Source organism: Deltaproteobacteria bacterium (assembly GCA_016219225.1).
Lineage (GTDB): Bacteria > Desulfobacterota > RBG-13-43-22 > RBG-13-43-22 > RBG-13-43-22 > RBG-13-43-22.
Genome location: JACRBX010000104.1, coordinates 1 through 41,727 on the forward strand (window position 1 = coordinate 1; position 41,727 = coordinate 41,727).

42 protein-coding genes, 1 tRNA gene and 1 pseudogene are annotated in these 41,727 nt (G+C 49.7%); 15 read left to right on the forward strand and 29 right to left on the reverse strand.

Going from position 1 to position 41,727, the window contains the following annotated elements; genetic code table 11:
- Nucleotides 1–144: 144 nt before the first annotated feature.
- From HY879_09375 to HY879_09420, 10 genes and pseudogenes are all read right to left on the reverse strand, one after another.
- Nucleotides 145–1,767 (reverse strand): long-chain-fatty-acid--CoA ligase, encoded by a 1,623-nt coding sequence (locus HY879_09375; GenBank protein MBI5603557.1) that lies wholly within the window; start codon nt 1,765–1,767, stop codon nt 145–147.
- A gap of 61 nt (nt 1,768–1,828) precedes the next feature.
- Nucleotides 1,829–3,292: pseudogene (locus tag HY879_09380) on the reverse strand (CoA-binding protein).
- Nucleotides 3,293–3,539: 247 nt separating this feature from the next.
- Nucleotides 3,540–4,217, reverse strand: a complete 678-nt coding sequence (locus HY879_09385) for an acetate--CoA ligase family protein (protein ID MBI5603558.1) — start codon at nt 4,215–4,217, stop codon at nt 3,540–3,542.
- 34 nt (nt 4,218–4,251) lie between these two features.
- Complete coding sequence (locus HY879_09390) at nt 4,252–5,220, reverse strand: MBL fold metallo-hydrolase (GenBank protein ID MBI5603559.1); 969 nt, start codon at nt 5,218–5,220, stop codon at nt 4,252–4,254.
- Nucleotides 5,221–5,353: 133 nt separating this feature from the next.
- The gene (locus tag HY879_09395; GenBank protein ID MBI5603560.1) at nt 5,354–6,085 is read right to left on the reverse strand and encodes an ABC transporter ATP-binding protein; all 732 of its coding nucleotides are present in this window, start codon (nt 6,083–6,085) and stop codon (nt 5,354–5,356) included.
- Nucleotides 6,079–6,852, reverse strand: a complete 774-nt coding sequence (locus HY879_09400) for an ABC transporter ATP-binding protein (protein ID MBI5603561.1) — start codon at nt 6,850–6,852, stop codon at nt 6,079–6,081. The genes HY879_09395 and HY879_09400 overlap by 7 nt, the downstream gene beginning before the upstream one ends.
- The gene (locus tag HY879_09405) at nt 6,849–7,814 is read right to left on the reverse strand and encodes a branched-chain amino acid ABC transporter permease (GenBank protein ID MBI5603562.1); all 966 of its coding nucleotides are present in this window, start codon (nt 7,812–7,814) and stop codon (nt 6,849–6,851) included. The genes HY879_09400 and HY879_09405 overlap by 4 nt, the downstream gene beginning before the upstream one ends.
- Entirely contained in the window at nt 7,811–8,683 is an 873-nt protein-coding gene (locus HY879_09410) for a branched-chain amino acid ABC transporter permease (protein ID MBI5603563.1), read from the reverse strand. The genes HY879_09405 and HY879_09410 overlap by 4 nt, the downstream gene beginning before the upstream one ends.
- Before the next feature lie 22 nt (nt 8,684–8,705).
- Nucleotides 8,706–9,836, reverse strand: a complete 1,131-nt coding sequence (locus HY879_09415; GenBank protein ID MBI5603564.1) for an ABC transporter substrate-binding protein — start codon at nt 9,834–9,836, stop codon at nt 8,706–8,708.
- A 193-nt stretch (nt 9,837–10,029) separates the two neighbouring features.
- Nucleotides 10,030–10,662 carry a hypothetical protein gene (locus tag HY879_09420; protein ID MBI5603565.1) on the reverse strand — a complete coding sequence of 211 codons (633 nt, stop codon included), beginning with the start codon at nt 10,660–10,662 and terminating at the stop codon, nt 10,030–10,032.
- A gap of 147 nt (nt 10,663–10,809) precedes the next feature.
- On the opposite strand from HY879_09420, the gene HY879_09425 reads away from it, so the two are divergent.
- From HY879_09425 to HY879_09440, 4 genes are all read left to right on the forward strand, one after another.
- A complete protein-coding gene (locus tag HY879_09425; GenBank protein ID MBI5603566.1) occupies nt 10,810–11,019 on the forward strand; it encodes a zinc ribbon domain-containing protein in 210 nt (69 codons plus the stop codon).
- 790 nt (nt 11,020–11,809) lie between these two features.
- Nucleotides 11,810–12,121, forward strand: a complete 312-nt coding sequence (locus HY879_09430) for a winged helix-turn-helix transcriptional regulator (GenBank protein MBI5603567.1) — start codon at nt 11,810–11,812, stop codon at nt 12,119–12,121.
- 223 nt (nt 12,122–12,344) lie between these two features.
- Nucleotides 12,345–13,361 (forward strand): hypothetical protein, encoded by a 1,017-nt coding sequence (locus HY879_09435; GenBank protein MBI5603568.1) that lies wholly within the window; start codon nt 12,345–12,347, stop codon nt 13,359–13,361.
- Between the two features lie 49 nt (nt 13,362–13,410).
- Complete coding sequence (locus HY879_09440; GenBank protein MBI5603569.1) at nt 13,411–13,701, forward strand: 4Fe-4S binding protein; 291 nt, start codon at nt 13,411–13,413, stop codon at nt 13,699–13,701.
- Nucleotides 13,702–13,889: 188 nt separating this feature from the next.
- On the opposite strand, the gene HY879_09445 is transcribed toward HY879_09440, so the two are convergent.
- The 7 genes from HY879_09445 to HY879_09475 all read right to left on the reverse strand — a co-directional run bounded on the left by HY879_09445 (nt 13,890) and on the right by HY879_09475 (nt 19,223).
- On the reverse strand, nt 13,890–14,480 hold the full coding sequence (locus HY879_09445; GenBank protein MBI5603570.1) for an aminoacyl-tRNA hydrolase: 591 nt from the start codon (nt 14,478–14,480) through the stop codon (nt 13,890–13,892).
- Between the two features lie 8 nt (nt 14,481–14,488).
- Nucleotides 14,489–15,145 carry a 50S ribosomal protein L25/general stress protein Ctc gene (locus tag HY879_09450; GenBank protein MBI5603571.1) on the reverse strand — a complete coding sequence of 219 codons (657 nt, stop codon included), beginning with the start codon at nt 15,143–15,145 and terminating at the stop codon, nt 14,489–14,491.
- Nucleotides 15,146–15,165: 20 nt separating this feature from the next.
- Nucleotides 15,166–16,107, reverse strand: a complete 942-nt coding sequence (locus HY879_09455; GenBank protein MBI5603572.1) for a ribose-phosphate pyrophosphokinase — start codon at nt 16,105–16,107, stop codon at nt 15,166–15,168.
- 94 nt (nt 16,108–16,201) lie between these two features.
- Nucleotides 16,202–16,276 (reverse strand) — tRNA-Gln (locus tag HY879_09460).
- 97 nt (nt 16,277–16,373) lie between these two features.
- Nucleotides 16,374–17,234, reverse strand: coding sequence for a 4-(cytidine 5'-diphospho)-2-C-methyl-D-erythritol kinase (ispE, locus tag HY879_09465; protein MBI5603573.1), 861 nt, complete (start codon nt 17,232–17,234; stop codon nt 16,374–16,376).
- Nucleotides 17,235–18,704, reverse strand: coding sequence for a DegQ family serine endoprotease (locus HY879_09470; GenBank protein MBI5603574.1), 1,470 nt, complete (start codon nt 18,702–18,704; stop codon nt 17,235–17,237). It abuts the gene before it with no gap.
- Between the two features lie 123 nt (nt 18,705–18,827).
- Nucleotides 18,828–19,223, reverse strand: coding sequence for a DUF1844 domain-containing protein (locus tag HY879_09475; protein MBI5603575.1), 396 nt, complete (start codon nt 19,221–19,223; stop codon nt 18,828–18,830).
- Between the two features lie 202 nt (nt 19,224–19,425).
- On the opposite strand from HY879_09475, the gene HY879_09480 reads away from it, so the two are divergent.
- A complete protein-coding gene (locus HY879_09480) occupies nt 19,426–19,644 on the forward strand; it encodes a DUF2905 domain-containing protein (protein ID MBI5603576.1) in 219 nt (72 codons plus the stop codon).
- Between the two features lie 265 nt (nt 19,645–19,909).
- Here the strand turns inward: HY879_09480 and rfaE2 are convergent, their stop codons facing one another.
- The 12 genes from rfaE2 to HY879_09540 form a co-directional block, all read right to left on the reverse strand.
- Nucleotides 19,910–20,404, reverse strand: a complete 495-nt coding sequence (rfaE2, locus tag HY879_09485; protein MBI5603577.1) for a D-glycero-beta-D-manno-heptose 1-phosphate adenylyltransferase — start codon at nt 20,402–20,404, stop codon at nt 19,910–19,912.
- Nucleotides 20,401–21,165 (reverse strand): ComF family protein, encoded by a 765-nt coding sequence (locus tag HY879_09490; GenBank protein MBI5603578.1) that lies wholly within the window; start codon nt 21,163–21,165, stop codon nt 20,401–20,403. The genes rfaE2 and HY879_09490 overlap by 4 nt, the downstream gene beginning before the upstream one ends.
- Nucleotides 21,123–22,319, reverse strand: a complete 1,197-nt coding sequence (icd, locus tag HY879_09495) for an isocitrate dehydrogenase (NADP(+)) (protein ID MBI5603579.1) — start codon at nt 22,317–22,319, stop codon at nt 21,123–21,125. The genes HY879_09490 and icd overlap by 43 nt, the downstream gene beginning before the upstream one ends.
- A gap of 64 nt (nt 22,320–22,383) precedes the next feature.
- Complete coding sequence (locus tag HY879_09500; GenBank protein ID MBI5603580.1) at nt 22,384–23,187, reverse strand: enoyl-CoA hydratase/isomerase family protein; 804 nt, start codon at nt 23,185–23,187, stop codon at nt 22,384–22,386.
- An 18-nt stretch (nt 23,188–23,205) separates the two neighbouring features.
- Entirely contained in the window at nt 23,206–23,619 is a 414-nt protein-coding gene (locus HY879_09505) for a HEPN domain-containing protein (GenBank protein MBI5603581.1), read from the reverse strand.
- The gene (locus HY879_09510; GenBank protein MBI5603582.1) at nt 23,609–23,950 is read right to left on the reverse strand and encodes a nucleotidyltransferase domain-containing protein; all 342 of its coding nucleotides are present in this window, start codon (nt 23,948–23,950) and stop codon (nt 23,609–23,611) included. The genes HY879_09505 and HY879_09510 overlap by 11 nt, the downstream gene beginning before the upstream one ends.
- A 203-nt stretch (nt 23,951–24,153) precedes the next feature.
- A complete protein-coding gene (locus HY879_09515; GenBank protein MBI5603583.1) occupies nt 24,154–24,774 on the reverse strand; it encodes an MBL fold metallo-hydrolase in 621 nt (206 codons plus the stop codon).
- A 93-nt stretch (nt 24,775–24,867) separates the two neighbouring features.
- Complete coding sequence (locus HY879_09520; protein MBI5603584.1) at nt 24,868–25,593, reverse strand: ABC transporter ATP-binding protein; 726 nt, start codon at nt 25,591–25,593, stop codon at nt 24,868–24,870.
- Complete coding sequence (locus tag HY879_09525) at nt 25,593–26,363, reverse strand: ABC transporter ATP-binding protein (protein MBI5603585.1); 771 nt, start codon at nt 26,361–26,363, stop codon at nt 25,593–25,595. Before HY879_09525 ends, HY879_09520 begins: the two co-directional genes overlap by 1 nt.
- Entirely contained in the window at nt 26,347–27,381 is a 1,035-nt protein-coding gene (locus tag HY879_09530; GenBank protein MBI5603586.1) for a branched-chain amino acid ABC transporter permease, read from the reverse strand. The genes HY879_09525 and HY879_09530 overlap by 17 nt, the downstream gene beginning before the upstream one ends.
- 18 nt (nt 27,382–27,399) lie before the next feature.
- Nucleotides 27,400–28,332 carry a branched-chain amino acid ABC transporter permease gene (locus tag HY879_09535; GenBank protein MBI5603587.1) on the reverse strand — a complete coding sequence of 311 codons (933 nt, stop codon included), beginning with the start codon at nt 28,330–28,332 and terminating at the stop codon, nt 27,400–27,402.
- 105 nt (nt 28,333–28,437) lie between these two features.
- Nucleotides 28,438–29,610: an ABC transporter substrate-binding protein gene (locus HY879_09540; protein MBI5603588.1), complete on the reverse strand. Its 1,173-nt coding sequence runs from the start codon at nt 29,608–29,610 to the stop codon at nt 28,438–28,440.
- Between the two features lie 369 nt (nt 29,611–29,979).
- On the opposite strand from HY879_09540, the gene HY879_09545 reads away from it, so the two are divergent.
- The 10 genes from HY879_09545 to HY879_09590 all read left to right on the forward strand — a co-directional run bounded on the left by HY879_09545 (nt 29,980) and on the right by HY879_09590 (nt 41,215).
- Nucleotides 29,980–30,855: a hypothetical protein gene (locus tag HY879_09545; GenBank protein ID MBI5603589.1), complete on the forward strand. Its 876-nt coding sequence runs from the start codon at nt 29,980–29,982 to the stop codon at nt 30,853–30,855.
- 17 nt (nt 30,856–30,872) lie between these two features.
- A complete protein-coding gene (locus HY879_09550; GenBank protein MBI5603590.1) occupies nt 30,873–32,744 on the forward strand; it encodes an ATP-binding protein in 1,872 nt (623 codons plus the stop codon).
- Nucleotides 32,741–34,645, forward strand: coding sequence for a PD-(D/E)XK nuclease family protein (locus HY879_09555; GenBank protein ID MBI5603591.1), 1,905 nt, complete (start codon nt 32,741–32,743; stop codon nt 34,643–34,645). The genes HY879_09550 and HY879_09555 overlap by 4 nt, the downstream gene beginning before the upstream one ends.
- 310 nt (nt 34,646–34,955) lie before the next feature.
- Complete coding sequence (locus HY879_09560; protein ID MBI5603592.1) at nt 34,956–36,095, forward strand: acyl-CoA dehydrogenase family protein; 1,140 nt, start codon at nt 34,956–34,958, stop codon at nt 36,093–36,095.
- Nucleotides 36,096–36,474: 379 nt separating this feature from the next.
- Nucleotides 36,475–36,987 carry a hypothetical protein gene (locus HY879_09565; GenBank protein MBI5603593.1) on the forward strand — a complete coding sequence of 171 codons (513 nt, stop codon included), beginning with the start codon at nt 36,475–36,477 and terminating at the stop codon, nt 36,985–36,987.
- Entirely contained in the window at nt 36,984–37,691 is a 708-nt protein-coding gene (locus HY879_09570; protein ID MBI5603594.1) for a hypothetical protein, read from the forward strand. Before HY879_09565 ends, HY879_09570 begins: the two co-directional genes overlap by 4 nt.
- Nucleotides 37,692–38,022: 331 nt before the next feature.
- Entirely contained in the window at nt 38,023–38,550 is a 528-nt protein-coding gene (locus tag HY879_09575; protein MBI5603595.1) for an ORF6N domain-containing protein, read from the forward strand.
- Nucleotides 38,551–38,554: 4 nt separating this feature from the next.
- Nucleotides 38,555–38,884: an ORF6N domain-containing protein gene (locus HY879_09580; protein MBI5603596.1), complete on the forward strand. Its 330-nt coding sequence runs from the start codon at nt 38,555–38,557 to the stop codon at nt 38,882–38,884.
- Nucleotides 38,871–40,568: a hypothetical protein gene (locus HY879_09585; protein MBI5603597.1), complete on the forward strand. Its 1,698-nt coding sequence runs from the start codon at nt 38,871–38,873 to the stop codon at nt 40,566–40,568. Before HY879_09580 ends, HY879_09585 begins: the two co-directional genes overlap by 14 nt.
- Before the next feature lie 5 nt (nt 40,569–40,573).
- Nucleotides 40,574–41,215 (forward strand): hypothetical protein, encoded by a 642-nt coding sequence (locus HY879_09590; protein MBI5603598.1) that lies wholly within the window; start codon nt 40,574–40,576, stop codon nt 41,213–41,215.
- Nucleotides 41,216–41,727: the final 512 nt, after the last annotated feature.

The window sequence follows — 41,727 nt, forward strand, 5'->3', positions numbered from 1 at the left end:
AGAAAAGAATGAATGTTCATTCATTTTTTTTCCAGGATTTATGGGAGATTTCGAGAAATTCAGGATTTTCAGGAACAAGTTTCAAATTTTTCAAAGGGCTAAATGGTTACAAATTCCGCAACCCGCAATCCGCAATCCGAATTCTCAGGGGAGTTTGTAATCTTTGAAATCATTCCGCAGCTTGGTCTTTAGGAGCTTCCCCGTGGCCGTATGGGGGAGTTCCTCTACAAAGACCACATCATCCGGGACCTGCCATTTGGCCACCTTGCGGCGCATATAATCCAGGATCTCCTCTTTGGAGCATTCAACACCGGGCTTTCTGACCACGATCAACAGCGGACGCTCGTCCCACTTGGGGTGGAGCACGCCGATAACAGCCGCCTCGGCTACGGCCGGGTGGCCCAGGGCGTCGTTTTCCAGGTCGATGGAACTGATCCATTCCCCTCCGGATTTGATGACGTCTTTGGATCGATCGGTGATCTGCATAAACCCTTCCGGGTCGAGGGTGGCTACGTCGCCGGTATCGAACCAACCCTCTTCATCGATAACCTGGCCGCCTTCGCCTTTCATATAGCCACTGCTGATCCAGGGGCCCCGGACCATGAGGTGCCCAAAAGCCTTTCCATCCCGGGGGAGCTCTTTCCCTTCGTCATCGACGATTTTGAGGTCCACATTGTAGATGGACCGGCCTTGTTTGGCCTTGATCGCCAATTTCTCCGGATAGGGAAGGGTGACATGATTGGGTTTCAGGGTGCCGGTTGTTCCCAGAGGGCTGGTCTCGGTCATGCCCCAGGCGTGGATAACCTCTACCTCGTAATCCTGGTCGAATGCTTGAATCATTGACCGCGGGGCGGCCGAGCCGCCGATGACCACCCTTTTCAGATAAGGCAGTTTCTTGCCCGTATCCCTCAGGTATTGGAGCAGCATCAGCCAGACCGTGGGAACGGCCATGGTCAGGGTCACCCTTTCAGTGTCGAGCAGTTCGTAGATGGACTCGCCGTCCATCCTGGCTCCGGGGAAGACCATCTTCGCTCCGCACATGGCTGCGGCGTAAGGGGTTCCCCAGGCATTGGCGTGGAACATGGGCACTACCGGCAGGACCACCTCGGCGCTGGAGAGGCCCAGACCGTCGATGGTGCAGACACAGTAACTGTGGAGGACCGTGGAACGGTGCGAATAAAGTACGCCTTTGGGATTACCCGTGGTGCCGGAGGTGTAGCACAGGCTGGAAGCGGTTTGCTCCTCAAATTTCGGCCAGATGAATTCAGGGTTCTGATCCCGGATCAGGGTCTCGTAACAGAAGACCTTGGGGAGCCGGGTTTGAGGCATGTGGGCTTCGTCGGTCATGATCACGTACCCCTTGATGGTCTTAAGTTTATCGGCAAAAGATTCCAGGAGAGGAACAAAGGAAAGATCGACAAACAGATATCGGTCTTCCGCATGGTTGGCGATATAGGCGATCTGTTCAGGGAAAAGCCGCGGGTTGATGGTGTGGAGTACGGCACCCAGGCCTGAAATCCCGAAGTAGAGTTCTAAATGCCGGTAGCCATTCCAGGCCAGAGTCCCGATCCGGTCACCGGGGTTGACCCCCAGGGATATAAGGGCACCGGCCACCTGTTTTGAGCGCTGGTGGGCTTCCCGGTAGCTGTAGCGGTGGATAGGACCTTCAATGGTTCTGGAAACCAGTTCCATGTCGCCGTGGTACAGGTCGGCGTAAGAAATGAGTGAAGAGATCAGTAAAGGGTAGTCTTGCATCAGTCCGCGCATAGTGCCTCCTTCAATATCGGGTATGATCCCGAGGGTATTTTTTTAGCGAATTGCGAGGGTCTTATATATTTTGCCGGAGGTTTCTGTCAAGCAAATAGCAGTAACGGACCAGGGCGGCCATGGCCCTGGCGGCCCGTTCGGGAGAAGGGAAGACCGGAAAGCCCTTGTTTTGAAGAAGGCCGATGAGTCGGTCCGTCCGGGCTCGATAAGAAAATCCGACCACTGGTTTTTGATAGGTCTCCGGTAACTCCATTAAGGCCTGGGCCGTTTGTTCGACAAATTTTGTAAGTTGGTCCGGAATTTGATCCTCGGGCAGGCCCATCCGCCTGAGTCCGTTTTCCAGTTGCCCGTCAGGGAGCATTAAATACATCAACAATCCTTCGGCCCGGGGATCGGCCAGGAGTGCCTGGGGGATCCCGTTAAAATAGTCGAGGGGATTTTTGGCAAAAGTGATGTCCAGAGGGTTGTTCAGACTGCCGGTACCGGGCACGAAGGGCTTGAGCTTTTCAACGGTCTCTTCCGAGAAGCCGGGCAAATCCAGGCCTATTCGGCCGCAGGCATCGGCCGCGGTGGCCCCCGGTCCCCCGGAATGGGTTTGTATGATCATCCGGTTTCCCCGGGGCAGGGGAGAGGCGCCGAGGACCGAGCAAAAATCGAAAAGCTCGGTGATGGAATCGGCCCGTAGGATACCGCTTTGACGGAATACCCCGTCATAGAGCCGGTCCGGACCGGCCAAGGCCCCGGTATGGGAAAGCCCGGCCCTTTTTCCCGTTTCAGAACCACCCACATACTAGGCTACGATCGGCTTATGGCCGGCAATCCTCCGGGCGGTTTCCATAAAAGCCCGGCCATGGCGGATGGCTTCAATGTACAGGGCGATCACTTTGGTGTGGGGACAAAGGGCCAAATACTCCAGACAATCCACCAGGTCGATGTTGGCCTCATTGCCGACGCTGATGGCCGTGGAAAAACCCAATCCGTATCCGGCCAGATAATCAAACATCTGGGTTATGAAACTCCCGCTCTGGGAAGCAAAGCCGATAAACCCGGGGAGTCCTGTAAAAGGCAAAAAGGTGGTATTGAACTTGTGATAGGGATTGGTTACTCCCAGGCAGTTCGGCCCCAGAAAGCGGATGCCGTAGTGATCGGCGACAGCCATCAGTTTTTTTTCCAGGTCCGGACCCTGTCCGCCCACTTCCTTAAATCCACCGGAGACGATGATGGCCCGTTTGATCCCTTTGCGCCCGCATTTGTCCAGTGTTTCCAAAACCAGAGCATTGGGCAGGACCATTATCGCCAACTCCGGAACCTCCGGGAGATCCATAACGTCCTGATAGGCCTTTATGTCCAAGACGCGGTCCTCCCTGGGATGGACCGGATAGAGGGACCCCTGAAACCCCAGGGACTTTATGGAATTAAACAGGTTGGTGCCCATGGCCGTGAAGCGGTTCGAGGCCCCGAAAAAGGCGATACTGTTGGGATGGACAATGGGATAGAGAAAATGTTTCTCAATAAGATGGGTCATTACTTTCGCAGGCTCCGAATTGTCAATGGATTTATTGTCACAGACCAGGCGAGACAAAATGAAAAGGCACGGGGGACACCGGTTCAAAGTCTAAGGTCCAAGGTCCAAGGTTTTCATACTTGAAACTTGCATCTTGCATCTTGAAACTTTATTTTCCAATTGCGCCCTCATAACCGTAGGGCACTATGAATCCTATCAATAGATTTGGCTGAACCCCGGCCCCTGATCCCTGATCCCCGGTCCCCGATTAAACGGTTTGTAGGACCACCAGGGCATCAACAGCCTTGACCCGTCCGTCTGGATCGATGATCATGGGATTGATGTCGATTTCGGCAATGGCCGGGTTTTCAAGTCCTATGCGCCCGATGGCCATTAAAGAGCGGCTGATGGTTTCCCGGTCGGCAGCGGCCTGTCCCCTAAATGGATCCAAAATAGCCTTGGCCCTCAGTTCCAGCATCATCTCCCTGGCGTCTACTGCTTCAAGGGGTGCAACCCGAAAAACCGTATCGTTGATGATCTCGGTCAGCACACCGCCCAACCCCAGCATGACACAGGGCCCAAACTGCGGATCCCGGCTCAATCCCAAAACCAACTCCCGGTTGCCCCGAACCATCTCCTGGACCAAAATACCTTCCAGAGGGACGGTAGCCGATTGGACCAGGCGCTGACAGGCAGAACGAACTTCTTCTTCAGTCTTGAGGCCGATTTCCACGGCCCCGGCTTCGGTTTTGTGCATCAGGACCGGAGAACAGGCTTTTAAGACTACCGGATAGCCCAGGCGGCCGGCGATAGCCGCGGCTTCTTCAGCATTTTGGGCCAGCTCTTCCCGGGTAACAGGGAGTTCATAAACCTTGAGCAGTTGTTTGGACTGGTATTCTGATAAGGCCTTTTGTCCTTTGGCGAGTGCGGTTTGAATCAGATCCATTTTTTACCTTCCTAACCCGAACGAATCGGAATAATTATTTTAATCGATACTTTGTGGACTTACCATTTTTTTCCCGGATGATGTTTCCTTCTTCTTCAAGATACCTCAGATGGGAAATGGCTTCCCCGGTAGCAAACCATTTTTGGGCCACTGGAAACTGATCCCAGGAATCGCATTTCAAATCCCAGGTCATTTTCGAGGCAATTTGAAAGGCGGTTTGGGCACTGCCCTCCAGAAGGTTAAGGACTTCATTTAATCGATTTTTGTGATGGCTTTTTAATTCCCGGATGCGGGCCCGGTGGTCTTTGATAAGCCGCCGGTGCCCCGGCAACACCAAATGCACCTCCAGGGCCGCTACCTTATCGAGACTGATCAGGTAATGTTTCAGGGGGTTCTGAGTGTCTTTCCAGCATTGGATATTGGGGGTGATATCGATGAGGATATGATCTCCGGCAATCAGAAATTTTTTATCGGCCTCATAGAGGCAAGTATGGCCCATGGTATGGCCGGGCGTGGACACACATTGAAAATGATAGGCGCCGCATTGGATTTCATCCCGGTCGTCGAGTAAGCTTAGTTCCGGCATCCAATCGGAGCCGTATTTGTTTCCCGGGTGTTTGTCCAGGGCGGCCTGCAGTTGATCTTTTGGGAAGCCGTTATCCTCGGCGTAGACGATCATGGCATCAAAGCCTTCAAAGGATTCGATGAGTTCCTTTTCGGGCCGGCTGAAGTAGACCCGGCAGGATTTGTCCGCCAATTTGGTGACCAGCCCAAAGTGGTCGGCATGCAGGTGGGTGATAAAGATATCGGTTTTTTTAAGATCGATGGACAATTGGGAAAGTCCGGTCTGCATGGCCTCCAGGCATTCCTGACGGTTGAGGCCGGTATCGATCAGTAAATTCCTCTCCGGGCCTCTGATGACATAGGAATTGAGAAATTTGAGGGGACTTTCCGGCAGGGGAATTCTCAGGCGATAGAGATCGGGAAATATTTCTTCAGTCATGAATGGGACCTTTCTTGGTTCACCGGGTGCCGTGTTCTATTTGAATCGTTAAAGTTGATTAAAAATTTAATTATCTTTAAAAGAACATGATATTAAATCTAATTAACGACAAATGTCAAGAAAGAATCGATTTTCAAACCCAATCAGAAGCTGTCTCAAATCCCAGATAGGCTTCCATGACGGCGGGATCGCACTTGACCCGGCTGGAAAGACCCTCCATAACCACTCTTCCCGATTCGAGCACATAGGCCCGGTGGCTGTGTTCCAGGGCCAGATGGGCGTTTTGCTCGACCAGCATCAGGGAGATGCCTTTTTCGGTGTTTATAGCCCTGATCAGGGAGAAGATCTCTTTGGTAATCAGGGGGGAAAGTCCCATGGAGGGTTCATCGAGCAGCAGCAGACGCGGGTTGGCCATGAGTGCCCGGCCCACGGCCAGCATCTGCTGTTCTCCTCCGGAGAGGGTCCCGGCCGGCTGAGCCAGCCTTTCTTTCAGCCGGGGAAAGGTCTGGAGGGCCAGGGCAAACAATTCCTGCCGCAGTTTTCGTTTACCCACGGTGTAGGCCCCCAGTTCGAGATTTTCTTTGACGCTTAAATCGGGGAAGATCCGCCTTCCTTCCGGCACCAGACAGATGCCCATTTGAACCAGGCGGTCCGGTCGTTCCCGGGTTATGCTTCGCCCCTGAAACCGGATATCTCCGGACTCGGCCCTCAAAAGGCCGGTCACGGTTTTAAGGAGCGTCGATTTTCCGGCTCCGTTGGCCCCGAGGATGGACAGAATCTCCCCTTCTTTTATCTCCAGACTGACCCCGTGCAGGGCCGTTATGGCACCATAGCGGACGCTCAGATCGGAGATGCTCATCAGCATACCGGGTTTTCCTCCCCCAGGTAGGCCTCAATCACCTTCCGGTTTTTTTTCACCTCGGCAGGCAGGCCCTCGGCAATTTTTTGGCCGAAATCCATGACTACCACCCGGTCGGAGACATTCATGATCAGACCCATCTGATGCTCAATGATGACGATAGTCAGTCGGAAACGCTCCTTGACCTCCTTAAGGATTTTGACGAGGCCCCGGATCTCCCTGGGATTCATCCCGGCCCCGGGCTCGTCAATGAGCAGCAGCCTGGGTTTTATGGAAAGGGCTCTGGCCAATTCCAATTTTCTCTGCTCCCCGTAAGGCAGACTATTAGCCGGAAAGGAGGCTTTGCCTGAGAGCTGAAAGAAGTCCAGCAGTGTTCCGGCCTGATCTTTGGCGGATTGTTCCAATCGGACAAAACGACGGGTCCTGAAAATGGCTTGAGACAGGCCATAACCCTCCTGCCCGAGCAGGGGGGCGGTGATGTTCTGCAGTACACTGAGGCTGTTGAACAACCGGAGGTTCTGAAAGGTCCTGGATATACCCAGATGGGCCAGGCGATAGGGGGCCAGGTCGGTAAGCTCCTGGCCGAAATAAAGACTTTTTCCGGCATCCGGCCGGTTAAGCCCGGTGATGAGATTAAAGACTGTGGTCTTCCCCGCGCCATTTGGGCCGATGATTCCCACGGTCTCGAACTCTTCGACGAAGAAGCTGAGGTCATTGACGGCCGTTACACCGCCGAAATGCTTCTTCAGGTTGATGACCTCCAGGGCCTTCATGCCGGGTCACTCAGCCCCAGGAACCTGGATTCCCTCCTGGAAAAAAGACCGAAGGGACGCCACATCATCACCAGGATTAAGAGGACCGGTATGAGGACCCACCTCAAATCCAGCATCTGGGCAGGGAGGGCAAAACGTAACCCCTCGATCACTGCCACCCATAACAGTCCGGCGTATATGGTGCCGGTGATGCTCCCCATGCCCCCCACGATGACGATGATCAGGAAATCGATCGACTTCAGGAAATCGAAATTTGAAGGGTGCAGAAAGGAGTACAGGTAGGCGTACAGGGCGCCGCCCAGGCCGGCCAGGAAACAGCCGAAGGTAAAGGCCGTCAACTTCAGGCTTGCCGTATTGAGGCCGAAGGCGGTGGCGGCCAGTTCATCATCTTTGATACATTGCCAGAAAAGGCCGAAACGCGAAAAAATCAGGTTTCGGGTTATAAGGATTAAGAAGGTGGTGGTCCAGAAGGCCAATTCCAGATTGACGATCTTGGGAATCCCGATGAACCCCCTGGAACCGCCGAGAGACTCGATGAATTGGTCCGAGTTGTCCAGGAGTACCCTGATCAGGATTCCGAACCCAAGGGTGGCAATGGCCAGGAAGTCATCTTTCAGACGCAAAATAGGGATACCGACCAGGTATCCGACCAGACCGGCTGCCGTACCGCTCATGAACAGGATCGGCAGGAAAGTCCAAAGGCCCTCCACTTTGAAAATGGTCCCGAGGTAGGCCGCCATATAGGCCCCAAGGCCGTAAAAGCCGGCGTGACCCAGGGAGAATTGGCCGGTGTATCCATAAATGACGTTAAGGCCCAGCGAGGTCAGGATGATGATGAATGATAAAAGGATTATTTGTTGCATATATTCCGAAAGGAATCCGGACAGAAAAAAGGCCTTGAGAAACAGGTAGGTAAGGGCCGAGACCAGCAGGAATCTTTTGGCGTTTTTTAAAAAATTCATACCTTGTCGATCCGTTTTCCGAAGATCCCGCTCGGTTTCAGCAATAAGACCAGAAAAAGGATAAAAAAGATGACGCCGTCCCGCAGGGTCGACGACAGGAAGGCTGAAACGAAGACCTCGGATAAACCAATGATCAAGCCGCCTAACACGGCCCCATGGATAATACCGATACCGCCCAACACGGCGGCGATAAAAGATTTGATCCCGGGCATGATGCCCATAAAGACATTAATCTGAGGATAGGCAAAGGCGTAGAGGATGCCGCCGAGGCCGGCCAGTGCGGCCCCGACGATGAAGGTGAAGGAGATGATCCCGTCCACCGGGATGCCCATGAGGGAGGCCGCCTCACGGTCATAGGAGAGGGCCCGCATGGCCCGGCCGTATTGGGTGTAATAAATGAGCAGGTACAACAGAAACAGCGAAAGGGCGGTGACCAGGAAAATGATCAACTGGATATTGGTCACCATGAAAAGCCCGAGGTCATAGCCGACCACCTCAAAGGGTCGTGGGAAGCCTATATAATTCGGGGTAAAGAGTTTGTTGAGGCTCAGGAAATATTCAAGAAACAAAGATACGCCGACAGCGGTGATGAGCAGCGAGATTTTCGGGGCGGACCTTAAGGGCCTATAGGCCAGCTTCTCGATCAGGAAGCCCAGGAGGGCCGTTACCGCCATGGTCAGAGGAAAGACCAGATAGAGCGTCAGGTCCCATTTCGAGATGAGATAATAGGCCGTAAAAGCGCCGAACATGAAGATGTCGCCGTGGGCGAAGTTGATAAGCCTCAGGACGCCATAAACCATGGTATAACCCAGGGCGATTAAGGCATAGACCGCACCTAACTGAAGGCCATTAATGGATTGCTGAAGGATGTAAGAAAAAAATTCCACGTTTTCACGGGTTAACCGTTGTCATGTATTTGAAGCCTTCTTTGTCCACCTTCAAAATGACGGCTGATTTGATGGCGTCCCCGTTCCTGTCGAAGTTTATCGTACCGGTCACGCCTTTGTAGTTTTTGAGACCGGTCAAGACCTTCATGATTTCTTCCGGCGCGGCTTTCCGGGATTTTTCCAGTGATTGGAGGTATATCATGGTTGCGTCATAACCCAGGGCAGCAAAGGTGTCCGGAAGGTGCCCGAATTTTTGCTTGTATTGGTCGATAAAGGTTTCGGCAATTTTGTCCTTTCTCTCCGGGGAGTAATGGTTGGTGAAGTATCCTCCGACAATGGCCGTCCCTCCGGTCTTAATCAGCTCCGAGGAATCCCAGCCGTCCCCCCCCACCAGGACCGATTTCAGACCTTTCTCCCGGACCTGCTTGGCAATAAGGGCAACCTTGTTGTAGTAGTCGGGGATAAAGATGACCTCGGGTTTTTTCAAGCCCACCTTGGTGATGAGGGCGGAGAAATCCACGTCATCTTTCTGATAGGATTCAAAGCCGACAATCTTCCCCTTGCTTTTTTCAAAGGTGGTTTTGAAAAATTCAGCCAGGCCTTTGGAATAATCGTTGCCCACATCATAAAGCACGGCTGCGGTCTTGGCTTTCAGCTCCTTGGCGGCAAAATTGGCGGCCACACGGCCTTGAAAAGGGTCGATGAAACAGGCCCTGAAGACATAGGGCTTTCTCTTGTTGTCATGGACCGTTACCTTGGGATTGGTGGCCGTACCGGTTACCATGGGCACTTTATTTTTTTCGGCGATTTCGCTTACCGGGATGGCGACTTTCGAAGTCAAGGGTCCGATGAGACCGTAGACCTTGTCCTGGGTGATCAGTTTGAGTGCCCCATTGATCCCCTCGGTGGCGTCATTACGGTCATCGACAATAACAGTCGTTATCTGATATTTGCCTGTCCTGGCGTATTCTTCCAAGGCAATCTGGAAACCATTCTTGGCCGATTCGCCAAAGGTTTTGACATCTCCGGTCAAAGGGACGATCAAGCCCAGTTTGATGGTTTCCCTGGCCTGGACTGTTAAGAGGGTGGACATTAAAGCAAGTCCGAAAATCAGAGCGGAAAAAATTTTCTTCATGGGGGTCTCCTGATTCGTTGGTTAGGCGCTTATTAAATGTACATCGATACAGTTTTGTCGATCATGCGGCAATATTCTTGTAGGGTCGGTGCAGCGAAGCGTAACCCACCGGTCTTTCCGGAGGAGTATAAAATAGGTCGGGAAACAGGGTCAAGAAAAATGATAGGGGCCTGTGGGGGAAAAAGATGAATTATCAGGGGCGAAGGAGATGCTGACGATAAAAAGACAGTTCGGCAATAGAGGCCTGCAGGTCATAATAGGCATCATGGCGGCTGTCCGTACCAGGCAGCAGGGCCTCTGAAAAATATTGTTTGATGATTTCCGGGTGATCCTTTTGAAATTCCATTTCCGGGTGGAGGCCAAGCCATTCCAGCTTGAAGGACGTTACATCCAGATGGCGGTAATGAAGACGGCTTAAAAAGCGGGGCAGAAAGCGACGGACCAGCCACCAGTCGGCATGGATGCTGTTTCCGGCCAAGATGGGACGCCGATCTTCTTTATCGGCAGGAGCACCGGTTACGGAATCCACATGGGCGGCCAGGCGTTCGTCGGCCACAGCAATATCTGCCGCCTCCGAAGACCGACAGGCCTTGACCAGGTCCGGCAGATTCTGCTCCACCCAGGGGCTGATGGGTTGGCCGTCAGGTAGCCTAATGGTTAATCGGACATCCTGCTCGAGCGGCAATACCCGCCGCAGAGAAGTGTCCGTGATCAGGGCCGCCACTTGGAGCAAAGAGGCGGTTTCCAGTTCCAGGGTGGAGTATTCGGTGTCAAACCAGACATAATATTGATTTGCCGTTTTTGTTTGCCCTTTCTGTTCCGCCATTTTGTCTCCTTAACCCGGAATTTTGTTATTGATCCTATACCATATAACTATTCATTTTTCCAGGTTAAAATCAAAGAGGTCCTTGACAAGGGAGACAAGATGGTTATAATAAAAAGCAAGTTTACCTATAGGCAAAGGAGGGGTTATATGCCTATTTACGAATACCGGTGTGTGGATTGTTCTAAAATTTTCGAGAAGATAGTCTGGAATTCCAAAAACGAGGAAATTTGTTGCCCTGATTGTAAGGGCGGTAAAGTCGTTCGCCTTTTATCTCCCTTTTCCAAGTCCGGTGGGAAGCCGGGTGAAGGGGTTTCCCTGCCTTCCGCCTGCGGACCATCTTCTTCGGGATTTTCCTGAGCTTCATAATTGAAAAGAACCGTCGGTTCTTTAATGAAAAAGTTGCAAGATGCAAGTTGCAAGAATGAAAAAACCTTCAACCCTGCCTTGAACTTGTTTTCATGTCTCATGGCGCCTGCCCGAACATGGATTAAAGGAAGAACAAATGAACACAATTATTTGGTTGCTGGTCGTATTGGCCGGATGGTATGCACTCAACCGCTGGGTCTTTCCGAAGCTGGGTCTTCATAGCTGAATGTCTTCCCCCTCCTGCCAGGTTAAGGGGCAGGGTGAAGAGAAAGAACTTTAGTACGAAAATAACGTTCAGGGATCGGGGGTCAGGGATCGGGGGTCGGCGAAAGACATTTTCATTCTTCGTAGTGCCCGACCCGGGCATGAGCGCTTAACATGAAATAAAGTTGCAAGATGCAAGTTACAAGCGTGATAAACTTTGAACCTTGAACCTTTTTTTATGATCTATGGCGCCGGCAGTGGAACGAGGGTTTAATAAGATCAGAACCTCCCCGGATATCATCATCCAATAAAAAATCAGCCAATTTTCGAAGGGATAGGGAGATCTTTTCTCTTGACAAGTGCTAAATTAATCGTTAATCTACGATAAACGATTAATGATTGCTTGTTAGTACTACAGCGACAGTTTTCCCGTCATTCACGAATGTCTTTATCGGGAATCCAGGTTTTTAAAAAAAATGAGAAAACCAAAGTCCCTGGATTCCGGCTTAAAGCCTGCCGGAATGACGGTTAAGTGGACGCCTTAGTAAAAAATACGCTGTAGTAGTAGGGGACTTCCATGATTAAAAAGATAACGACCGTGGGGCAGGGGGAAAAGAATGAAGAGGACCAGGCAAACTTTGCCATACTGTGTAAGGCCCTTAGCCATCCGGCCCGTCTCAGGATCATCGAATATCTTAAAGAGGTGGATCAGTGTATCTGCGGAAAGATTGTCGATATCCTGCCCTTGTCCCAATCCACGGTCAGCCAACATCTGAAAATACTCAAAGAGGCGAATCTGATTTTGGGCGAGGTGGATGGCCCAAGGACCTGCTATTGCCTAAACAAGGAAATGTTTGATAAATTTAAAAATATGGCTACGGACTTATAAACCATAGGAGGTATTAATGACAGAGCTAAAAACCGTCCAGGACAGTTGCTGCTCGGCCAAAGGAGGCCTGGCCGGGGTTGAATTAAACAAAACCATGATGCCCCTGCCGATGTTTACCCCTCAAAAGGAAGAGGATGAGGTCTGCTGCGGGCCGAAACAGGCCCCCCGGAGCTCTCCCTTGGAAAAACCAGGGTACCGCATTCTGCCTTTTGTGGAAGATATTATGGCCACGACAAGTGGACCCATCCCCAGGATCAAAACCGAATTGGATAAGCGGGACCGTATAGGGTCCCTCCTGGTGCGGTTGGGTGCCAACCGCAACAACTACAAGGTTTCGCCGGGGTTGTATGCCTTGGGCCGTCCCGATTCGGAATCCGTCGTTCTGGTGACGGCCAACTACAAATTAACCTTTGATACCCTTCGTAAGGCGTTGAATGGCCTGAATGCCTGGCTGTTGGTCCTGGATACCCGGGGTGTAAATGTCTGGTGTGCGGCCGGGAAAAAGAATTTTTCCAGTGAAGAAGTCATCTTACAGGTAAAAAATGCTCATCTGGATCAATTAGTTTCTCATAGAAAACTCATCCTGCCCCAGCTTTCAGCAACCGGGGTTTCGGCCCTTAAGGTTAAAAAAGGGTGCGGTTTTGAAGTGGTCTGGGGTCCGATTCAGGCCGGGGATATCAAATCTTTCCTGGCTGCCGGGTTCCAGGCCGGAAAGGCCATGCGCCAGGTTACTTTCACCTTGTCTGAAAGGCTGGTTTTAACCCCGGTGGAGATTTCCCAGACTTTAAAGTCCCTTCTTTGGCTGATCCCCCTTATGTTTTTATTATCCGGGATCGGGCCGGATATCTTTTCTTTGGCTAACCTCTGGCAAAGAGGAGTGCCGGTCTCTCTGGCCGTTGTCCTGGGGGTCTTAAGTGGAACGGTGCTCACGCCGGCCTTGTTACCCTGGATCCCTTTCCGGGCCTTTTCTGTAAAAGGCGCCCTGGCAGGTTTATTGGTCGGTCTCGGATTGATGCTGTTTTCTTTAAAAACCATTGCTTTTTTACCGGCCCTGGCCTTGATCCTTTTGACCGTCACCCTCAGTTCCTATCTGGCCATGAACTTCACCGGCTGTACACCCTTTACTTCCCCTTCCGGGGTGGAAAAGGAGATGCGCCAGGCGATCCCTTTACAGTCGGTGGCCGCCTGTCTGGGGTTGATCCTCTGGTTTATATCGGCCTTTGTCAGGACACCGGTTTAGTTCGAAAATAAAGTTTCAAGATGCAAGATGCAAGTTTGAGGAGTTACTTATGGAAAAGTTTCGATATCTACCCAATGTTTCCACCCTTAAATTGGATGAATCCCTCTGTATAGGATGTGGTTCCTGCACCCTGGTTTGTCCCCACAGCGTATTTACGATGAACGAAAAGAAGGCCCATATAGCGGATTTTGATGGTTGTATGGAGTGCGGGGCTTGTATGAACAATTGTCCGGTCGCGGCCATCGACCTTCGCCCGGGGGTGGGCTGTGCCGCTGCCATCATCCAATCCTGGTTTAAAGGGAAAGTCGGGGTTTCCTGCGAAACCGAAACCTGTTGTTAGCCTTCCGGCTTCCTGGGACATCACGAAGAATGAAAATTTTCTGGGGCTATAGGCTATAGGTAAGGGACAGGGTTCAAGGTTTTTACACTTGCAACTTTTTTTCGTATTAAACCCTCATGCCCCTTGGTGTGCTACGAATCATGAAAATGGTTTACTCCGAACTCCGAACTCTGAACTTTTTTTTCGTACTAACCGCCCTGGCCTTCAGGGCTTGTTTTCCGGACATTAAACCGGTTCATGGCCGCGGTCACACCCTGCTTCAATAGGGTCTCAATGGCGTCGCAAGCCTGGTCGATAAAGGGGGAGAGTTCCTTTTTTTCTCCGGCCGAAAAGTTTTCCAGGACATAGGCTTCAGGGGGAATTTCTTCTGCCGGCCGGCTGATACCCATCCGTATCCGTATAAAATCCTGGGTCTTCAATTGTTCAATAATCGAAAGGATGCCTTTATGCCCGGCAGCCCCTCCCTTAGGGGCAATGCGGATCCGGGTCCAGGGGAGATCCAGATCATCATGGACCACGATCAGATGATCAGGCAGGATTTGATAATAACGCAGGAAGGAGCCAATGGCCCGACCGCTCAGATTCATATAGGTCAAAGGGGTCAGGAGAATGACCTTTTCCTTAAGAATTTCTCCCAACCCATAACCGCTTTCGAATTTCTTTTTTTCTATGGGGATTTGATGACGAAGGGCCAAGGCCTGGAGAGTCAAGAAACCCATATTATGGCGTGTGAATTGATATTTTTTGCCTGGGTTCCCTAAACCGGCAATCAGGTACACCAGGGAAATTACCCCGCCCCCTCGGTTTTGGCCTTGCCCTTTTTGGCAACGACTTCCACTTCAGATCCGGCAGCAGCTTCCCCGGGGGCGGTTTTTTCTTCAACCGGCGCAACAACGGTAATCAGAGTCAGTTGGGCATCCGAGAGGACCCGTATCCCCTCCGGTAATTTCAGGTCCTGGACATGAAAAGAATCCCCGATTCCCAAACTACTGACATCCACTTCAATAAAATCCGGGATATGGGTCGGCAGACAGCGAATCTCCAGTTCCCTGGAAATTTCCTGGAGGAATCCTCCATTTTCCACGCCGGGGGCCTTTCCGACGACCTTTAACCCGACCGTTATGTCGATTTCCTTGGTTAAAGAGACCTCATAAAAATCGGCATGCAGGATTTCCCGATCGAGAGGGGTCCTCTGCAATTCTTTAAGCATTACCGTTTTAACGATTTCCTGGTTGTCCCCCTTAATGGTCAATTGATAGAGGGTATTTTCACTGCTCTGGGTTTTCAGGATTTTTCCAAAAGAGACCTTGGATACACCAATAGCAATCGATTCGGTCTCCGGTCCATAAAAAATTGCCGGGATATTCCCTGCCCGCCGTAAGGCGCGGGCCTTGCCCTTGCCGGAAGATTCTCTAATAAAACCTTCTAAATTTACCTGTTCCATAATAAAATTTCTGCCTTTCCTTAAACAAATAGTGAACTAACGGAGTCTTCGTCATGAGTCCTTCGAATAGCCTCGCCGAAAAGGGGGGCAACCGAAAGGACCTTGATCTTGGGACAAGAACGGGCGTTGTCCCGTAACGGAATGGTATCAGTGACCACTAATTGGTCCATGGGAGATTTCATAATCAAATCCAGGGCCGGGCCGGAAAGCACCGGATGGGTAGCGCAGGCATAGATTTTTGCAGCCCCTTGTTCGGCCAAAGCCGCGGCCGCCTTGGTAAGGGTTCCTGCCGTGTCCACCATGTCATCTAAAAGGACGACGGTGCATCCTTTCACATTGCCGACAATATGCATCACCTCGGAGGAATTGGGCCGGTCGCGCCTTTTATCGATTATAGCGATCTGGGCATTAAGCCTTTTGGCAAAGGCCCTGGCCCTTTCCACCCCTCCCACGTCCGGGGAGACGATGACCAGGTTGTTTTGAAAATTTTCTTTTATATAATTCAGTAATACCGGGGCTGCATAGAGGTTGTCTACGGGGATATTGAAAAAACCCTGGATCTGCCCGGCGTGAAGGTCCATGGTCAATACCCGTTTGGCGCCGGATGCAGTAATGATATCGGCCACTAATTTGGCCGTTATCGGGACCCTCGGAGCCACCTTACGATCCTGACGGGCATATCCGTAGTAGGGCATGACCGCAGTAATGCGCTGGGCCGAGGCCCTCCGAAGGGCGTCCATGATAATTAAAAGCTCCATCAGATTATCGTTGACTGGAGAGCAGGTGGATTGCATGACAAAAACATCTTTGCCGCGGACGTTTTCACCTATTTCCACAAAAATCTCGCCGTCACTGAACCTTCTGACCTGAATAGCCCCCAGATCCATCTCTAAATAAGAGCAGATCCTTTCCGCTAATTGAGGATTAGAATTGCCGGTAAAAAATTTTAACTGATTAGCCATCGTTCCTGTCTATGAAATAAATTTTTATACTCTGGAGATTGGGTTTTTCAAAATTCCGAAATCCGAATTCCGAAATCCGCAATCAGAAATTGACTGGCTGGGGTGGGAGGATTCGAACCTCCGAATGCGGGTTCCAAAGACCCGTGTCTTACCGCTTGACGACACCCCAACTATTATAAATAAAAGAAGTTCGGAGTTCAGGGTTCGGAGTTCGGGGACTTCAAGTGGTTTAATAACCGCTTTATTAACGCTATACGCCGAACTTTTTACAACCCTCTGGCCAAAAAGACCCGGCCCCACCCTTTTTTTCTTAAACGGATAAAGGCCTCGCCGGCCTTGTATTGGTCCTCCCAGATTCCAAATACCGTAGAACCGCTGCCGCTCATCAGGGCCTGCAGGCACCCCTGCTCCTGTAAGGTCTTTTTAATTTCTCCGAGAATAGGAAAGGCGGGGAGGACCCATTTTTCCAGATCGTTTTTGATCTGTTCTTTCCCCGGTATACCCCCCTGGTCCTTTAAACTTTTTATATTAATTGTTTTTTCTTTTTGTGTCAACGGGAATTTTATCTGATGGTAAGCCCAGGCCGTGGAAATTGAAAATCCAGGGAAAATAAGGACATACCACCAGGAGGACAAGGACGGCCAGGGTTCTATCCGTTCTCCCCTCCCCAAGGCTAAGGCCGTGCCGGGCTTTAAAAAAAAGGGGACATCCGAACCCACCTGGGCGGCCAAAGCCCCTAATCGATCCGGTGGAACCGGGTTTCCCAAAATATGGTTCAGTCCGGATAAGATTGCAGCCGCATCGCTGCTTCCCCCTCCCAGCCCGCCTCCCGGAGGGATCCTTTTTATCAGCCGGATTGATAAGGAAAGGGAACGTTCCAGTTCTTTTTCCAGAAGACTTATAGCCCGAATGACCAGATTGTCTTCATTTTCCAGTTCCGGATAGCCGGGACAACGGATTTCCCGGCCTCCGGTACCAGCCCTGATCCAGAGGCTGTCGAATAAGCCGACCGCTTGCATCAAAGAGCGGATTTCATGGTATCCATCAGGCCTTTTTCTTAGAATCTCTAAGAAAAGGTTAACCTTAGCCGGGGCCAGGATCTTAAAGCCTTCGGCTGGAATTTCCATCTATTCGCTCAGGCGAAGGCTGACAAAAAGGTTCATCCCGCCCCGTTTTATCCGGAAAAGGATATTGCTCCCTTTTTTTATACTGCCGATCAGGTTTTGATACGTTTTCAAATCCTTGACCGGTTTTCGGTTTACTTCTTTGATCAAGTCCCCCTCCTGGATCCCGGCTTCCTCGGCCGGACTTCCCTCTTGAACCTGAACGATCAAGATGCCCGGTTCATAATCCACCCTGAGACGGCGGGCCAGTTCAGGGGTAAATTCCTGAACAAAGATACCCAAAGCTTCTTTGGATTGGGAACCGCCGGAGGCCATTTTTTTGTCCTCCAATTCCTGGATTTGGACCTGGAATACGAGGGATTTGCCTTCCCGCAGGACCTTCACTTCAACGGATTTCCCTACCGGAACGGCCGCCACTAATCTCGGCAGTTCATTCATCTCCTTGATCGGTTTCCGATCGAATTCGATTATGATATCCCCGGGTTTTATACCGACCTTTTCAGCCGGACTTCCGGCCGTTACATCACCTACTAAAGCCCCGGACTCCTCCTTTAGATTGAAGGCCTTGGCCAGATCCGGAGTAACTTTTTGAATCATAACCCCCAACCAGCCCCGGGTAACCTTACCTTTCTCTTTTAATTGAGAAATCAATTCCTTGGCTGTATTGATGGGTATGGCAAAGCCGATCCCCTGGCCTCCGGCAAAAATGGCTGTATTGATCCCGATCACTTCTCCCTTGAGATTGATCAGGGGTCCCCCACTGTTTCCCGGGTTGATGGAAGCATCGGTTTGAATAAAGTTGTCATAGGGTCCGGCGCCGATAACCCGGCCTTTGGCGCTGACTATGCCGGCGGTAACCGTATGGTCCAGGCCGAAAGGGTTACCGATGGCCATGACCCAATCGCCGACCCGGATTTCGTCGGAATTTCCCAGCCTAATGAGTTGAAACCCTTTCCAGGATTTGATCTTGATCAGGGCCAAGTCGGTTTTGGCATCCCGGCCGATCACTTTGGCTTCATATTCCTTGTGATCGGTTAAGATGACCTTTATTTCATCGGCATCCTCGACCACATGATTGTTGGTCAGAATATAGCCTTCTGCGTCGAGGATGAACCCGGAGCCCAGACTCTTTTGTTTGTATTCTTTGGGCTGCTGGGGGGCATCCCCACCAAAAAATTTTTCAAAAAAATCGTCCATCGGATTTCTTCGATCTTTCGGTCCCATAAAGAAATCAAAGACCCGGCCACCACCCTTTACCCTTTTCGTGGTACTGATATTGACCACAGCCGGGGAAACCGCCTGGGCCAAATCGGCAAAGGAAGGGACCCCCCCGATGATTGGGACTTCCGTTTTCGCAGAAAGGGGATTGGTCCAGTTTAGATTGGCGGCGATAATCAGTCCGGCAATCAAAGAAAGCAGGGAAACCCCCATCAATGTCATTAAATAACGATGTCTTTTCCAAAGACTTGCCATAACAACGGCCTCCTGATTTATACGAAAATAGGGTTCGAGGATTCCAGGAATCGAGGGTTCAAGGGGTTAATTCCAACGTTTTCCACTTGAATCCTTGACCCCTCGAATCCTGGAACCCTTTGATTATTTTGCCCGGATGAAAGCCATCCGTAAATCATATAACATCCCTTCTAAAAGTTTCTGCTCATCTTCGCTTAGATTTCCCACGGTTTTTTCTTTTAGCATGTTCAGGGTATCAATAACGTGTTTGGCCAGAGGCAAATCCTTTTTTTTCTCTCCTGAAACCGGGTGGGGGAATTCTCCTAAATGAAAGAGGACCTCGGTGCTTAAGTAGACGATAAAAGTAGAAAAATTAACCTCGGGCAAAGGAGGGTGGGGTGGGGGTTCTTTCTGTTCAACTCTTTCCTGGGTCGGTTCCTCTTGAGGAGTCGATTTTTTTTGCTCCGGTTCCTTTTCTGATTCCGAAAAAATCTTCCTGCGGTCCTTAAATACAAACCCTTTTTCTTCGTTTTCGGACATGGTCCGTTTCCCTCCTTGCCTGTCTTTTTATTCTTTTTTAGGGTTAAACTTAAATGCTATAATAATGATGAATGATTAAAAAATCAATACTTCTCTCTCGGGCAGGACTGAAACTGAAAATCTACCCGGTATTGACTATTGATCAAGGAAGAAGTTAAAATAAAATCGTTTCTTAGAATAATGGAAAAGTTGGGGGAAAACCATGCAATCCGATGGTTTAGGGAAAATACTCATCATATTGGGTTTTATTTTGGTAATCGCAGGGGGCATTCTATTACTTTGGCCCAAGATGCCCTGGCTAGGGAAATTGCCGGGGGATATCTTCTTCAAAGGGGATAAGTTCACCTTTTATTTTCCGATCACCACCAGTATCATTATCAGCATTCTGTTGACCCTCTTTTTTTATCTCTTCAGGAAGTAAATGAAGGGTATAGGAATTTCCTTTTTTGGACGCAGATCGACTCGGATCGGCTGAAAGCCGATTGAATTCGGATCGGCAGAGAGCCGATCGTGCAGTCGGATCGGCCGAAGGCCGATTGTATTTCCAGGATTTAATTTGAAAACAAGTTTTAAGTTGCAAGATACAGGTATAGATTTCCGTCTTGAGCTTTCAGCTTTGAGCTTGTTTCTTGAATCTGCGGGTATCGGCGAAAATCTGCGTCCTAATTCAAGCGGTTAAAAAAAGATTACGTCCGGTTGCCCGGGCAATATCGGGAAAGGATCCTCTGGATAATTTCCGAAGTGGAAATCGAAGGGACCAATTCCACCCTCCTTACCGCTCCTCCGTAAGTCCGGACCAGATCGGCCCCGATGATCTTGTCCAGGGACCAGTCGGCCCCTTTGACCAGGACCGCCGGCTTTATCATTTCTATCAGCTTTGAGGGGTCGGCCTCATCAAAAAGGACGATAAAATCAACACACTCCAGGGCAGCCAAAACCTCGGCCCGTTGGTCTTCCGATATCAGGGGGCGGTGGGGGTCCTTTATCAGACGAACCGATCGGTCACTGTTCAACCCGATAATCAGGCAGTCTCCCGAGGACCGGGCTTCCTGAAGATAGCGCACATGTCCCACATGAAGCAGATCAAAACAGCCGTTAGTAAAGACGATTTTTTGTCCCTTCTTTTTAAGTTCGGTTACGATGGGATTAAGCTGCGAAGGGGAGATAATTTTCTTTTTCATTCAAATCCTACCCTGGCCAGGGTTAAAACATAAACCTCCTTGGCCCCGGATTTTTTTAAGACCCTGGCGCATTCATTGACCGTCGCCCCGGTGGTAAAGACATCATCGACCAAAAGGAGATGTTTGTCCGTTATTTCTTGCCGTTCTGTTACTTCAAAGGCCCCGCGGACATTTTTTTCCCGTTCCCGATGATCCAGCTGCACCTGAGGGGGGGTATTCCTGATCCGTCTGAGGGCCTTTATCAACACCTGTTTGTTATGGGTCTTTCCCAATGATTTCCCTAATAGAAGGGCCTGGTTGAAACCTCTTTTCCGGAGCCGGGTGGGGTGGAGCGGCACCGGAACAATGGCTTCGAAGGAAATATCTTTTAAATCCATTTTATTCCAGAAGCGGCTCAAGTGACCGGCCAATCTGAACTCTCCTTGATATTTAAAGCGTTGAATGGCTTTGGCCATAACCCCTTGATAGGCAACCGCTGCCCGGCCCCAGTCAAATATGACTTTCTGCTGAAGGCAATCGGAACAGAAATCTCCGGTTGATCCTTCAGGAAAGGGTCTTCCGCAACGGAGACAGAAAGGCGTCTTTATCCATTGGATATCTTTAGTGCAGGCCGGGCATAGACCGGCTATTTCCCCTTCCTCGATTTTCGAAAGGGATCGGCAAAAAGGACATTTTTCCGGGAAAAACAATGAGATCAATCCGGAATGCCAGGCGTTTCTTATTCCATGTGTTCGATCAGGGACCTTCCAAATTGGGAACATGAGACCTCATGGGCATCGTCCATCTGGCGGGCCAGATCATAAGTGACGATTTTATCGGAGATAGTCCTTTGAAGGGCTCCATAAATCAAGTCGGCCGCTTCCTGCCAATTCAAATGCTCCAATAATAAGACACCGGAAAGAATCAAAGACCCCGGGTTTACCTTGTCCTGGCCGGCATACTGAGGGGCCGACCCGTGGGTGGCCTCAAAGACGGCACAATCATCCCCCATATTGGCACCCGGAGCCATGCCCAGCCCTCCGACCTGGGCGGCCAGGGCATCGGAAAGATAATCGCCATTGAGGTTGGTGGTGGCGATGACCGAATATTCTTCCGGGCGCAGGAGGCATTGTTGAAACATCATGTCGGCGATCCGGTCTTTGATAATTACTTTCCCGGAAGATCGTTCTTCTTCCGGTTGATTTTGCAGCTCTGCTTCGGTCAAGGTTTTATCCGAAAATTCTTCCCGGGCCAGCTCATAGCCCCAAGTGCGGAAAGCCCCTTCGGTGAACTTCATGATATTACCTTTGTGGACCAGGGTAACACTGGATTTATTGCGCCGGAGGGCATATTCAATGGCCCGCCGCACCAGCCGATTGGTCCCGGAAAGGCTGATGGGCTTGATGCCGATCCCCGAATCGGGGTTTAATCGTTTTCCGGTTTTCTTTTCGATCCATTCGGCAAGTTCCTGGGATTCGGGACTTCCGGCCGGCCATTCGATTCCGGAGTAGACATCTTCGGTGTTCTCCCGGAAGATCACCATGTCCACCTTTTCCGGATGGCTCATCGGGCTGGGGACCCCGGCAAAATAGCGGACCGGCCTAAGACAGACATAGAGGTCCAGGATCTGCCTGAGCTGGACATTGAGGCTCCGGATCCCTTTGCCAACCGGGGTGGTCAAAGGGCCTTTTAAGGCCAAGCCGTATCGGCGGATTGCTGCCAGGGTCTCTTCCGGCAGCCACTCCCCTGTCCGGGAAAAGGCTTTTTCCCCGGCCAGGACTTCCAGCCATTCGATCTTGCGCTTCCCCGAATAAGCCTTGCGGACCGCCGCCTCCAAAACCGGTCGGCCGGCCTTCCAGATATCCGGTCCGATACCGTCCCCTTCGATATAGGGTACAACCACTTGATCAGGTTTATCAGTTCTCCAAAAGGGCATTATACTATTTCCTTTAATTTTTGTGAAAGATAGCAAAATCGGCAAATCAAAGCAACCGAAAGGATTATTCGGGGAGATTTTTATTAAAAGCCGGTTTTCTTTTATTCAAGAAGGCCTCCAGGCCTTCCTGAAAGTCATCGGATAAAATCGTTAAGGCGAATTGGTCGGCATCCATGTGGGCCAGGGATTGGGGGGCGGCCGTCAGGGCATTGACCGTTTGTTTGGTCATGAATACCGGGGCCTGGGGTTTTTCGGTGATGATCCGGGCCAGTTCCAGGGCTTTTTCCAAAGAATGCCCTTCAGGGACAGCCCATTGGGCAAATCCGGATCGCATGGCTTCGGTGCATTCCACCTTTTCGGCTAAGATAACCCATTGCTTGGCTTTGGCCGGGCCCACCAGATTGACCAGACGGGGCAGGGAGCCCCAGCTATAATTCATCCCCAAATTGATTTCCGGAATTTGGATAAAGGCCGTTTCGGACATGATTCGAAAGTCGCAGGCCAGGGCCAAAGAAACCGCCCCTCCGATGCAAAAGCCTTCCAGGGCGGCCAGGGTCACCTGGGGCAGGTCCTGCCAGACTTGGCACATCCGGGGGCCCTGTTCCAGCAACAGGCGGCGGCGGACCGACAAAGGTTCTTGAAGGGCCTGGGCGGTTTCCGGGTCCTTCAGGTCAACCCCGGCGCTGAAAAAGTCGGACTGGCCGTATAAAATCACGACGCTGACGGCCATATCCTTTCTGATAGTATCGGTAACCTCAATAAGTTCCCTGATCAGACCGCCACATAAGGCATTCCGTTCCTTCGGTCTGTTGATTTGAACGATGAGGACCCGGGCCTGTTTGGTGATTTTAAGGAATTGATAGTCCATAAATTTTTTCTGACGTTGTCAGGGGCTCATCACCTCCGGTAACCGTTTAAGAATTTCCTGATTTATTGTTTTGGCTACTTGGAGTGCTTCTTCCGACTCCTCTTGAGAAGGTTCCTCTAAATCTCCTGGATATCGAAACTCCCAGGCATACTGTGTAAGGGGGGCCCCTTGATCAATCAATCCTTTGAGGGATGAATCTATTTCAAGGCATTGCTCGCCTATCTCTTCAATACTATGAGTTTTTCTAAAAGAGATATTATTCCAGACGAGAAAAGCTTTCAGAGCCTTTTCGGTTGCCTGCTGGGAATGATAAACCACATCGGTCAAGATTGGAGGGATGGCAGTTAACGCATGTTCGGCTGATCTGATGTCAATAGATGCTTTCTTCAGCCAACCCTTGGTCTCTAAGACCAATATGGGATCAGGCGGCATAAAGCAGTTTCCCTTCCCGTTCTATTATAGAAGGTAAAGAGGATGGTATATGAAGGCGTTTGTCAAAGGCTGTTTTGGTCCAAACCAACACATCAGCGGCAGTCCGAGTTCCCCTTAGCACCTGGTAAGCCAAACGGCTTCGGCGTTTTTCAAGGGGAGCATCATCCGAGACAACGATCATCAAGTCATAGTCACTGTCAGTATTGTAATCTTCTCGGGCTTTTGATCCAAAAAGATAAATCCTGTCCGGATGAAAGGCGGCTATCAAACGGCCTACCATTACTTGAAGAATCCGATCTTCATTAATTAAATCAAAACCATTTTTTCCCATAGTTTTTATTGATATCCTTTGATAAGATCAAAAGTATAAAAGAAGCCAAGTGGGCGGTCAAGGAGAAAAAATTTTCTTTTTCTATTTTTCTATGGGCTCTGTAGGAGCGGGTATATAACCCGCTCCTATGAGGGTTTTTATGCGTTACAGCGCCCTATGGAATATAAGGGGTTCGTTTAGAATGAGGCTAAAAGGAAAGGATTTCAACTAAAAAAAGGATTATGCCTTCTCTCCTGCCCGATGGTCGTAGCCGGGCCGTGGCCGGGAAAGACCCGGACGTCATCGCCCAAAACAAAGAGGCGATTCCGGACATAGGCAATCAGTTGGTCATAATCCCCGCCCGGGAAATCGGTCCGTCCGATGGAACCGGCGAACAGGGTGTCACCCACAAAAAGGTCTTTGGGCGTGTACAGGGAAATACCTCCCGGAGAATGACCGGGGGTGTGTATCACTTCCAGGGTAATCTGCCCGAAAACAATCCGGTCGCCGTCTTCCAGGAGCCGGTCGGCCTGCGGAGAATCGTCGACCTGCATGCCCCAGACGGCGGCACTGGCCGAAAGTTGGGACAGCATGGGGGCGTCTCCCTTATGAATCAGGATGGGTGCCCCGGTTTTGTCTTTTAAGGCTTTATTGGCCCCCACATGATCGAAATGACCGTGGGTATTGATGATATATTTCAGTTGCAGGGACTGTTTTTGCAGACCGGCCAGGATCCGTTTGACCTCATCCCCCGGGTCAATGACCACGGCCTCCAGCGTTTTTTCATCCCCTAAAATAAAACAATTGGCCTGAATAGGTCCGACGACTAATGATTGAATGATCACTGTAAAACCTCCTCTCTGAGTTCGGAGCTTAGAGTTCGGAGTATTGAGTATTTGGCTCCGAACTCCGAACTCATAACGCGCAATTTTTTTTATTTACCTTCCCAAATAAGCATTCTTGACCCTCTCGTCCAACCTGAGTTCCTCTGCCGTGCCCTCCAGGACAATATTTCCGGTTTCCAGCACATAACCCCTGTGGGCATATTTTAAGGCAAGACGGGCATTTTGTTCCACTAAAAAAATGGTCAGGCCCTGCCGGTTGAGCTCCTTCAGGACCCGAAATAGCTCATACATCAAAAAAGGGGCCAAACCCATGGAAGGCTCGTCCAAGAGCATCAATTTTCCCGGGTTCATCATGGCCCGGGCTACGGCCAGCATCTGCTGTTCCCCGCCGCTTAAGGTCTCGGCCATTTGATTTCGCCGTTCTTCCAATTTCGGGAAGAGTTCAAAAATCCGGCGGGAATTTTTAAGGGTCTTCTGATGGTCCTTTTGGGCATAAGCCGAAAGTTTTAAATTTTCCCAGACCGTCAGGTTACCGAAAATTCTCCGCCCCTCGGGCACCAGGGAGATCCCCAGTTGATTGACCACGTCATGAGGGGCGAATCGGGTCAGGTCCTGTCCCTCAAAAATCATTCGTCCGGACCGAAAAAGGGGGGCCTCCGGCGGGGGAAGGCGCATGAGGCTCATCAGGGTGGTGGATTTCCCTGCTCCGTTGGCCCCGATAAGGGTAACGATCTCTCCCTCCGCCACCTGAAAGGTTATCCCATGGAGGACTTCGATGGGCCCGTAAGCGACCTTAAGGTCTTCGACGGAAAGAAGCATCAGTCGTCCTCTTTTCCCAAATAGGCCTCGATAACCTGATGGTTCCTCTGGATTTCTTCCGGGTTACCCAGGGCGATGGTTTCTCCAAAATTCAAGACCTGGATGATCTCGCACAGGTTCATGACCAGTCGCATCTCATGTTCGATGATCCAGATGGTGAGCTGAAATTCCCGGCGGATCCATCGGATCATCTCGATCAAATCATCTTTCTCCTGGAGATTCAGGCCGGCGGCCGGTTCATCGAGCAGGAGCAAGGCGGGTTGGGTCATGATGGCCCGGGCGATTTCCACCCGGCGTTGCAGCCCATAAGGGAGATTCTTGGCCGGTTCGGCAGCGTATTTCAAGAGTCCCATAATATCCAGCATTTTTTGGGCTGTGCGATCGATATCTTTTTCCGCCTTTGAAAGACGTACCGTTTGAAAAAAAACATCCAGGAGTCCATAGCCCAGGTTGTAATGCCGGGCAATCCGGAGATTATCCAGGACCGTCAGATTAGGCCAGAGGCGGATATTTTGAAAGGTCCGGGCGATCCCCCGGGCGGTAACCTGATAGGGACGAAGACCATTTACCTTATGGCCCTGGATTTGAATGGTTCCTTGCGTCGGCCGATAGACTCCGCAAACAAGATTAAAAATGGTGGTTTTGCCGGCCCCATTGGGCCCGATCAGACCGACCAGTTCCCCTCCCATGAGCCGGAGGTTGAAATTGGATACCGCTTTTAAGCCTCCGAATAGATGGGTCAGATCTTGGACCTCAAACAACATGCTCATCCTGCCCTTTCGGCCTGAAAAAGCGGCCCAGACGGGGGAAAACATCGGTCAGCTCGCGGTGGCCGAGGAGTCCTTCCGGCCGGAAAAGCATCAATAGAAAGAGGAGGAGGGGCACCACAACCCATTTGAGAACCTGTAAGGGACGCAGCAGTTCCAGGATCAGGGTCAAAAGGACGGCACTTAAAACCGATCCGCTTAAAGAACCCATGCCTCCCAGATAGACCATGACCATGGCCTCAGTGGATTTCATGATCGTAAAGCTTCCGGGATTGATGTAGCCGAGGATATGGGCAAATAAACCTCCACTGATCCCGGCCAGTCCGGAGGAGAACATGAACGCCACCATCTTGGTCTTTTGGGTGTTCACGCCCATAATTTCAGCGGAGATCTCGTCTTCCCGGATGGCCAGAATACCCTTGCCGTAGGTGGACCCGACAAACCGCTTGATCAACAGGATGGTCAAAAAGACAAACAGGCCGATCCAGATCAGCATCCAGGGGAGATTAAAAAAATCTTCCATGCCGTTGACCACCCGTTTCATGCCCATAAAACCCCTGGCTCCGCCGATGATCTGGATGTTTTCAATGGCGCTTTTAATGATGTAGTTAGCGGCCAGGGTTATGATGGCCAGATAATCGCCGCGGGTTCGAAAGGAGGGGATGGCCACCATCAAACCGGCCAGGGCAGCCGCCAACCCGCCCAGGAGGAGTAAAAAGGGAAAAAGGATGACGGCCCCCTGGGGATTTAGAAGGCTGGGGCCTAATGGGGAGCCTTCGGTAAAGAACCAGACGGTGAGTAAAGAGGTTACATAGGCCCCGACGGCCATAAACCCGGCATGGCCGCAGGAAAATTCCCCCATATAGCCGTTAATCAGGTTGAGGCTGGCCGAAAGGATAATATTGACGCCCATGAACATCAAGATGAGTTGGCTATAGGCATCCAGCCAGCCCATCCAGGTCAGGCCGATGGTCAAAAGAAATATCAGGGCGCTCAAGAAAACCATGGGGCGGCGGATCATGGGAAGCACCGAACCATCTTAGACTTTGGTCCGGCGGGCCAGGCCGAAGAGGCCGGTGGGCCTGAAGATCAGGATGAGCATCAGGATGCCAAAGGCGATCAGGTCCCGAAAGGTAGAGGGAAAATAGGTGGCGGAAAAGATTTCAATGAATCCCAGAAGCAACCCGCCGACAAAGGCCCCGCGGATCTCCCCGATTCCGCCGACCACGGCGGCAATGAAGGCCTTCCAGCCGATCAAGGCACCCATATAGGGTTCCAGGACCGGGTAGGAAAGGGCAAAAAGGATTCCGGCCAGGGCGGCCAGAGAGGAACCCAGGGCAAAGGTGATGACGATGATCTGATCCACCGGAATGCCCATGAGCGGCACGGCCACCCGGTCATAGGAAATGGCCCGCATGGCCAGGCCCCACCTGGTTTTCCGGACCACGAAATGGAGAAAGAAGAAGACCAGAAAGGTGATGATAATCACCATTACCTTCAGGTTGGTAAAGGTGATCCCGGCGAAGTGGTAAATCTCCTTGGGGATCAACTCCGGAAAAAATTTTCGACTGGCCCCCAGGAGGGAAAGGTTTCCGTTTTCCAGGATCAATCCGACCATCAGGGCGGTGATGACCACGTAGAGCCGGTTGACCCCTTTCCGGCGGAGGGGCCGGTAGGCTATCCGTTCGATAAATACCCCCACCCCGGCCGTCAGGGCCATGGTGACGGCAAAGGTCAGGATCAGGATCAGGCCCGGGGAGAGGCTCCAGGGTAATTGAAGGCCATAAGTTCCCAAAAGGAAAGTGGCTACAAAAAAGCCGATATAGGCCCCGACCATAAAAATATCGCCGTGGGCGAAGTTGATCAGGAGCAAAACCCCGTAGACCATGGTATACCCCAGGGCAATGAGGGCATAGAAGCTCCCCCATTGCAGGGCGTTGATGAAGTTTTGCAAGAAAAGAGTTGAATCCATGTTGTGCGTTGAGTTCGGAGTTCGGAGTTCGGAGTAAAATCTAAGAATTTAATTTGTGACTCGGACTTCCTGACTCCGAACTCCGAACTCGTAACTCCGAACTCATTAGGGGCAAACCGATTTATAAAAGTTAAAGGTCCCTTCCGGACTGATCTTGACCAGGACGGCGCATTTGATGGGGTCCCCATTTTTGCCGGTAAAGGTCATCTTGCCGGTGATCCCGTCAAATTCTTTGACCTTCGCCAATTGATCGCGGATGGCCTTTCGGTCCTTTTCCAGATTTCCGGTCAGGCCTTTGGTATTCTGGACGGCCTGGAGGAGCATCCGGATGGCATCCCAGGTCAGGGCGGCCACGTCATCCGGTTCGTAGCCGTATTTGGCCTTATAGCTTTCTATGAATTCCTTGGTGGCCCCCTTGGCCCCGGCCGCAGCATAGTGGGTGCTGAAATAAGAACCGATGCAGTCCTTGCCGCACAGTTTCATCAACTCGGCCGACCCCCAGGAATCGCTTCCCAGGACCGGTTTTTTCCAGCCCAGTTCATGGGCCTGTTTGATGATCAGAGGGACTTCATCGTAATACTGGGGTGTAAATAGGACATCGGCTTTGGAGGCGATGATCTTGGTCAACTGGGCACTGAAGTCGCGGTCTTTGGTGGTAAAGGTCTCAAAGGCCACCACAGAGCCTTTGCCATGTATTTTTTCAAAGGCTTCCTTGAAAAATTCGGCCAATCCCTTGGGATAATCACTGGCGATATCGTACAGGACCGCCGCCTTTTTGGCCTTTAATTCTTTGGTAGCAAAATTGGCTAATACCGGTCCCTGGAAAGGGTCCAGAAAACAGGCCCGAAAGACCCAGGGACGGTTTTGGGTGGTCTTGGGGTTGGTCGACCAGGGACTGATCATGATTGTCTTATTGGCATCACAGACTTCTCCGGCCGGGATGGCCTGTTTGCTGGACTGGGGTCCGATGATAGCCAGGACCTTATCCTGGGTGATCAATTTCAAGGCGGTAGCGGTGGCCGACTCGGCCTTGGCCTCATTGTCCTGATAGATGAACTCCAGGGGATAGACTTTGTTCCCTACTTTTAACCCACCGGCCTTGTTGATCCGTTCTTTCAACATTTCTCCGGCGTATTTTGAACCTTCCCCCACCTTGGGGATGTCGCCGGTCAAAGGGATGTTGAAGCCGATCTTGATTGTACCGGCGGCCGAACCTATTCCCGAACAATAAAGACCAGTCAGTACGACCAGTCCCACCACCAAAATCCATTTCCTCATCGGTGTTTCCCCCTTCCTCGGAGCCTTTTGCAAATGTTTAAATTTGGTTAAATAGGTCAGGCATCCTGCCTGAACAATAGCCGGATTGGCCGAAGGCCGATAATGTGTTGAAAACCATTTTGTATTAACGTTTCTATAAATCGCAGATTTGAGCAGAGACAATGTATTGAATTGTAATAGGGGAGTCAAGGAAAAAGCTTGGATATTTAAATTGACAATGGGTCCTGATAGCCATAAAATTTACTCGCCTTTTTATAAGGCCTGTTAACTATGGGATAAGATTTGGAGGTTGTCCCAAAGTCAGGGATAACGCCCAGGAAAAATTTTTGAATTCGTAGCTTCGGGCCATCCCTTAAATTTGAGGTCGGAATGCCAAAAAAAAACATAGAATTGCCCGATGAATCGGTTCTTGCTGAAGGCGTTTTAAAGACCCTGGGACAACAAGGTCAACCCAAGACGGTCAAGGAGCTAAGAAAGCCGCTGAGCGGGTTGTTTAAACTCCCGGAAGACCGACTGGGTGAATTGATGACCGGTTTGGTTTCCGGGGAAAAGATCTTCGAATGGCCGGCCAAGGGAAAGGGCCGGCAACGTTACTGGACAGAGCCGCTCTCCCGGTTCATGGCCGAAAAAACAGTCCAGCTCCTGGCTGAAAAACCCCTGACTCCAGTGGAACTCAAAAGGAATCTTAACAAGGCATTATTCGGCATCCCCAAGATAACCACTGAGAAGGGAATTCAGTCTTTGTTGGATCAGGGGATCCTTTTGATCCATCCTAAATTCGGGTCCCTTAAAGCCCGATTGGGCCTTCACCCTCCTGATCCCAAACCGTATCTTAATAAAGTACGGAAAGAACTGGATCAGGTGCATAAAACACTTGGTCCAGCCGGGGTCTCCCGGGAAGCTATTCATCAGGCGCTGATGGTTTTACTGGGTATCCCGGCCGGGCCCGAAATCTTCACAGAAGCGCCGGGGATGAAGGATGTCGAGTCCAGGCTCCTTTCCAAGATGGTGGAAATCGAACCCCAGGCACCGTCCGGGGCCTTGGTATCTCTCCGGAATTTACGCCGCTCCCTGAATTTTGAAAAGGGATTGTTTGACCGGGCCATCATCGATCTGGCGATAAAAGACCGGATTATCCTGCATCAGCACAGTTTCCCCCAGGGCTTGTCCGAAGAAGAACGGCAGGATTTGGTGGCGGACCAAAGAGGCCAATATTATGTCGGGGCGGTTTTAACAGGCAGATGAGAAAGGATTCAGGTAATTTGATTGATACCAGAATGCTTAACCCTTTTATGGGTTCGGTGGTCAGCGATCCCTGGAGACCGGCTGGGGTGGATGTGCCAACCATCCATGCCGAGGCCTTCGATCGCTGCTGCCAGGCCGTTGATTTTGTTCAGAAGGCCCGGCAAAGCACTTCGCTCATTATCCATGGTGAAGCCGGGAGCGGGAAGACCCATTTAATGGCCAGGCTGCGTTCTTATCTGGAAAAACTACCCCTGGTCTTTGTCTCCATTTCCCTCCAGACAGCGCCTCAGATGATCTGGAGGCATTTGAGAAGATGTTTGATCGATGACCTGCTCCGTCCGGGGGATCAGGGACAAACGCAGTTTGATAAAGTGGTTATCCGGAGGTCGGTCGACCGGCTGTTTCAATCGGAAAGCCTGTTGTCCCAGGTCCAGATGGACCATGACTTTTTCTGTGTTCTAAACCTTCTCTTGCAGGGGTCCTTTCGCCGGGAAACCCGGGCCTGGCTCCGGGGAGATTCGTTGACCGAAACGGATTTGGCCAAAATCAATCTTCCGGCCTTGACCGAAGAGGAAGAGGACCCGGAAGACAAGGCCCGCCGGGTGGTCCTCAGTCTCGCAAACCTGTTCGGGCCCGAGGTCGGTCTGGTATTCTGCTTTGATCAGGTGGAAGCCTTGCAAAACCGTCCCGGGGAGAAAGCCGGGTTGTTCGCCTTCGGGAAAATGGTCCGGGCCTTACACGATGGGACCGGAAATGCCCTGTTGATTTCCTGCATCCAATCCTCCTTTGTCGATCCTCTATACGATTCGGTCGACCAGGCGGATCAGGATCGTTTGGCCAGATATGGTAAGTTTACCTTACTGCCGTTGCAGTATGATCAGGCCGTTTCCTTGATTTCGGCCAGGTTGAATACCCTTCCCGAATTGGCCGAACTCCGATCGGGGCGACCCCGGCTCTGGCCCTTAAATGAATCGGATCTTCAGGCCTTTTTCGGACAACAGACCATCCCTACCATTACGGCCAGAAAAATCATTGCCTATTGTGCCCAGCTTTTTGAGGCGGTCCGGGGAAAGCCGGTCAAAGCCTCGGTCAATACTTCCGATTTTTTGGAGGAACTTTGGCAGCAGGCCCTGGAGAAAGCCGCGGCGGCCAACAGCCCGGAAGATTCCGACCCGATCCTCCAGCATGGGTTGTCGGGATTGATGGGCATTCAGAAAGATCCCTGGCGGGAAAATCAGGACGAGACCCTCAAGGATATTGATTTGATCTTCTCCCCTTCAAAAGGCAAGCGGATTGAAATCAGTCTTTGCAATCAGCAAAACATGACCGGTCTGGCTTACCGCCTGAAACGACTCTCGGAAGGTCTGAAAAAAGGGGGTTTTCAAAAACTGATCCTGATTCGTGACCCGCGACTGCCCATAAAACCAACGGCCCGGAAGGTCAAAGAATATCTTGGCGAGTTGAAAAAGTCGGGCGCCCGCTTGATCCATCCGCCCATGGAAGTCCTGGCCGCCCTGGCCGCTCTGCGGGGCCTTCTTTCAGAAGCCAAGGCCGGCGATCTGACTCACCGGGGCCTGACAGTTGGTCCGAATACCTTGCAGCAATGGCTGGTCGAAAATATACCCCCGGCTCTGCAGGATTTTATGGAGAAGTTGACCGCCGAAGGGGAAGATGTTTTCCCGGGAGAGGCCCTCCTGGCCTTGCTGGAGGAAAGTCTCCTATTAAAATTAAACGAGGCGGCCGTTCGATTGGATCAACCGCCTTCAGCCCTCTGGACCTGGGTCAGAAAGAATCCGGGGCTGGTCGGACTCCTGAACGGCCCGCCGACCCTCCTGTTCCAGATTGTTCCGGATATTTTTTCTTTGGATTATTCGGAGGTGCCGGCATGAGTGTCTCCTTAAACGTCCGGCAGGTAAGGGAGGCCCTTTATCGACAGGCGAGTGCCGATGAAACCGAAAACCATGGAACATCCACCCCTCTGCTCGGGAGATTGTTTCATGAAATATTCCGCGATCTGGTCGGCCCTGACCGTCGCTTGAATTGGGTAGGGGCCTTAAGCGAAGCGGAAGCCGACAGGCGGGAATGGGAACGGCTTCTTATAAAACATAGCTATCGTCAATTGGTGGGACCGAGGTTGTTTCGGGAGCAATCGCGGCTGCATAATGAGACCGAAAAGGTGCTGCATTTCTGGAAGGGCATTCAAGCCCTGTCGAACTGGCTGGTCGGTCTTTTATGGACCGCCCGGGAAAGGGGTAACCTGCCTCGGACCATTTTTTCTTCAACCGGGCCCAGGGCCGAGGCCCTGTTCAGACCGGAGGTCCCGGTAGTCTGGGAGGTTTTTCAGGAAGGATGGATGGATACGGTCCGTCTGTCCGGCGTGGCCGATTTGATCCTCCGGAGACCGGACAGCCGGGGGTGGGCCGTAGTGGAAATAAAACTGGGAAAGGGATCGGAGCTGGCCGATTTTTCTCAGGCCTGTCTTTATCATCTCATGTTTTCCAATCAGGCTTCCGGGGCCCAGGATCAGCCGGATGTATCAGCCGTGATTCATTTTAACCCCGAACCGATAGAACGTGTGGTAAAGACCGACCAGGTAGGCAAGGTGGAAAAAGAACTGGTTCAACTGATCGGCCGTCTGGCGGGGGTGGGTTCCATCCCCCGGGATCGGCCCGGGGAAATCCGGGTTCAAGGAGACGGGACCGGCATTTCCGGGGAACAAAGGCAACTGGGACAGAAACTGGTTGAAATATTCAAGGAATATGGTGTGCTGTTAACCCTGGATGCCGAGCCTGTTCTCGGCCCGTCCTTTTTGCGGTTTCATCTTTTTCTGGGGGAAGGGGAGCGACTGGCTCCGGTCCAGCGTTTGGCTCAGGAAGTGCAAATGCGTCTGGGGATGGAGACTGCCCCCTTGATTTATCTCGATCAGGGGCAGGTGGTCATCGACCTGCAACGGCCGGACCGGCAGACGGTCTTCTTCTCCGAGATCATGGACCAGCTACCCCAAACGGATCCCCGGGCCGGGAATTGTCTGGTTCCGCTGGGAGTGGATCTTATGGGACGTTTGCAGTTTGCCGACTTGGCCAGACCGGAACATGCCCATCTGCTGGTGGCCGGGACGACCGGCAGTGGAAAAAGCGAATGGCTCCTTTCGGCTTTGGCCGGGCTTTTGAAAACCAACAGGCCCGAGACCCTCCGCTTGATTTTGATTGATCCCAAAGGCAATATCTTTAATGACTTTAAAGGGTCCCCTTTTCTCTTCAACGAGCAGGCCCTGGTCCATCCGGGCGGGGTTCCCCCGGTGGAGGTGTTAAGCAACCTGGTTAACGAAATGGATGAAAGATATCATCTGCTGGAGGAAAAAGGGTTCCCTTCTCTGACCGAATACAATCGGGCCTTGGATAAAAAAATGCCCCGTATTGTCTGTTTCTGTGATGAATATTATGATTTGATCCAGCGGGGGCGAAAAGAAAGGGAGGCCCTGGAAGATCTTATTTTTCGCCTGGGGGCCAAGGCCCGGGCCGCCGGGATTCATCTCATTGTGGCCACCCAACAGCCGGGGCGCCAGGTCATCAAAGGGGCCCTGGATGCCAACCTCCCGGCCCGTCTGGGATTTAAAACCAGCAAGTCCATCGAATCCAAAATGTTGCTGAATACCTCCGGGGCGGAAAACCTTCTCGGCCTGGGGGATTTCCTGTTCAAAGATATCGGCGATCCCATCCGTCTGCAAGCTCCCTGGCTGACCCCGGAGCTCAGGAAACAAATTTTCAGTATGGGCTGGACTATAGAGTGAAAAGGTGATAATGGGAAAAAGCAGAAAGGCAACGAGAGATCAAGAAATATTTGTACCAATTTAGTTTTTTTCAAGCATCTAATACTACAGCGTATTTTTTTGCTATGCGCCCCCTTAACCGTCATTCCGGCATGCTTTAAGCCGGAATCCAGGGACTTTGGTTTTCTCATTTTTTTGAAAAATCTGGATTCCCGATGAAGACATTCGGGAATGACGGAAAAAGTGTCGCTATAGTATTAACGTGTTACAAATATTTAAGTGCGGCAATAATTAAACTGATGAAATAAATGGGCAGGAAGGGAGATAGAATATGAATTTTGATCTGACTGAAGAACAAAAAATGTTAAAAGAAATGGCCTATAAATTCGCGGTCGCCGAGCTCAAGCCGGCTTCCCAGGAGTGCGACGAGAAGGAGAAGTACACCCCGGATATCCGCCGGAAGGCGGCGGAGAACGGGCTGGTCGGGTCCTGGATTCCGGAAGAATATGGCGGCGCCGGGGCCGGCATGATGGGAAACTGCATTATCACGGAAGAGTTTTCCAAAATCGACATGGGCATCGGGCTGAATATCGTGGCGGCCAGTTTCGGCTGCGAATCCATCCTTCAATATGGAACGGAAGAGCAGAAGAAGACCTATCTGCCCCCGGTCTGTAACGGCGAGAAGGTCTCGGCCGGGGCCTACACCGAGCCCAATGCCGGTACCGATGTGGCCGGATATAAGACCCGAGCCGTCAAGGATGGAACGGATTATGTGATCAACGGCAACAAAATGTTCATCACCAATGGGTCGGTCTGTGATTTCATGGTGACCCAGTGCATCACCAATCCGGAGGAAAAAAAGCACAACAGCTTCAGCCTGATCATTGTCCCGGCCGATGCCCCCGGCATTACCCGGAACAAGATCAAGGGGAAAATGGGGATCCGCTCCAGCGATACGGCCGAGATCGCCTTCGAAGACGTCCGGGTTCCCCAGGCTAATCTGGTCGGCAAGGAAGGCCGCGGCTTTATTGAGTTGATGCACTTTTTCGACACCACCCGGGTCATGGTGGCCGCCCAGGGTCTGGGCCTCAGCGAGGCCTGTCTGGAGACGAGTATCCGCTATGTCAAGGAAAGGACGGTCTTCGGAGCCCCCCTGGGGTCCTTCCAGCTCACCCAGAAGAAGTTGACGGAAATGGCCATCATGATCGAAGCCCTGCGGGGTCTGGTTTACCGGGCGGCCTGGCTGATCGACGAAGGGCGCCCCGATTATTATTTGGCCGCCATGGCTAAATTCTACAGCGGCCAGACCGCGGTTTTCTGTGCCAATAACGCCGTGGAGCTCCATGGCGGTTATGGGTATATCGAAGAATATCCCGTTCAAAAGTGGTACCGCGACGCCAAGATCCTGGAGCTTTACGAAGGGACCAAGGAAGCGGAAATCATGACCATCGGCCGGAAATTACAGGGATAATAATCTTCCGGGACCGGGAAATCCATTAAAAGATCCGACTCGGGGGGACGGCACTGTTACCGGCCGTCCCCCCGATCCATTTTGCCCCGGTATTGGAGATCCCTGCATGAATACTTCGGCGGGATCAGTCGAGGCCCTGCTTTATGCCAATTCTACCCTAAGCTTTTTTCCTAAGGCCGATGCCGCCCGTTCATTTCATTCGTTCGAGATCTCAGAGTTCTCTGAGAAGATTTTTTTTGGATGACCTACCGCCGGACAGCCAAAATCATCTCAGCCTTCGTCTAAAGTGTGCCGGTAGCGGGTCGCTTGAGCAGTAGGTATTCAAAGTCACGATCAGAAATTTCTTGCGCTATTCGCGAATTGCGAATATACTTCAACCATGATTCTTAAACCCCAAGATATTTTAATTCTCTTAAAAATCATCGCCCTGGGTGAAGCCCCCTGGTCTTATGCCTCCTTGGCCGCTGATCTATTCATGAGTACTTCCGAAGTCCATGCCGGTATTAAAAGGGCAGTCGCAGCCAGGTTGATGGATTCCCAAAGAGGACGCCCTTTTAAAAAGCCGTTGGAAGAATTTCTCATCCATGGTGTCAAATATGCCTTTCCCCCGGACCGTGGCGGTCTGACCCGCGGCGTCCCTACGGCTTATGCCGCCGCGCCTCTTAGAGAACAGATTTCCCAGCCGATGGAACCTCCACCTGTATGGCCTGATCCGGAAGGCGACACCCGCGGTTACGAATTTTCTCCCCTTTATAAATCCGTTCCCAAGGCAGCTTTGAAAGACAGAAAACTTTATGAATTACTGGCCATAGTTGATGCAATCCGTGATGGGAGAGCCCGCGAAAGGGAGAGCGCCGTCCGGGAACTTAAGCGACGCCTGGGATCGTCATGATCCGTACCAATGACAGAAATATCCGGATGATCATTCAGGTGGCTAAACGCCTTGGTGACCTTAGAGGGAAAGTCGTTTTTCTGGGTGGTTGCGCCGCTGGACTCTTCATTACCGATCCTGCAATGCCGGAAGTCCGGGTTACGAAGGATGTGGATGTCATCGTTGAAATTACCTCGATGGTGGAATACTACAAACTTGAGAAAGAACTCCGAAACAGGGGGTTCGAACAGGGAATGAATGAGGATTCGTCAATCTGTCGCTGGCTGATCGAGGGCATCAAAGTAGACGTAATGCCAACACAGGAGGACATACTCGGATTCTCCAACCGTTGGTATTTGCCGGCCATAAAAAATGCCGTTAAGGTGGAATTGAAAAAAGGATTGACGATTCGGCTCGTTTCTTCTCCATACTTTCTGGCAACTAAAATAGAAGCCTTTAAAGGTCGTGGCCATGGGGATTATATGGCCAGTCACGACCTGGAAGATATCATCATCGTATTGGATGGCCGTCCCGAAATCGTGGCTGAAATCAGAAATTCCTCCCAGGACTTGATAAATTTTTTGTCCGGAACGTTTCAAAGGCTATTAGCCGATGAAGGCTTTCGGGAGGCAATTCCGGGACATTTGCTTCCTGATCGTGCCAGTCAGGCACGGATGCCACGCATTATTAACTGTCTGGAGGAGATAGCGGAAATCAAAATTTAAGTTCTCCTTATCCTCCACCCCCGGCCTCTACCGGGTAGGAGGGTTTTCGCCTGTGGGGCGTCCACAGGTAAAAAAGTCTGGCTTAAACCGTGCCACCCTCGTTATCCGTGCCAAAAATATCTTTCTCCAAACTTTTCCATTGACTTTCCCCTAAAAAGTTGATTTTATTATTCTATCCTTACAAATAATCCTACAAATCGAAGAGTTCCACTTTAAAGCAAGTTGATTTTAATAGATTCAAAGTGCTTTTAACCCTTTACGTTTATCCTTTTCTGTTACACCGCTTTACTGAACTGTCTCACTATTGTTAAGTATATCCGAAGGTAAACAAATGGAACCTTTGATCCCGCTCGAAGTTATTGAAAAGAAGATTTTTTTGATTCGTAGACAAAAGGTCATGCTGGATAGGGATCTTGCTGATCTTTATGAGGTTGAGACAAGGGTTTTGAATCAGGCGGTTCAACGAAATATAAAACGATTTCCGGAAGATTTCATGTTTTCATTGACCAGAGAGGAGATCATGAGGATATCACAAATTGTGATATCCTCCGATATTAAATACTCCAAACAAGTACGTGCCGTTACCGAGCAAGGGGTAGCGATGCTTTCCGGAATTTTGAACAGTGATCGAGCCATAGATGCAAATATTCAAATTATGAGGGCCTTCGTCAAACTTCGCCAGATGATTGCTACCAACAAAGATTTGACCCGGCGGCTGAATGACCTGGAGAAAAAATATGATGGCCAATTTCATGTGGTTTTTGAAGCTATCCGGCAGCTCATGGCCCCACCGAAGATTACTAAAAGAAAAATCGGGTTCCATCTGAAAGAGAAACAGGCCGGCTATGGTAGAAAATAACCCGATGGAAGAAAAAGATTTAGTGCCCCAGGAAATCATTGAAAGCAAAATCCTTCTTATTAGAGGGAAAAAGGTCATGTTTGATCGTGATCTGGCTGTTCTTTATGGCGTTGAGACAAAAGCACTCAAACAAGCGGTTAAAAGAAATCCAAAAAGATTTCCACAAGACTTTATGTTCGAATTGACTCTGGAAGAGTTAAATAATTGGAGGTCACAATTTGTGACCTCCAATGCCCTTGTGGTGGTGATCAATGTTATGTCAAGGATATCAATAGTCCGCACCGTAGGTGCGTTATGTTCATACAAAATAGGGGTGATATATGACAGTTTATGAAAGATTTAAAAACGTGCCAATATTTGGGGAATTGGATGCCTATGATTCTATTGAAATTAAAACTCTTCCCAGTAATTTTATTCCTATAGATGCTTTTGAACAATTAAGCAAACATTCGACTCCAATTATATGTGGAAGAAAAGGATCTGGAAAATCGGCCTTGGTTTACATGCTAGTGCCGAAAGATTATTCCGAACCTTTTTTCTTGTTTAGAGACTGTCATTTTACAAGCATAATGGTGGAGGATTTTAATAATACAAATAAGGGAAACGTTTCAACCACATTAAATGTTCAGACTTTCTTTCTTGGTTTTTGGAAATATTTAATTTATTTATCCGGAATGTTTTCAATGGTGATTTATTATAATGGAGCTGAAAATAATGAGGTGAAGGCAATTCAAAATTATTTATCTTCTGGTGAAGTTAACATTGATATTCCAAAATTAATTGAATTGAATTCAGTCAAGATAAAAGAATTTAATTCAGTTGTTAATTTCATGAACGATACAATTTCCTATTTCGGCATTAATCTTGTTAATAAAGCAATAAAGAAGTCTTTAAAATCCGACGCCCCGGCAACAAACCTTGAGCTTAGCATCCAAGAAAGATTGACGGGACAAGATTTTTTGACCGCCAAGAAAGCTTTTCTAAGTCTCCTCAAATTAAGAAAATGTACGATCCTTATCGACAATATCGAAAAATGCTTTTCAACTAATATTTATTATTTAAGTTCGTTAAAGGGAATGGTGGAAGCTGTTAAGAATTTACAAGATCAAGAATTTGAAAATTTAATTATTAAATGTGTCATTCCATCTGAAATTTATGACGATCTGACTTATGACAATCCAGCCAAATATTATCAAAAAACAGTTTTCTTAAGGTGGACATATAAGGATCTTCTCTTGTTATTAGCTAAAAGGTTTCACACTTTTTTTAGCAATAATAATATAAAATGCGCAATCGTAAAAGGTGATATAGATAGAAACAATGTCAGAGAAAAATTCTGGTATAAATTAATACCGCATGAAATTAAAAATGCAAAGGATTTCTACGAAGAAGGAATGGCGTATGTAATTCGACACACACAGAAAAAACCAAGGCAATTAATTAACTTGATGAATTATGCCATTATGGAATCCTTTAAACATATTTCAGAAAAGCAACTTGAAAAGAAAGAGCCTCCAGTCATGGGGGAAGAGGAAGTTAAAAATTCGATTCACAATGACGATTGTATGATTAGGTCATTAAATGATGCTTTATCAATATTTTCCAAAGAAGATGATATCAGTTTATCTTCTACCGTAAGGGCTATGTTTGAAGATGAAAAAACGATTTTGAGTGCTTCAGATCTTCATGATTTTTCAAAAAGAATTCATGACCGGCTGAGTAAAAAGTATTTTAAAAATATTGATGAAGATCAATTTATAGAAACATTATTTAGGAGTGGATTGATTGGGGTTGTTAAAGATGAACATAGATTTAAAGATAAAAATGGCAAACCTTGTCTTTATTTTATTACTGACTTTGAATACCTAATGAGGGGTCGTTTAGGTTTTGCTAAACATCTAAAATATGGATTACATGAAATTTTAGCAGATTCTCTTAAATTAAAAAAAATAAGTGATAATGGAATAGTTTACCCTTTTCCAGAAAGAGATGAAATATTTTACGAATATAAAAGGTAATAAAAATGAGTAAAGAACTAACTTTAAATGTTCCGATTAAGATGCACCCTGGACAAGAAAAGTATATTCAAAATGGTATAATTATGCCACCTTACAATAAAGCAATTTACTTAAAAATGTACTTTGCTGAAGGCATTAAAATATTTTCGACGAGTATCAAAAAAGATTTAATATTCATTAAAAAAGATAAAACAAAAGAGAGAAAAATATCGATTAAATATATAGTCGATAAGGATGCTAAGATTGACTGCAAAAAAGATATTATGATTGGTATGTATAGAAAAGTATCAAGAAAATTTATTATTAGAATAACTGTCGCCATTATATTATTTTTATTCGCGATTAGCCCTGTTATAATAAAGCATATTCCTTTTTTATATGATCAAAAGATGGAAGATATATTGCTTCGAGTTGGGCTATCAAATTTATTTTCTTTTGAGATCCCTCTCTATTTATTCATCACATTTCTGATATTTTATAAGAAAATAATTGCAGTATTTTCTGGATTAATTTTTGAAGAAGATGATATTGAATTAAAAGTGGAAAAGACTGAAACGCAACAAAATGAAGGAATTGTTATTGTTAAATTTGACGAAACGGGCCAAGATTCAGTAATATCAGTAAAATTTATATTTGACGATGAATAAATGATCCAGAGAAATGGCCTCAAGGTCCAGGGCGATTGGGGTCACCCATTAAAAGGCCTCTGTCAAGAGAAAAAACATCCTCGGCTGCAAGAAGGAGCATTTTTTTTCTTACAGAGCACACGCTGTCTGATCTTTGATCTGTTTGATCTGTTGATCTGGGTCGGACCACGCCAGTCAAAGGGGGCAGGTCTGCTCTTGACTCTTATTACCTAATGGAACAAATAAGTGAAACAAATAAGAGTCAAGAGCAGACCTGATAATCATATAAAAGGCACCTCGTTTATACCAAGAGAAGAGCATTCCTGGTAAAATAGGGAAGAGTACAAATCAAACCCTATGGAGGCGCCTTATGAGGAAATTATACGCAGGGACGGATCTACATGGCAACAACAATTATTTGGGGATCATTGATAAGCAAGGGAAGAAGATATTCAAGAAAAAGCTTCCCAATATTCCTCAAGTGATTCTGGAAGTATTAAAAACATTCCAGAAAGAGATCGTGGGAATAGTGG

What these genes read in the sequence shown, in the direction of transcription:
- HY879_09385 (MBI5603558.1), bottom strand. Translation starts at nt 4,217, where the DNA reads ATGGATCTGATTCAAACCGCACTCGCCAAAGGACAAAAGGCCTTATCA.
- HY879_09505 (MBI5603581.1), bottom strand. Translation starts at nt 23,619, where the DNA reads ATGCCGCCTGATCCCATATTGGTCTTAGAGACCAAGGGTTGGCTGAAG.
- HY879_09400 (MBI5603561.1), bottom strand. Translation starts at nt 6,852, where the DNA reads ATGAAGGCCCTGGAGGTCATCAACCTGAAGAAGCATTTCGGCGGTGTA.
- HY879_09580 (MBI5603596.1), top strand. Translation starts at nt 38,555, where the DNA reads ATGGAAGAAAAAGATTTAGTGCCCCAGGAAATCATTGAAAGCAAAATC.
- HY879_09395 (MBI5603560.1), bottom strand. Translation starts at nt 6,085, where the DNA reads ATGCTGATGAGCATCTCCGATCTGAGCGTCCGCTATGGTGCCATAACG.
- HY879_09440 (MBI5603569.1), top strand. Translation starts at nt 13,411, where the DNA reads ATGGAAAAGTTTCGATATCTACCCAATGTTTCCACCCTTAAATTGGAT.
- HY879_09470 (MBI5603574.1), bottom strand. Translation starts at nt 18,704, where the DNA reads ATGGCAAGTCTTTGGAAAAGACATCGTTATTTAATGACATTGATGGGG.
- ispE (MBI5603573.1), bottom strand. Translation starts at nt 17,234, where the DNA reads ATGGAAATTCCAGCCGAAGGCTTTAAGATCCTGGCCCCGGCTAAGGTT.
- HY879_09480 (MBI5603576.1), top strand. Translation starts at nt 19,426, where the DNA reads ATGCAATCCGATGGTTTAGGGAAAATACTCATCATATTGGGTTTTATT.
- HY879_09590 (MBI5603598.1), top strand. Translation starts at nt 40,574, where the DNA reads ATGAGTAAAGAACTAACTTTAAATGTTCCGATTAAGATGCACCCTGGA.
- icd (MBI5603579.1), bottom strand. Translation starts at nt 22,319, where the DNA reads ATGCCCTTTTGGAGAACTGATAAACCTGATCAAGTGGTTGTACCCTAT.
- HY879_09585 (MBI5603597.1), top strand. Translation starts at nt 38,871, where the DNA reads ATGACAGTTTATGAAAGATTTAAAAACGTGCCAATATTTGGGGAATTG.
- HY879_09450 (MBI5603571.1), bottom strand. Translation starts at nt 15,145, where the DNA reads ATGGAACAGGTAAATTTAGAAGGTTTTATTAGAGAATCTTCCGGCAAG.
- HY879_09405 (MBI5603562.1), bottom strand. Translation starts at nt 7,814, where the DNA reads ATGAATTTTTTAAAAAACGCCAAAAGATTCCTGCTGGTCTCGGCCCTT.
- HY879_09565 (MBI5603593.1), top strand. Translation starts at nt 36,475, where the DNA reads ATGATTCTTAAACCCCAAGATATTTTAATTCTCTTAAAAATCATCGCC.
- HY879_09500 (MBI5603580.1), bottom strand. Translation starts at nt 23,187, where the DNA reads ATGGACTATCAATTCCTTAAAATCACCAAACAGGCCCGGGTCCTCATC.
- HY879_09375 (MBI5603557.1), bottom strand. Translation starts at nt 1,767, where the DNA reads ATGCGCGGACTGATGCAAGACTACCCTTTACTGATCTCTTCACTCATT.
- HY879_09425 (MBI5603566.1), top strand. Translation starts at nt 10,810, where the DNA reads ATGCCTATTTACGAATACCGGTGTGTGGATTGTTCTAAAATTTTCGAG.
- HY879_09415 (MBI5603564.1), bottom strand. Translation starts at nt 9,836, where the DNA reads ATGAAGAAAATTTTTTCCGCTCTGATTTTCGGACTTGCTTTAATGTCC.
- HY879_09475 (MBI5603575.1), bottom strand. Translation starts at nt 19,223, where the DNA reads ATGTCCGAAAACGAAGAAAAAGGGTTTGTATTTAAGGACCGCAGGAAG.
- HY879_09540 (MBI5603588.1), bottom strand. Translation starts at nt 29,610, where the DNA reads ATGAGGAAATGGATTTTGGTGGTGGGACTGGTCGTACTGACTGGTCTT.
- HY879_09455 (MBI5603572.1), bottom strand. Translation starts at nt 16,107, where the DNA reads ATGGCTAATCAGTTAAAATTTTTTACCGGCAATTCTAATCCTCAATTA.
- rfaE2 (MBI5603577.1), bottom strand. Translation starts at nt 20,404, where the DNA reads ATGAAAAAGAAAATTATCTCCCCTTCGCAGCTTAATCCCATCGTAACC.
- HY879_09520 (MBI5603584.1), bottom strand. Translation starts at nt 25,593, where the DNA reads ATGCTTCTTTCCGTCGAAGACCTTAAGGTCGCTTACGGGCCCATCGAA.
- HY879_09430 (MBI5603567.1), top strand. Translation starts at nt 11,810, where the DNA reads ATGATTAAAAAGATAACGACCGTGGGGCAGGGGGAAAAGAATGAAGAG.
- HY879_09435 (MBI5603568.1), top strand. Translation starts at nt 12,345, where the DNA reads ATGGCCACGACAAGTGGACCCATCCCCAGGATCAAAACCGAATTGGAT.
- HY879_09530 (MBI5603586.1), bottom strand. Translation starts at nt 27,381, where the DNA reads ATGATCCGCCGCCCCATGGTTTTCTTGAGCGCCCTGATATTTCTTTTG.
- HY879_09535 (MBI5603587.1), bottom strand. Translation starts at nt 28,332, where the DNA reads ATGGATTCAACTCTTTTCTTGCAAAACTTCATCAACGCCCTGCAATGG.
- HY879_09525 (MBI5603585.1), bottom strand. Translation starts at nt 26,363, where the DNA reads ATGAGCATGTTGTTTGAGGTCCAAGATCTGACCCATCTATTCGGAGGC.
- HY879_09570 (MBI5603594.1), top strand. Translation starts at nt 36,984, where the DNA reads ATGATCCGTACCAATGACAGAAATATCCGGATGATCATTCAGGTGGCT.
- HY879_09510 (MBI5603582.1), bottom strand. Translation starts at nt 23,950, where the DNA reads ATGGGAAAAAATGGTTTTGATTTAATTAATGAAGATCGGATTCTTCAA.
- HY879_09545 (MBI5603589.1), top strand. Translation starts at nt 29,980, where the DNA reads ATGCCAAAAAAAAACATAGAATTGCCCGATGAATCGGTTCTTGCTGAA.
- HY879_09555 (MBI5603591.1), top strand. Translation starts at nt 32,741, where the DNA reads ATGAGTGTCTCCTTAAACGTCCGGCAGGTAAGGGAGGCCCTTTATCGA.
- HY879_09390 (MBI5603559.1), bottom strand. Translation starts at nt 5,220, where the DNA reads ATGACTGAAGAAATATTTCCCGATCTCTATCGCCTGAGAATTCCCCTG.
- HY879_09420 (MBI5603565.1), bottom strand. Translation starts at nt 10,662, where the DNA reads ATGGCGGAACAGAAAGGGCAAACAAAAACGGCAAATCAATATTATGTC.
- HY879_09490 (MBI5603578.1), bottom strand. Translation starts at nt 21,165, where the DNA reads ATGTTCCCAATTTGGAAGGTCCCTGATCGAACACATGGAATAAGAAAC.
- HY879_09575 (MBI5603595.1), top strand. Translation starts at nt 38,023, where the DNA reads ATGGAACCTTTGATCCCGCTCGAAGTTATTGAAAAGAAGATTTTTTTG.
- HY879_09560 (MBI5603592.1), top strand. Translation starts at nt 34,956, where the DNA reads ATGAATTTTGATCTGACTGAAGAACAAAAAATGTTAAAAGAAATGGCC.